The following is a 56,371-nucleotide window of genomic DNA, read 5'->3' on the forward strand; positions in this document are numbered from 1 at the left end:
AAAGCATCGCCCCGATCGGCGATGATCCCCTCGTCAGCCTGCCAACCCTCGCAGTCTGATCTGCCCGGCCCAAGCCGGCAACCGTGGTGGCCCTTCGCGAGCTACACCACGCCAAGGGACACGACCCCGGAAAACGAGGCGCACGAGCTCGTGGCCTTCGTCGACGTCGCCTAAGGCTCTGGTGGGCGATGACGGACTCGAACCGCCGACATCCTCGGTGTAAACGAGGCGCTCTACCAACTGAGCTAATCGCCCGCCGGGGTTCTATAGGTGGTCGGGACCTTCCGGCGCAAGTCGGCCGGCCTGCGCGGCGCCCACTTGCGGCCGCATCGCTTCGGATCGGTGCAGTGCTGCGGTTTTCGCGCCTACGATCGGATCTGAATGGTTCCGCCGACCGAGGGTGGCTTCACTGCTCAGTTGAAAGCCCTTCGCCACCGCAATTCAGCTCGTGAAGGTTGCGGCGGCGATGCCGACGATCCAGCGACGACTGACCACTCGTCCCGTCAGGACGGCCGAGATTTCGGACTTGAACAGATCTCATGGCTCCGTCCCCAGTTCTTCCATAATTTAGGGTGTTGACGATCAGCCCGCTAAGGAGCTTCCGAATTCTCGACGGCGCGGATGCCCTATCATGTAAAAGAACACGTTGGTCGCGAGCGTCTCAATTCGGTCTAGACCGATGAACAGAGACGAGACAGGAAGGGCGGCGAGCCATTTGGCTTGGCTTTGATTTGGATCAATGCGCGGTCGTGCGCCCGAGCACTAAGCATGGGGCGCCATTCATCCACGAGCAATCGAAACGGTCGGCCGCTTCACCTCAGCTGGTTCTTCGTGAGCTTCCCTCCGCCGCCGCTTGGACGACGGCTGACCGGCATCGCTCCGCTGATGACGTCCCGCAGCCGAGGCACCCGCTCATCGGACTGCCGGAAACGGCGTCGCCCCGGGACCTGTCCCTTTCGGCTCGGTCGGATGAGCGGTTCGAAGCGATGTCAGCTTCACGTTGAAAGAGGAAGACAGCCATGTATGCCAACATTCTCGCCGCCACCGACGGATCCGAGCTCGCCACGCGCGGCGTGAGGCATGCCATCGACCTGGCCAAGCTCACCGGCGCGCGGCTGGTGCTCGTCACGGTGTCGGAGCCGTTTCCATTTCTCGGAGCCGGCTCGGAGGCCGGCTGGGGCGTGACCGGAGAGGACATCTTGCGGTTCCGGCAGGTCAACGAGGAGTCGGCTCGGCAGGTGCTGGCCGAGGCCAAGCGCCTCGCCGACGAGGCGGGCGTTCCGGCGACGACCTTCCATGTCAGCGACTCGAATCCGGCGTTCGGCATCGTCGACACGGCCAAGGCTCAGGGCTGCGACCTCATCGTCGTCGCGTCGCACGGTCGTCGGGGACTGCAGCGGCTGATCCTGGGAAGCGAAACGAACGAAGTGCTGGTGACGAGCTCGGTTCCCGTTCTCGTCGTGCGCTGAAGCGGAGCGTCTGCACGGTTCTTCGCCGGGTGAGGGCGACGCCGGCAGGCTTCCATCATCCAGCCATCGGGATCGCAGTTCGCAAACGGGAGCAAACATCATGTCATATGGCTACAAGAACATCCTCCTCCCGCTTCTTCCGGAAGCGGACGGTCGCACCTCGCCGAGCCCCGCCACCAAGCTCGTCATCGAGATGGCTCGGCGCTTTTCGGGCTTCGTCAGCGTCGACTTCCTGCTGCCGCAGTCCGCATGGGTTCCCTACAGCCTCCTGACCGACATGCCGCGCCAGCTTCTCACGGCCGAAGCCAAGCGGCTGGAGGAGGGCGCCCAGGCCAATCTCGACCGCGCTGCCACCGCGATCGCCGATGCCGGCGTCGCGGTGGACAAGCACCTGATCGCGCTCGACTTCCTCGCGCTTCTCGGCCGGGCCGCCATTCGCGCGCAGCTCCAGGACGTCATCGTCATGGACGTGGGAAGCGCGGGGCTGCGGGACGAGCGGGAGATCGTCGAGGCGTACCTGTTCCGCACCGGGCGACCGCTGATCCGGGTGCCGGAGGGCGTCGAGCCGACCGTGCCGCGGCGGGTTCTCGTGGCTTGGGACGGAAGCCTTCCCTCGATGCGGGCGGTGCGCGAAGCGCTGCCGATCCTCCAGGCGGCCGAGGGCGTCGAGATCGTCACCGTGAAGGGCGAAAAGGACGTATCCGACATCGCTCCGGGGGAGAGGCTGTCGGCCTATCTCGGGCATCACGGCGTCACGACGCGGCAGACGCGACTCACCGCGCCGCATCGGGACGTCGCGGAAACGCTGCGCAACCATGCCTTCGAGGCGAGCTCCGACATGATCGTCATGGGCGCCTATGCCCATTCGAGGCTTCAACAGGCCGTGCTCGGCGGCGTGACGTCGGCGCTCCTCGATCGCTGCCCCATCCCGCTGCTACTCGCCCACTGACAATCGAGAAGCAGAGACCCGCGACGTCCGACCGGCCGACGGGGCCGGTCCGGCTGGCGGGGGATCGACCACGTCGCCCGGCACGATCTCCCTCGGTCCGCATCCTCCCGGGTCAAAGCGCCGGACTCAGTTTTGGACCAACTCGTTCGGCCCGCATCGCGCTTCCCCACCGCGCCGGACCGCCGAAATGCCGGGCCGCCACCCGGAGTAGAGGTCGCAGCCAAACTCCTTTAATTAAGGTCGTGGAGGGTGCGAAATCACCTGAGACGACGTCTTCGAGGACCTCTGGCCAACAAATCGTTGCCGTGCTTCGCATCTCCTTGATGTCCGACTTCGCGTCCGTAGAAGCTGCGGGCGACGTGGGGAAATGCAATGAAGCCGACTGATCGTTTCGAAGCCTCTTTAACCGAGGAAGGGCGCTACCGGCTCCTTGTCGAGTCGGTCACCGATTACGCCATCTACATGCTCGACGAGACCGGGCACGTCACCAGCTGGAACGCCGGCGCCCAGCGTTTCAAGGGATATGCGGCGTACGAGATCCTCGGGCAGCACTTTTCCCGCTTCTACACCCCGGAAGATCGCGAGACCGGCCTGCCGAGCCGGGCCCTCGACACGGCCGCGAAGGTGGGGCGATTCGAGAACGAGGGCTGGCGCCTGCGGAAGGACGGCACGCGGTTCTGGGCGCACGTGATCATCGACCGCATCGTCGACACGGAAGGCAGGCTCGTCGGCTTCGCCAAGGTCACGCGCGATCTGACCGAGCGCCGCGAAGCGCAGGTCGCGCTGGAGCGCACGAAGGAAGCGCTGATCCAGGCGCAGAAGATGGAAGCGATCGGCCAGCTGACCGGCGGCATCGCCCACGACTTCAACAACCTGCTGGCAGCCGTTCTCGGCAGCCTGCACCTGCTCCGCAAGCGCATCCCCGACGATCCGCGAGCCCAGGCGCTCATCGACAACGCCGTGCAGGGCGCCGAACGCGGTGCGGCCCTCACGAAGCGGATGCTGGCCTTCGCCCGCCGGCAGGAACTCGTCCCGCAGCCGCTCGACATTCCCGCGCTGGTCAAGGGGATGTCCGACCTGCTGCAGCGATCGATCGGCCCGCGGATCTCCATCGAGACGCGCTTTCCCATCGCGCTCGACCGCGCCATGGCGGACGGCCACCAGCTCGAACTCGCGCTTCTCAATCTCGTGGTGAACGCGCGCGATGCGATGCCGGACGGCGGAACCGTCGTGATCGGGGCCCAGGAGGCGGACGTCGACGCGAACCATCCGGCCAATCTGGAGCCGGGCTCCTACATCTGCCTGTCGGTCGCGGATACCGGCAGCGGAATGGACGCGGAAACGCTGGCCCGGGCTTCCGAACCCTTCTTCACCACCAAGGGCGTGGGCAAGGGGACCGGGCTCGGCCTGTCCATGGTCCACGGCCTCGCCGAGCAATCCGGCGGCCGCCTGGTTCTGAAGAGCCGGCCGGGCGAGGGGACCACGGCGGAGCTGTGGCTTCCCGTGGCGGACCGTCTCGCCGAGGTCCTGCCCGAAACTCCCGCAAGCGCGGTCGCTCAGGGCGACCTGCCGGCGCAGGCCCGCACGATCCTCGTCGTCGACGATGACAGCCTCGTTCTCGCCAACACGGCGATGATGCTGGAGGATCTCGGGCACCGGGTCCTCGAGGCCAATTCCGGCAAACGCGCGCTGGCGACCCTCAGGGCGGGCGAGCCGGTGGATCTGGTGATCACCGATCACGCCATGCCGCAGATGACGGGCTCCCAGCTCGCCGCGGAGATCCATGCCGAGTGGCCCGACATGCCGATCCTGCTGGCCACCGGCTACGCCGACCTGCCGCCGGACGGCGACGGCAAGCTGGCGAAGCTGACGAAACCCTTCACGCAGGCGGATCTGGAAGGCGCCGTCGCGAGGGAGTTCAAGAATCGGGCGTCCTGACCCGCCCGCGTTCGACCCGGCTGTTGGCCGAGCCTGCCGAGCGTCGACGACGGATGCCTCGATCACCACGAGCTGCGGAAGCGTCGCGGCGCCGCATCTTTTCCGAGGGTAAATGACCGGACGCATCGTCCGGCGAGCTTCGCCGACCGCTGCCGGCGTCGGCTTGTTTGACCTTTTTGCAACAGCCGAGGGGACCGCAAAAACCTCTGAAAGAGCCTTCCGAGAATCGCTTGACAGGGAAGGCCTCGCCCCGTAGATCACCCCTCACGAGCCGCGGGGACACACAGTCGAGCGGCTCACAGCGCGGGTGTAGCTCAGTCGGTTAGAGTGCCGGCCTGTCACGCCGGAGGTCGCGGGTTCGAGCCCCGTCACTCGCGCCATCTTTCTTCTTCAGGAATGGCATCTTGTCGCGGATCAAGCCTGATCCGCTCTGCGGCGTCGAAGCCACTATCGTGGGTCGGCTTGCGGTCCACTGATAGGTCGGTGCTGCCGCACGTCCGGAGCCTTGCTGAATTTGGCCGGCGATGCGCGGCCGTCGCGAGCGACTCGCGCTTGCTTCGGATTTGGGGACGTTCTAATCCTCGCCGCGCCGGACGGACCGCGCCCGGCCATTCGGCCGCATTGAATTCTCTCTCGCGAGCGCTCAAGTGAGGGGCAAGGGTTTCGGGCTAGCCCGGACACGCGCCTCTCGCGGCATTCGCCATCAAAAAATCGGGACGGTTGAGAGTGTCGGAGCTCCTCGCATCCTATCTGCCGATCGTGATCTTCGTCGGCGTCGCCCTGTTCATCGGGCTGGCGCTTCTCGTGTCACCGTTCCTGCTCGCCTTCAAGGCGCCGGACGACGAGAAGCTGTCGGCTTACGAATGCGGCTTCGAGGCCTTCGACGATTCGCGCATGAAGTTCGACGTGCGATTCTATCTCGTGTCGATCCTGTTCATCATCTTCGATCTCGAAGTCGCCTTCCTGTTTCCCTGGGCGGCCGCCTTCGGCGACATCGGATGGTACGGGCTGTGGTCGATGACGGCGTTCCTCGGCGTGCTGACGATCGGCTTCGTTTATGAGTGGAAGAAGGGTGCTCTCGAATGGGATTGAGCGACCGTAGTCAGAACCTGCCGCTGCTGGCGCCCGCGACCGACCTCGGTTCCGCGCCGGCCGCCGCGCGCGGGCTCGCCGTGCCCGGCCAAGTGCCGGCGGCGCGCGACCCGTTCGTCACCGAGATCAATGACGAGCTTTCCGACAAGGGCTTCATCGTCACCTCGACCGAGGATCTGATCCAGTGGGCCCGCACGGGCTCGCTGATGTGGATGACCTTCGGTCTCGCCTGCTGCGCCGTCGAGATGATGCAGATGTCGATGCCGCGCTACGACGCCGAGCGCTTCGGCTTCGCGCCGCGCGCCTCTCCGCGCCAGTCGGACGTGATGATCGTGGCCGGCACCTTGACCAACAAGATGGCCCCGGCGCTGCGCAAGGTCTACGACCAGATGCCGGAGCCGCGCTACGTCATCTCGATGGGCTCCTGCGCCAACGGCGGCGGCTACTATCATTATTCCTATTCGGTGGTGCGCGGCTGCGACCGCGTCGTGCCGGTGGACATCTACGTGCCGGGCTGCCCGCCGACCGCGGAGGCGCTGCTCTACGGCGTGCTTCTTCTCCAGAAGAAGATCCGCCGCACCGGCACGATCGAGCGCTGAGGGCGAGAACGATATGTGGGCTCCTTCGATCGACGAGATGGCCGACTACGTGGTCGAGGCGCTCGGCGACAAGCTCGCCGGGCACAGCCGCGCCTTCGGCGAGCTGACGCTGACGGTCACGCCCGACACGCTGATCCCGGTCGTGTCCTTCCTGCGCGACGATCCGCAGACGCGCTTCGTCTGCTTCATCGACGTGTGCGGCGTCGACTATCCGAACCGCGAGAAGCGCTTCGAGGTTGTCACCCACCTCCTGTCGCCGCAGCAGAACCAGCGCATCCGCCTTAAGCTCTCGGTCGCCGAGGACGAGACGGTGCCGTCGCTGACGGGCCTCTATCCCGGCGCCGACTGGTTCGAGCGGGAGGCCTACGATCTCTACGGCATCCTCTTCACCGGCCATCCGGACCTGCGCCGCATCCTCACCGACTACGGCTTCGAGGGGCATCCGCTGCGCAAGGACTTCCCGCTGACCGGCTTCGTCGAGGTTCGCTACGACGACGTTTTGAAGCAGGTCGTCTACGAGCCGGTGCAGCTACGCCAGGAGTTCCGCCAGTTCGACTTCCTGTCGCCCTGGGAAGGCACGGAATACGTTCTGCCGGGCGACGAGAAGGCGCGGGCGAACTGAGATGCCGGCGGCGGGCGAGCCTCTTTCCGGGCAATGCCTGTGCGGCGCGGTTGCCTTCACGGCGCGCCCGCTAAAGCCGGAGATGGACGTCTGCCACTGCGGCATGTGCCGGCGCTGGTCGGGCGGCGTCTTCATGGCCGTGCCCTGCACGGATGTGAGCGTCGCCGACGACGCGGCGCTCGGCGTGTACGCTTCGTCGGAATGGGGCGAGCGCGTGTTCTGCCGGACCTGCGGCGCCAGCCTTTTCTGGCGGATGCGGGACGGCAGCGGCCACGTCGCGGTCTCCATGCCTGCCTTCGAGAATTCCGAACTCTTCGTTTTCGCCGAAGAAATCTTTATCGACGACAAGCCGTCGACCTACGAATTCGCCGGGGAGCGCCGTCGCCTGACGGGCGCGGAAACCCAGGATCAGTTCGTCGGATCGCAAGAAAAGGCTGAGTGATGGCCGAGATCGACGTCCGCAACTTCAACATCAACTTCGGTCCGCAGCATCCGGCCGCGCACGGCGTGCTCCGCCTCGTGCTGGAGCTCGACGGCGAGGTGGTCGAGCGCGTCGACCCGCATATCGGCCTGCTTCACCGCGGCACCGAGAAGCTGATCGAGCAGAAGACCTACCTCCAGGCGCTGCCGTACTTCGATCGGCTCGATTACGTCGCGCCGATGAACCAGGAGCACGCCTTCTGCCTCGCCGTCGAGAAGCTCGCCGGCGTGACGGTTCCGCGGCGCGGACAGGTCATCCGCGTCCTTTACAGCGAGATCGGCCGCATCCTCTCCCACCTCCTCAACGTGACGACCCAGGCCATGGACGTCGGCGCGCTGACGCCCCCGCTCTGGGGCTTCGAGGAGCGCGAGAAGCTCATGGTCTTCTACGAGCGGGCGTCCGGCGCGCGCATGCACGCGGCCTATTTCCGGCCGGGCGGCGTCCACCAGGACATCCCGGCGCAGCTCGTCGACGACATCGGCGAGTGGATCGACCCGTTCCTGAAGACCTGCGACGACATCGACGAGCTGCTGACGGGCAACCGCATCTTCAAGCAGCGCAACGTCGACATCGGCGTCGTCAGCCTGGAGGACGCCTTCGCCTGGGGGTTCTCGGGCGTGATGGTGCGCGGCTCGGGCGCCGCCTGGGACCTTCGCAAGTCGCAGCCCTACGAGTGCTACGATGAGATGGAGTTCGACATCCCGATCGGGAAGAACGGCGACTGCTACGACCGCTACCTCATCCGCATGGTCGAGATGCGCGAGTCGGCGAAGATCATGCGCCAGTGCGTCGAGCTTTTGCAGGGTCCCGAGCGCGTCGGCCCCGTCACCTCGACGGACGGCAAGGTGGCGCCGCCGAAGCGCGGCGAGATGAAGCGCTCGATGGAAGCGCTCATCCACCACTTCAAGCTCTACACCGAGGGCTTCCACGTGCCGGAGGGCGAAGTCTACGCGGCCGTCGAGGCGCCGAAGGGCGAGTTCGGCGTCTATCTCGTAGCGGACGGCACCAACAAGCCGCACCGCTGCAAGATCCGCGCCCCGGGCTACGCGCACCTCCAGGCGATGGACTTCCTCTGCCGCGGGCACCTGCTCGCGGACGTGTCGGCGGTGCTGGGCTCCTGCGACATCGTCTTCGGCGAGGTCGACCGCTGACGGCCGACGCCGAGTTCTGATAGGTTGCGGCCATGAGCAGGGCCGCACCGACACCCATGACCGTCGAGGAGTTCCTGGCCTGGGCCGAGATCCAGCCGGGTGAAAGCCGCTACGAACTCATCGACGGCATTCCCGTCCGGCTGATGGCACCGGAAGCCGCACGGCACGTCGACGCCAAGGCTCGGATCTGGCTGTTGATGAGCCGAGCGATCCGAAGCGCAGCCTTGCCTTGCCGCGCCTTCGTGGACGGGATCGGCGTCAGGACGGACAAACGCGGCTACCGCATCCCCGACGTCACCGTGACCTGCGGCACCGTCGACGACGGCTCCGCCATCGTTGAAGACCCCATCGTCCTCGTGGAAGTGGTTTCGCCGGGCAGCACCCGGCGCGATGCCGGAGACAAGCTTCTCGACTACTTCCGCATCGGCAGCCTGGTTCACTACCTCATCGTCTACCCGGACGCCGGTCGCATCGTCCACCATCGTCGGGAACCTGGCGCCGAGACCATCGAGACCCGCATTCTTGCCGAGGGCAACGTTGTCCTTGATCCGCCGGGCTTTTCTGTCGCAGTTCCAGCCCTTCTGGGCCAGGAGCAAATTCCTATCTAGGGGAGGCGAGAGCGTGCTCCAAATGCATGGAATTGTGCGGCCACGCGACGCTGGTCTTTTGTCGTTCATGTGATAGAACGCGCCGCAACACGACAGCTTATAAACATTCTCAAGTCGAGGTCCGATGTCGGTCAGACGTCTCGCCGAAGCCGCCGTTCAGCCGCCGAGCTTCGCCTTTTCTGACGAAAACGCCGCTTGGGCCGAAGCGACGATCCTGAAGTATCCGGAAGGACGCCAGCAGAGCGCGGTGATCCCGCTGCTCATGCGCGCCCAGGAACAGGATGGCTGGGTCACAAAGGCCGCCATCGAGGCGATCGCAGGCATGCTGCGCATGCCGCTGATCCGCGTGCTCGAGGTGGCGACGTTCTACACGCAGTTCCAGCTGAAGCCGGTCGGCACCCGGGCCCACATCCAGGTGTGCGGCACGACGCCCTGCATGCTGCGCGGCTCGGACGACCTGAAGACGGTCTGCAAGTCGAAGATCCATCCCGAGCCGTTCCATCTCAACGAGGGCGGCACGCTGTCCTGGGAAGAGGTGGAGTGCCTGGGCGCCTGCGTCAACGCGCCGATGGTGATGATCTTCCAGGACACCTACGAGGACCTGACGCCCAAGCGGCTCGGCGAGATCATCGACGCCTTCGAGGCCGGCAAGGGCGCCGAGGTGAAGCCGGGTCCGCAGACCGACCGGCACCTGTCCGTGCCGATCGGCGGCCTCACGACGCTGACCGAGGTCGACGAGGACGGCTCCGCCGAGGAAACCTCGCGCGGGACGACGACGCCGCGCTCCGCGCCGGCCGGTGCGGAGGCATCCGTGCCGCCGGCCCAGGCGGGGCGGCCGGACACCCATGCTGCCGAGACCGATCCGACCATCGCCGGCCCCGGCAAGGCGAAGCGCGAAGACAGCGCTCCGGCCGCGGCCGAGCCGACGACGAGCGACAAGCTCGTCGCCGAAGCCAGCCGTCCGGGCTCCGGCTCGGAAGGCGGCACCGTGGAGGGCCAGACCGGGGCCGAAGAGAAGGACGCCGCCGCCTTCGGCACGACGCCGTCCGACAAGGCGCCGGGCGACGCGCGGACCGAGGGCAAGCTGCGCGACCAGGAAGCGGCCGCAGGCGACGCGGTGATCGCCGAGCGCAAGCTCGTCGACAACCCGGAAGGCACGGCCACCGAGCCGTCGCGGCGGAAAACGAACGACACGGCCGGAGGCGAGCCCTTCGAGCCCGTGGTTGAGGCTAAGCGCAAGGACACGTCCGACACGTCGGGCGGCAGCCCGGCGAAGGACTGAGGCGGTACGAGGACGGGCCATGCTCCAGGACAAGGATCGCATCTTCACCAACATCTACGGCCTTCGGGACAAGAGCCTGAAGGGCGCGATGAAGCGCGGCCATTTCGACGGCACAGCGGACATCATCGGCAAGGGCCGGGACTGGATCATCAACGAGATGAAGACGTCCGGCCTGCGCGGCCGCGGCGGTGCCGGCTTCCCGACGGGCCTGAAATGGTCCTTCATGCCGAAGGAAGTGGGCGAGCGCCCGCACTACCTTGTCGTCAACGCCGACGAGTCCGAGCCCGGGACCTGCAAGGACCGGGAGATCATGCGCAACGACCCGTTCACGCTGATCGAGGGCTGCGTCATCGCCGGCTTCGCGATGGGGGCGCACACCGCCTACATCTACGTGCGCGGCGAATACATCCGCGAGCGCCACGCGCTGCAGCGCGCGATCGACGAGTGCTACGAGGCCGGGCTTCTCGGCCGCGACAACAAGTGCGGCTGGGACTTCGACGTCATCGTCCACCACGGCGCGGGTGCCTACATCTGCGGCGAGGAGACCGCGCTTCTCGAGAGCCTCGAGGGCAAGAAGGGCCAGCCGCGCCTGAAGCCGCCGTTCCCCGCGAACATGGGTCTCTACGGCTGCCCGACGACGGTCAACAACGTCGAGTCGATCGCGGTCGCGCCGACGATCCTGCGACGCGGCGGCGCCTGGTTCGCCGGCATCGGCCGTCCGAACAACACGGGCACCAAGCTCTTCTCGATCTCGGGGCACGTCAATCAGCCCTGCACGGTCGAGGAGGCCATGGGCATCCCGTTCCGCGAGCTGATCGACAAGCATTGCGGCGGCGTGCGCGGCGGCTACGAGAACCTTCTCGCGGTGATCCCCGGCGGCTCGTCCTGCCCACTGGTGCCCGGCGAGCAGATCCTCGACGCGCCGATGGACTTCGACGGCATGCGCGAGGTGAAGTCCTCCTTTGGCACCGCCGCCGTGATCGTCATGGACAAGTCCACCGACATCGTGCGCGCGATCGCCCGGCTCGCCTACTTCTACAAGCACGAGAGCTGCGGCCAGTGCACGCCCTGCCGCGAAGGCACGGGCTGGATGTGGCGCGTGATGGAGCGCATGACGGTCGGCAACGCGCAGAAGCGCGAGATCGACATGCTGCTCGACGTGACGAAGCAGGTCGAAGGTCACACCATCTGCGCGCTCGGCGACGCGGCGGCTTGGCCGATCCAGGGCCTCGTCCGGCACTTCCGCGCCGAAATCGAACGCCGCATCGACGAGTTCTCCCGCAACGCCGACATGGACCGCAAGCCGATCCTCCAGGCGGCGGAGTAGGGCGGGTGGCGAGCTCCGGCTTGCTTCACGCCTTCCTCGGCCCGCGCGGACATTGAGATAGAACCATGGCAAAGATCAAAGTCGACGGCACCGAGATCGAGGTTCCCGATCACTACACGCTGCTCCAGGCGGCGGAGGAGGCGGGTGCCGAGATTCCGCGCTTCTGCTTCCACGAGCGCCTGTCGGTCGCCGGTAACTGCCGCATGTGCCTGATCGAGGTGAAGGGTGGACCGCCGAAGCCGGCGGCGTCCTGCGCCATGGGCGTGCGCGACCTGCGGCCCGGGCCGAACGGCGAGGCGCCGGAGATCTTCACCAACACGCCGATGGTGAAGAAGGCCCGCGAGGGCGTGATGGAGTTCCTGCTGATCAACCATCCGCTCGACTGCCCGATCTGCGATCAGGGCGGCGAGTGCGACCTGCAGGATCAGGCGATGGCCTTCGGCGTTGACTCGTCGCGCTATCGCGAGAACAAGCGCGCCGTCGAGGACAAGTACATCGGGCCGCTGGTGAAGACGATCATGACGCGCTGCATCCACTGCACGCGCTGCGTCCGCTTCACCACCGAGGTCGCCGGCATTTCCGAACTCGGCCTCGTCGGCCGTGGCGAGGACGCCGAGATCACGACCTACCTCGAGAACGCGATGACGTCGGAGCTCCAGGGCAACGTCATCGATCTCTGCCCGGTCGGCGCGCTGACCTCGCGCCCCTACGCCTTCCAGGCCCGGCCTTGGGAATTGTCGAAGACCGAGACGGTCGACGTCATGGACGCCGTGGGCTCCTCGATCCGCGTCGACACGCGCGGCCGCGAAGTGATGCGCATCCTGCCGCGCACCAACGAGGACATCAACGAGGAGTGGATCTCCGACAAGACCCGCTTCGTCTGGGACGGCCTGCGCACGCAGCGCCTCGACCGGCCGTACATCCGCGAGAACGGCCGCCTGCGGCCGGCCTCCTGGGGCGAGGCTTTCGACGTTGTGAAGGCGCGCGTCTCCGCGACGGCGCCCGATCGCCTCGGCGCCATCGCCGGCGACCTCGCGGCGCTGGAAGAGATGTGGGCGCTGAAGCGCCTGATGGCATCCCTCGGCTCGGCCAACCTCGATTGCCGTCAGGACGGCGCGAAGATCGATCCGGCAAACGGGCGCGCGAGCTACCTCTTCAATACGACGATCGCCGGCATCGAGCATGCCGACGCACTGCTGATCGTCGGCTCGAACCCGCGCTTCGAGGCCTCCGTCCTCAACGCGCGCATCCGCAAGCGCTGGCGCCAGGGCGGCTTCCCGATCGGCGTCGTCGGCCAGCGGGCGGATCTGCGCTACGAATACGCCTATCTCGGCGCCGGCTCGGACACGCTCTCCAACATCGAGAGCGCCAACAGCGGCTTCTACGAGGCGCTGAAGAACGCTTCGCGTCCGATGATCATTGTGGGCGGCGGCGCCCTGGTCGGCGAGAAGGGCGGCGAGGCGCTCGCCGCGCTCGCCGCACTCGCCCGCGAGATCGGCGCGGTCACCGAGGGTTGGAACGGCTTCAACGTCCTCCACACCGCCGCGAGCCGCGTCGGCGGCCTCGACATCGGCTTCGTGCCGGGCGAGGGCGGCAAGACGGCGGCGGAGATGGCGTCAGGCGGCGTCGACGTCCTGTTCAACCTCGGCGCCGACGAGATCGAGATCGCGCCCGGCGCCTTCGTGGTCTATGTCGGCACGCACGGCGACAAGGGCGCCCACCGCGCCGACGTCATCCTGCCGGCGGCGACCTACACCGAGAAGTCAGGCACCTGGGTCAACACCGAAGGGCGCGTCCAGACCGGCGGCCGCGCGGCCTTCCCGCCGGGCGAGGCCCGTGAGGACTGGGCGGTGCTTCGGGCGCTCTCGGCCGTTCTCGGCAAGACGCTGCCCTTCGATTCGCTCGGCGCTCTGCGGCGCGACCTCTTCTCGTCGAACCCGGCGCTCGGCGGCGACGGGCTGACGCCGGCCGATCCCTCCGTGATCACGACGCTGGCCGATCGCGCCGGCACGCTGTCGGGCGGCGCCTTCCCGGCGGTCGTCCACGACTTCTACCTGACGAACCCGATCGCCCGCGCCTCGAAGGTGATGGCCGAGTGCTCGAAGCTCGCCCAGGAGCTTCACCTCGAGGCCGCGGAATAGGAACGGCTGGACCCATGATCGACACCATCAACACCTACGTCCTGCCGGCGCTCCTGATCATCGGGCAGAGCCTGCTCTTCCTCGTCGTCCTGCTCGTCCTCATCGCCTACATCCTGCTCGCCGACCGCAAGATCTGGGCGGCGGTGCAGATGCGGCGGGGGCCGAACGTGGTCGGTCCGTTCGGCCTGTTCCAATCCTTCGCGGACTTGCTGAAGTTCGTGCTGAAGGAGCCGGTGGTCCCGGCTTCGTCCGACAAGATCGTCTTCCTGCTGGCCCCCTTGGTCGCCGTGACGCTGGCGCTCGCGACCTTCGCCGTGGTGCCGGTCGCGGACGGCTGGGTGATCGCCGACATCAACATCGGCATCCTCTACGTCTTCGCGATCTCCTCGCTCGAGGTCTACGGCGTCATCATGGGCGGCTGGGCGTCGAATTCGAAGTACGCCTTCCTCGGCGCGCTGCGCTCGGCCGCGCAGATGGTGTCCTACGAAGTCTCGATCGGCTTCGTGATCGTCACCGTCCTGCTCTGCGTCGGCTCGCTGAACCTCACGGACATCGTCCTGGCGCAGGGCACCGGCCTCGGCACCATGATCGGGCTTCCCGGCTCGTTCCTCGACTGGCACTGGCTGCCGCTCTTCCCGATGTTCGTGATCTTCTTCATCTCGGCGCTCGCCGAGACGAACCGGCCGCCCTTCGACCTGCCGGAGGCCGAATCCGAGCTCGTCGCCGGCTTCATGGTCGAGTACGGCTCCACCCCGTACATGATGTTCATGCTCGGCGAGTACGCGGCGATCACGCTGATGTGCTGCCTGATGACCATCCTGTTCCTCGGTGGATGGCTGCCGCCCTTCGACTTCATTCCGTTCACCTGGGTGCCGGGCTTCCTCTGGTTCCTGATCAAGGTGGCCTTCTGCTTCTTCCTGTTCGCGATGGTGAAGGCCTTCGTGCCCCGCTACCGCTACGATCAGCTCATGCAGCTCGGCTGGAAGACCTTCCTGCCGCTCTCGCTGGCCGCGGTCATCATCACCGCCTTCGTGGTGCAAATCTTCGGCTGGGGCGCCGCAGCGTCCTGATCCATACGGCTTGAGAACGGTGCGGCAGTCTCGCACCGCCTTGGTCGACGAAACGACAAATCGCATGCCGCGCCCGGCCGGTTAGGCCGGGCCGGTCACCGTTCGAGCCTCTGGAGCTTTTCGCCGTGAGCGCACTCGCCCAAACCGTCCGTTCGCTGTTCCTGACCGAGTTCGTGGCCGCCTTCCGCCTGTCGATGCGCTACTTCTTCGCGCCGAAGGCGACGGTGAACTACCCCTTCGAGAAGAACCCGGTCTCGCCCCGCTTCCGCGGCGAGCACGCGCTGCGCCGCTACCCGAACGGCGAGGAGCGCTGCATCGCCTGCAAGCTCTGCGAGGCGATCTGCCCGGCGCAAGCCATCACCATCGAGGCGGGTCCGCGCCGCAACGACGGCACGCGCCGCACGGTGCGCTACGACATCGACATGGTGAAGTGCATCTACTGTGGCTTCTGCCAGGAGGCCTGCCCGGTCGACGCCATCGTCGAGGGGCCGAACTTCGAGTTCTCGACCGAAACGCGCGAGGAGCTCTACTACGACAAGGAGCGTCTGCTGGCGAACGGCGACCGCTGGGAGCGGGAGCTCGCCAGAAACATTGCGCTGGACGCGACCTACCGCTAATCCGGCGCGCGACGACGCATCTGGCTCGCGCCGCGCGTCCGGCGTTCCGCGAGCCGCAAGTCCGACCGCATCAATCCTCAGGGAGCCCCGATCATGCTGGGCCTTCAGGCGACCTTCTTCTACTTCTTCGCGCTGATCGCCGTCGGCGGCGGCCTGATGGTCGTGTTCTCGCGCAATCCCGTCCACTCGGTTCTGTTCCTGATCCTCACCTTCGTGGCGGCGGCGGGGCTCTTCCTTCTGACGGGCGCGGAGTTCCTCGCGCTGATCCTCGTGGTCGTTTATGTCGGCGCGGTGGCGATCCTGTTCCTGTTCGTGGTCATGATGCTCGACCTCGACATGGGCCGGATGAAGAAGGGGGCGCTGAAATACGCGCCCTTCGGCGCCATCATCGGCCTGGCGCTCCTCGCCCAGCTCGTGATCGCCCTGAGCGGCAGCTACCTCGCGCCCTCCACGGCGACGACGCTCGCCACCCCCATGCCGATCCCGCCGCTCGACCAGGTGACGAACATCGAGGCGCTGGGGCAGGTGCTCTACACCCGCTACATCCTCTTCTTCCAGATCGCCGGCCTCATCCTCTTCGTGGCCATGATCGGTGCCATCGTCCTGACGCTTCGCCATAAGGAGGGCGTGCGTCGCCAGTCGATCCCGGTGCAGGTCGCGCGCAATCCGAAGACCGCCATCGAGATCGTCAAGGTCGAGAGCGGCCGGGGCCTTTAAGGAAACATCCCATGGAAGTCGGTCTCGGCCACTATCTCACCGTCGGCGCCATCCTGTTCGTCACGGGCGTCTTCGGCATCTTCCTCAACCGGAAGAACATCATCACCATCCTGATGTCGGTCGAGCTGATCCTGCTCTCGGTCAACATCAACTTCGTCGCCTTCTCCGCCTTCCTGAACGACCTCGTCGGGCAGGTCTTCGCCCTGTTCATCCTCACCGTGGCGGCCGCGGAGGCCGCGATCGGCCTCGCCATCCTCGTCGTCTTCTTCCGCAACCGCGGCTCCATCGCCGTGGACGACGTCAACACGATGAAGGGCTGAGGCCGCCGTGTATACGATCATCGTCCTTCTCCCGCTCCTCGGCTTCATCATCGCCGGCCTCTTCGGCCGGCAGATCGGGCACAAGGGCGCGGAATACGTGACCTCCGGCTTCATGGTGGTCGCGGCGCTCCTGTCCTGGGTCGCCTTCATCTCCTTCTTCTTCGGAGAGGGCGAGACGCTGCGCGTGGAGCTCCTGCACTGGATGCAGTCGGGCACGCTCGACGTGTCCTGGGCGCTGCGCATCGACCGGCTGACGCTCGTCATGCTCGTCGTCGTCAACACGGTGTCGGCGCTCGTCCACATCTACTCGATCGGCTACATGCACCACGATCCGAGCCGGTCGCGCTTCTTCGCCTACCTGTCGCTCTTCACCTTCGCCATGCTCATGCTGGTGACGTCGAACAACCTCGTCCAGATGTTCTTCGGCTGGGAGGGCGTCGGCCTCGCCTCGTACCTCCTGATCGGCTTCTGGTACCAGAAGCCGTCGGCGAACAAGGCGGCGATGAAGGCCTTCGTGGTCAACCGCGTCGGCGACTTCGGCTTCGCGCTCGGCATCTTCGGCGTCTTCTACCTCTTCGGCTCGGTGAACTTCGACACGATCTTCGCCGGTGCCGCCGACCTCATGGCCGCGCACGGCGGCGAGGGCGCGGCTGCGGCAGGCGAGGGGGCCGCGCATGGCGGCGACGTGGCGCTGCAGTTCGCCGGCTGGTCGCTCTCGACCATGGGCGCCGTCACCTGCATCTGCCTGCTGCTCTTCGTCGGTGCCATGGGCAAGTCGGCCCAGCTCGGCCTTCACATCTGGCTACCCGACGCGATGGAAGGCCCGACCCCGGTCTCGGCGCTGATCCACGCCGCGACCATGGTCACCGCCGGCGTATTCCTCGTCGCGCGCATGTCGCCGCTCTTCGAGCTGAGCCACACGGCGCTGACCGTGGTGACCTTCGTCGGCGCCACCACCGCCTTCTTCGCGGCGACGGTCGGCCTCGTCCAGAACGACATCAAGCGCGTCATCGCCTATTCGACCTGCTCGCAGCTCGGCTACATGTTCGCCGCGCTCGGCGTCGGGGCCTACGGCCCGGCGATCTTCCACCTCTTCACGCACGCCTTCTTCAAGGCGCTCCTGTTCCTGGGCGCCGGCTCGGTGATCCACGCCGTCTCGGACGAGCAGGACATGCGCAACATGGGCGGCCTTCGCAAGCAAATCCCCATCACCTACTGGATGATGATGATCGGCACGCTGGCGCTGACCGGCTTCCCCTATACGGCCGGCTACTTCTCGAAGGACGCCATCGTCGAGGCGACCTTCGCCGGTCACAACGCCTTCGCCGGCTACGCCTTCATGATGCTGGTGATCGCCGCCGCGATGACGAGCTTCTATTCCTGGCGCCTCGTCTTCATGACCTTCCACGGCAAGCCGCGCGCGAGCCACGAGGTCATGCACCACGTCCACGAATCGCCGCCGGTCATGCTGGTGCCGCTCTACGTCCTCGCGGCGGGCGCGCTTCTCGCGGGCATCGTCTTCCACGCCTTCTTCATCGGCGAGGCCTATGAGGAGTTCTGGCACGGCGCGCTGTTCTCCGGCCCCGACAACCACATCCTCCACGACATGCACGAAGTGCCGGCCTGGGTGGTGTGGTCGCCGACGATCGCGATGGTTCTCGGCTTCGCGGTCGCCTACCTCTACTACATCCGCTCGCCGGGCCTGCCGGCGGCCACCGCCGCCCGCAATCCGGGGCTCTACAAGTTCCTCCTCAACAAGTGGTACTTCGACGAGCTCTACGATTTCCTGTTCGTCCGCACGGCCAAGTGGCTCGGCCGCTTCCTCTGGAAGACCGGCGACGGAAAGATCATCGACGGGCTCGGCCCCGACGGCATCTCGGCGCGCGTCCTCGACGTGACCGACCGCGTCGTGCGGCTGCAGACCGGCTATCTCTACCACTACGCCTTCGCCATGCTCATCGGCGTCGCGCTGCTGGTCACCTGGATGATGCTCGGGGGAGCGAACTGATGCTCGACTGGCCGATTCTGTCGACCGTCACCTATCTGCCCCTGGTCGGGGCGGCGCTGATCCTGTTCATCAAGGACGACAACGAGCTGGCGCGGCGGAACATCCGCAACGTCGCGCTGCTGACCACCGTCTTCACCTTCGTCCTGTCGCTCGGCATCTGGCTGGCCTTCGATCCGAGCGATCCGGGCTTCCAGATGGTGGAGCAGGCGGCCTGGCTGGGCACGGGCATCAGCTACCACATGGGCGTCGACGGCATCTCGATGCTCTTCGTCATCCTGACGACCTTCCTGATGCCGATCTGCATCCTGGCGAGCCGCGACTCCATCACGACGCGCGTCAAGGAATACATGATCGCCTTCCTCGTGCTCGAGACGCTCGTCATCGGCGTCTTCTGCGCGCTGGACATCGTGCTCTTCTACGTCTTCTTCGAAGGCTCGCTGATCCCGATGTTCCTGATCATCGGCGTCTGGGGCGGCAAGCGGCGCGTCTACGCCTCCTACAAGTTCTTCCTCTACACCTTCCTCGGCTCGGTCCTGATGCTCGTCGCCATCATGGCGATGTACTGGACCGCCGGCACGACCTCGATCCCAGAGCTCCTGGCCTTCAACTTCCCGGCCAACATGCAGACCTGGCTGTGGATCGCCTTCTTCGCCTCCTTCGCGGTGAAGATGCCGATGTGGCCGGTGCACACCTGGCTGCCGGACGCGCACGTCGAGGCGCCGACCGCGGGGTCGGTGATCCTGGCCGGCATCCTCCTGAAGCTCGGCGGCTACGGCTTCATCCGCTTCTCGCTGCCGATGTTCCCGCTGGCATCCGCCGACTTCGCGCCCTTCGTCTTCACCCTCTCGGTGGTCGCGATCGTCTACACCTCGCTGGTCGCCTTGATGCAGGAAGACATCAAGAAGCTGATCGCCTACTCGTCCGTCGCCCACATGGGTTTCGTGACCATGGGCATCTTCGCCGCCAACGAGCAGGGCGTGCAGGGCGCGATCTTCCAGATGCTCAGCCACGGCCTCATCTCCGGCGCGCTCTTCCTCTGCGTCGGCGTCGTCTACGACCGCATGCACACCCGCGACATCGCCGCCTATGGCGGTCTCGTGAACCGCATGCCGGCCTACGCCGCGATGATGCTGCTCTTCACGATGGCGAATGTCGGCCTGCCCGGCACGAGCGGCTTCGTGGGCGAGTTCCTGACCATGCTCGCGGTGTTCCGCGTCAACACCTGGGTCGCGATCTTCGCGGCGACGGGCGTCATCTGGTCGGCGGCCTACGCGCTCTGGCTCTATCGGCGGGTCATCCTCGGGGCGCTTACCAAGGAGAACCTGAAGGCGATCACCGATCTCGACCGGCGCGAGAAGATCCTTCTCTACCCGCTCGCCGTGCTCGTCGTCTTCTTCGGCGTCTATCCCATGCCCGTCTTCGACGTGACGGCCGCTTCCGTGGAGCGCCTCCTCTCGTCCTACACCGCCGCGATCGAAGCCGCCGGCTCCGTCGCCTCTGCGGCAGCCCATTGAAGGGTTCGATGATCCATGATGGCTGAAGCCTTCTCCCTGTCTCAGAGCCTCGGCATTGCCGGGCCGGAGCTCATCATGGCCGTCGGCGCCATGGTGCTCCTGATGGTCGGCGTCTTCGCCGGCGAGCGCAGCACGCAGATCGTGACGGGCCTCGCGGTGGCCCTCGTCGTCATCTCCGGGCTCTGGCTTGTCGTCGTCACGCCGACCGGCGTCGCCTTCGGCGGCTCCTTCCTGCTCGACCCCTTCGCCCGGTTCATGAAGGTGCTGGTGCTGATCGGCTCCGCATTCGCGATGGTGATGTCGGTCGGCTTCGCCTCGCGCGAGCGCTTCAATCGCTTCGAATACCCGGTGCTGATGGTCCTCTCGACCCTCGGCATGATGATCATGGTCTCGGCCGGCGACCTCATCGCGCTCTATCTCGGCCTCGAGCTGCAGTCGCTCGCGATCTACGTGCTCGCCGCGATCAACCGCGACTCGGTGCGCTCCACCGAAGCGGGTCTCAAGTACTTCGTGCTCGGCGCTCTCTCCTCGGGCATGCTGCTCTACGGTGCCTCGCTGGTCTACGGCTTCACCGGCCAGATCGAGTTCCAGGCGATCGCCCAGGCCGCCACCGCCGAGACGCGCTCGATCGGCCTCGTGATCGGCATCGTCTTCGTTCTCGCCGGCCTCGCCTTCAAGATCTCGGCCGTGCCGTTCCACATGTGGACGCCCGACGTCTACGAGGGCGCCCCGACGCCGATCACCGCCTTCATGGCCGGCGCGCCGAAGGTCGCCGCCATGGCGCTGATGGTGCGCTTCACCATCGACGGCTTCCAGAACCTTGCCGTCGACTGGCAGCAGGTCATCGTCTTCGTGTCGATCGCCTCCATGGCCTTCGGCGCCTTCGCCGCCATCGGCCAGCGCAACATCAAGCGCCTGATGGCCTATTCTTCGATCAGCCACATGGGCTACGCGCTGGTGGGCCTCGCCGCCGCCAACGTGTCGGGCGTGCGCGGCGTGCTTCTCTACATGGCGATCTACCTCGCCATGACGGTCGGCACCTTCGCGGTCATCCTCGCCATGCGCCGGGCCGAAGGGTCGGTCGAGGAGATCAACGAGCTCGCCGGGCTGTCGCGCACCAATCCGGTGATGGCCGTGGCGCTGACCGCGCTGATGCTCTCGCTCGCCGGTCTGCCGCCGCTCGCCGGCTTCTTCGCCAAGTACTTCGTCTTCATGGCGGCGGTCGAGGCGCAGCTCTATGGCCTCGCGGTGATCGGCGTCCTTTCGAGCGTGGTGGGCCTCTACTACTACCTTCGCATCGTGAAGGTGATGTGGTTCGACGAGCCGGCGGCGCCGTTCGAGCCGATGGCGCCGGAGCTGCGCTTCGCCCTCGGCGCGACCGCGCTGTTCATCTTCCCGGTCTACCTCGTGGTCGGCGGCACGGTGTTCAACGCGGCCGAAGCCGCCGCGCGCACCTTCTTCTGACGAACGGACGGAATGGCCTTCACGCTCGCGCCTACGGCGGCGCTCCAGGGATACCGGCTCGACGTGCTCGACACGGTCGGGTCGACCAACGCCGTCGCCCTGGAGCGAGCTTTGGCCGGAGAGGCAGCGCCTCTCTGGATCGTCAGCGACAATCAGGTGGCCGGGCGCGGGCGCCGTGGCCGGGTCTGGCAGGCGCCGCGGGGCAACCTCGCGGCGTCGCTTCTTTTGCGGCCGGCGGTGGCGCTTCCCGAGGCCGCGACGCTCGGCTTCGTCGCGGGTCTCGCCATCGTTGAAGCGCTCGAGGCTGTCGCGCCGCGCGCGCGATTCGAGCTGAAGTGGCCGAACGACGTGCTCGGCAATCGCTGCAAGCTCGTCGGGATTCTTCTTGAGTCGGTGGCGCTTCCCGGCGGCGGTTACGCGCTGGCCGTCGGCATCGGCGTCAACGTCGTCGGCCATCCGACCGACACTCCTTACCCCGCCACGAATTTGCGCGCGCTGGGCGCGAACTGCGGAGCGGCAGAACTGTTTCTGGCTCTATCCGATGCCTGGACGCAGGCTCACGCCCTTTGGCGCGACGGCCGCGGCCTCGGCGAGATTCGCGCGAGATGGCTGAAGCGCGCGGCGGGCCTCGGCTCGCCCGTTTCAGTCCGCACCGAGAACAGGCTGGTCGAAGGCCTGTTCGAAACGATCGATGAGGAATGCCGGCTCGTCATCCGGGAACATGACGGCACCATCGCGCGGATCGCCGCCGGAGACGTTCATTTCGGCGTCGCGGCGACCGCGAGGTCGAACACATGAAAGCAGGAGCTTGATGTCAGACACGACGCGAAAGAACGAACCGAGCCTGGTCTTCTGCCCGCTGGGCGGCATCGGCGAGATCGGCATGAACCTCGCCCTATACGGCTACGGCCCCGAGGCCGAGCGCGAATGGATCATCGTCGACTGCGGCGTGTCCTTTGCGGGTCCGGAGGCGCCGGGCGTCGACCTCGTGCTGCCCGATATCGGCTTCATCGTCGAGGAACGGCGCTCGCTGAAGGGAATCGTCATCACCCACGCGCACGAGGACCACTACGGCGCGCTCCTCGACCTTTGGCCCAAGCTGAAGGTGCCGGTCTACGCGACCCAGTTCACCGCGAGCCTCCTCGACGCCAAGCGCGAGGGTGAGCCGGGCGCGCCGAAGATTCCGGTGACGCTCTTCCAGGCCGGCGACCGCTTCAAGGTCGGCCCCTTCGACATCGAGGCGGTGAACGTCACCCACTCGATCCCCGAGCCGGTCGCGCTGGCGATCCGCACGCCGGTCGGGACCGTGGTGCACACGGGCGACTGGAAGATCGACGCCTCGCCGGCCCTCGGCCTGCCGACCGACGAGGCACGGCTGCGCGCGATCGGTGACGAGGGCGTCCTCGCGCTGGTCTGCGATTCCACCAACGCGCTGCGCGAGGGTATCAGCCCGAGCGAGTCCGAAGTCGGCGCTTCGCTCGCCGAGATCATCGCCGCCGCGAAGGGGCGGGTCATCGTCACGACCTTCTCGTCCAATGTCGGGCGCATCCGCGCCGTCGCCCAGGCCGCGGGAGAGGCGGATCGCCAGGTGCTGTTGATGGGGCGCTCGATGAAGCGCGTCGCCGACATCGCGCGCGAGCTGCACTACTTCGATGGTCTTCCGGACTTTCTCGACGAATCGAGCTTCGGCTACATCCCGCGCGAGAAGGCGGTGATCATCCTCACCGGCAGCCAGGGCGAGCCGCGGGCGGCGTTGGCGCGCCTCGCGCGGGACGACCATCCCTCGGTCGGCCTGTCCAAGGGCGATCTCGTGATCTTCTCCTCGCGCTCGATCCCGGGCAACGAGAAGGCGATCAACGACATCAAGAACGGCCTGATCGAGCGCGGAGTAGAGGTCCTCGAGGACGGGGGCAAGCTGGTGCACGTTTCCGGCCATCCGCGTCGTGCCGAGCTCCGGCAGATGTACGAGTGGACCCGTCCCAGGATCGCCGTGCCGGCGCACGGCGAGGCCGCGCATCTTGCCGCCCACGCCAAGCTCGCCGGCGAGATGGGCGTGCGCGAAGTGGTGCAGATCCGGGATGGCAAGATGGTCCGGCTCGGCCCGGGGCCTGCCGAGATCATCGACGAGGTTCCGGTCGGACGGCTCTACAAGGACGGTCGGCTCATCGGCAGCGACGTCGAGATGGGCATCGCCGAGCGGCGGCGTCTGTCCTTCGCCGGCCACGTCACGCTCTGCGTCGAGCTGACCGCCAAGTTCGAGCTGCGCCACGATCCCGAGCTCGTCGCGATCGGCCTGCCGCAGGACGACGGGCAGGGCGAGGAGATGGAGGAGGTCCTCATCGACGCGGCTGTCGGCGCGATCGATTCGATCCCCAAGAACCGGCGCAAGGATCCCGAACTCGTGCGCGAGGCGGTGCGTCGCGCCGTGCGTGCGGCCGCGGCCGACGTGTGGGGCAAGAAGCCGATCGTCACGGTCTTCGTGGCGCTGGCCTGAGCAGGCGCGGGGTAGGGCGGAATAATGGGCTGGGTGACCGGACTGGCGATCTTCTTCGTGATCTGGTGGACGGTGCTCTTCGCCGTCCTCCCCTTCGGGGTGCGCAGCCAGATCGAGGAAGGCGAGGTGGTGCCGGGATCGGCGGACGGCGCACCTGCCCAGCCCCGCATGCTGCGCAAGATCATCCAGACGACGATCGTCTCCCTGATCGTCTTCGCGCTTTACTACCTGGTGACCGAGATCATCGGCATCGGCGTCGACGACCTGCCGAACTTCGTGCCGAACGTCTGAACCCGCCGCGGCGGAACAAAAAAAGCGGGGCTCACGCCCCGCTTTTGGAAGTTTCAGCAGCCTGGATTCCTCACCGGCCTCGCGGCGGGGCAGCAACGGACGTTGCGCCGGAAATCACGTCCTCCCTGACGAGACTGCTTAAGAAGTGGGCGTCTTGCTGACGCTTTTCTATGCGGCCGAAATCTATCGGCGGCTTATGCTTTTGTCACGCGGAATCTCAAGGGTGTGACGCAAATTTGTCGTGCTGTCCGATCTTGCGATTTTTCCCGCGACCAGCGGGCTGACGCGAGGCTGCCGGCAGGCGGTTCCTTCTCCCCGCGCGATGCTTTATGACGCGGCGAACCCGAGCCGCGCCCGCGCTGCGGCCGCCCTCTTCGACTGGACGAACCGCATGCGCCTGTCGCGATATTTCCTGCCGATCCTGAAAGAAACGCCCAAGGAAGCCGAGATCGTCTCGCACCGGCTCATGCTGCGCGCCGGCATGATCCGCCAGCAGGCGGCCGGCATCTATTCCTGGCTGCCCTTGGGCAAGCGCGTCCTCGACAAGGTTTGCCGGATCATCCGCGAAGAGCAGGATCGCTCGGGGGCGCTCGAGATCATGATGCCGACCATCCAGTCGGCCGATCTCTGGCGCGAGAGCGGGCGCTACGACGACTACGGCAAGGAGATGCTGCGCATCGAGGACCGGCACGAGCGCGAGCTTCTGTTCGGCCCGACCAACGAGGAGATGGTGACGGACATCTTCCGGTCCTACGTCCGCTCCTACAAGGACCTGCCGCTGAACCTTTACCACATCCAGTGGAAGTTCCGGGACGAGGTGCGCCCGCGCTTCGGCGTCATGCGCTCGCGCGAGTTCCTGATGAAGGACGCCTACTCCTTCGACATCGACTACGAGGCCTCCAAGACGGCCTACGACCGCATGTTCGTGGCCTATCTCCGCACCTTCGAGCGGCTCGGCCTCCAGGCGATCCCGATGCGCGCCGACACCGGCCCGATCGGCGGCGAGCTGAGCCACGAATTCATCATCCTGGCCTCGACCGGCGAGAGCGCCGTGTTCTGCCACAAGGACTACCTCTCGCTGACGACGCCCGGCTCCGAGGTCGATTTCAGCGATGCGGGCCAGCTCGCCTCCATCGTGAAGACCTGGACGACGCCCTACGCGGCGACCGAGGAGATGCACGACGAAGCCGCCTGGAACGCGCTGCCGGAGAACGAGCGCGTCGCGGCGCGCGGCATCGAGGTCGGCCACATCTTCCACTTCGGCACCAAGTATTCCGAGCCGATGGGCGCCGTGGTCACCGGCCCCTACGGCAAGGACGTGCCGGTGCAGATGGGCTCCTACGGCATCGGTCCCTCGCGCCTCATCGCTGCGATCATCGAGGCGAGCCACGACGAGAACGGCATCGTCTGGCCGCGTTCTGTCGCGCCCTTCGAGGTCGGCCTCGTCAACATGAAGCCGGGCGACGCGCAGTGCGACGCGATCTGCGAGCGGCTCTATGCCGAGCTGGAAGCGGCCGGCATGGACGTCCTCTACGACGACGAGGACACGCGCGCCGGCGCCAAGTTCGCGACGATGGACCTCATCGGCGTGCCGTTCCAGGTGATCGTCGGCCCGCGCGGGGCAGCGGCCGGCGAGGCCGAGATCAAGGTGCGCGCCGACGGCTCGCGCTTCACCCTGCCGGTCGACGGCGTCGTCGCGAGGCTCTCCGCGTGAGCGTCTCGGCCGAGGCGAGCGCGGCCGTCGCCGCCAAGCCGCCGCAGACGGCGGGCGGCACGAAGCCATTCTCGCCCTTCGAGTGGATCATCGCCGGCCGGTATCTGCGCGCCCGTCGGCGGGATGCGGGCGTGTCCGTCATCGCCGGCTTCTCCTTTCTCGGGATCCTCGTCGGCGTCGCCGCGCTGATCATCGTCATGTCGGTGATGAACGGCTTCCGCGCCGAGCTCCTCGACCGCATCCTCGGCGTCAACGGCCACATCGTCCTGTATCCGATCGACCGGCCGCTGGACGACTTCGACGAGGTCGCCAGGCGGATCGACGCCGTCGACGGCGTGCGCTTCACCATGCCCATGGTGCAGGGTCAGGTGCTGGCCTCCGGTCCGGGACGCGGCAATACGGGCGCGCTCGTCAAGGGCGTGCGCGGCGCCGACCTCCTGAAGCTTCAGCCGGTGTCCGGCAGCCTCAAGCAGGGGACCCTCGACGGCTTCGACGAGAGTGGCGGCGTCGCCGTCGGCTCGCGGCTGGCCGAGCAGCTGGGCCTGCAGCTCGGCGACCTCGTCACCCTGATCTCGCCGGAAGGCGACGTGACGCCGTTCGGCACGTCGCCGCGCGTCAAAGCCTATCCCGTCACCGCGATCTTCGACGTCGGCATGTCGCAGATCGACGCGAGCTACGTCTACATGCCCTTCTCAGAAGCGCAGCTCTACTTCAACCAGGAGGGCACGGCCGGCGCCATCGAGGTGTTTGTCGACCGTCCGGACGAGGTGAACCTCTACGGCGAGCGCATCGACCAGGCCGCCGGGCGCCCGCTCTTCCTGTCGAACTGGCAGATGCAGGACCAGTCCTTCTTCAACGCGCTGCAGGTCGAGCGCAACGTCATGTTCATCATTCTGACGCTGATCGTCCTCGTCGCGGCGCTGAACATCATCTCCGGCCTCTTCATGCTGGTGAAGGACAAGGGGCGCGACATCGCGATCCTTCGCACCATGGGCGCCACGAAGGGCGCTGTCATGCGCGTCTTCTTCATCACGGGCGCGGCGATCGGCTTCACGGGCACGCTCGCCGGCTTCCTGATCGGGCTCCTGTTCTGCCTCAACATCGAGAACATCCGGCAGTTCTTCTCCTGGCTGTCGGGGCGCACGCTCTTCGACCCGGAATTCTACTTCCTCAGCCAGCTTCCGGCGAAGGTCGATGCGACCGAGGTGCTGCTGGTCGTCGGCATGGCGATCGGCCTCTCGTTCCTCGCCACCATCCTGCCGTCCTGGCGGGCCTCGCGGCTCGATCCGGTCGAGGCGCTGCGCTACGAATGAGCACGGTCATGAACCCCGCCATGCGGCTCGAATCCATCGAGCGCCGCTTCGTTCAGGGCGAACAGCGCCTGACGATCCTCGACAAGGCCGAGATGACCTTGATGCCCGGCGAGATGGTGGCGCTCGTCGCTCCGTCCGGCGCCGGCAAGTCGACGCTCCTCCACATCGCCGGCCTCCTGGAGCGGCCGGATGGCGGCGAGATCCTCATCGACGGCAAGCCCTGCGGCACGATGGACGACGAGAAGCGCACGGCCATGCGCCGCCGTTCGATCGGCTTCGTCTACCAGTTCCACCACCTCCTGCCGGAGTTCTCCGCTTTGGAGAACGTCATGCTGCCGCAGATGATCGGCGGACAGACGCGCGCGCAGGCCTCCGAGCGGGCGCGCCGGCTCCTCGACTATATGCGCGTCGGCCAGCGGGCGACGCATCGGCCGGCCGAGCTGTCGGGCGGCGAGCAGCAGCGCGTCGCGATCGCCCGCGCCGTCGCCAACAGCCCGCACGTCCTTCTGGCCGACGAGCCGACGGGCAATCTCGACCCGCAGACCTCGGCCTACGTCTTCGAGGCGCTGACCGCCTTGGTGCGCCAGTCGGGCGTCGCCGCGCTGATCGCGACCCACAACCACGAGCTGGCCTCCCGCATGGACCGGACCGTGACGCTCTCCGGCGGCCTCATCGTGCCGCACAGCTTCGGCTGAACGGCAAGCCTTTCCTAACCACGATCGCAGACGAGACGCGCCGCGCCGGAACGTCCGGCGCGGCGCCTTGACTCGTGCCGAGTGATAGAACAAAAAAGGAACATAGGAACCAAACGGGAACTCGGCTCATGCTCGGAATGGTCAAGGACGTCGCCTCCCTCGTTGCCATCTCGGCGTTCGTCTGCTCGCTCGCTCTTCTGCTGCACGCCATCTAAACGGCGGAGACCATTGGATAGAGGCGGGGAGGGCTCGACTCGCGGACACCCCGGAGTCAGCCTCGCGCCGGGCGAGTCGAGGCACGGTCTCGGCTCGACGAAAGACATGCAGGAGAACGGTCATGGCGGATGCGGCAACGATCGGAGCGTCGCAGGCAACCGCCGTCGGCGGCGAGCCGCGCTTCATCCACCTGCGCGTCCACAGCGCCTATTCGCTTCTGGAAGGCGCGCTGAAGATCCCGCAGATCGTCAAGCACGCCAAGGCGGACAAGGCGCCGGCCATCGCCATCTGCGACACCAACAACCTCTTCGGCGCGCTGGAATTCTCGGAAAAGTGCGCCGATTCCGGCGTCCAGCCGATCGTCGGCTGCCAGCTCGACGTCCTGTTCTCGGACGCAGGCGAGGATCTGGGCTCGGGCCGCGGCGCCAAGGCCGTGCCGGCAATCGCCCCGCTCGTTCTCATCGCGGCGTCCGACAAGGGCTTCGAGAACCTCGTCGACCTCGTGTCGCGCGCCTATCTCGCCCATGACGGCGATGCGCGCCCGCACATCCGCGCGGAATGGATGGAGGGACGCACCGAGGGCGTCATCTGCCTGTCGGGCGGGCCGCTCGGACCGATCGGGCTCGCCTTTTCCGGCGACCGGCCGGCGCTGGCGCAGGGTCGGCTGGAAGCGCTCGCCGGCTTCTTCGGCGACCGTCTCTATGTCGAGCTGCAACGACCGACCGGCTACTCGCGCCGGATCGAGGCGGACACCGTGAACCTCGCCTACGAGATGGGCCTTCCCATCGTCGCGACGAACGACAGCTACTTCTTCTGCCCGGACGACTTCGAGGCGCACGACGCGCTGATGGCCGTCGCGTCGAACCGCCTCGTCAGCCACGAGGATCGCCGCCGACTGACGGTCGATCACTGCCTGAAGTCGCAGGATGCGATGGTGGCGCTGTTTTCGGACCTGCCGGAGGCGCTGGAGAACACGATCGAGATCGCCAAGCGCTGCGCATTTCGGCCGCGCACCCGCAAGCCAATCCTGCCGCGCTTCGCCGGTGCCGACGCAGAGCCCGCCGCGGCCGAGCTGGCCGAGACCGCCGAGCTGCGGCGGCAGGCGGAGGAGGGGCTGGAGGCGCGGCTGAAGGCGCATGGCTGCGCCCCCGGCATCTCGGAAGACGCCTATCGCGAGCGCCTCGCCTTCGAGCTCTCGGTCATCGAGCGCATGAAGTTTCCCGGCTACTTCCTGATCGTGTCGGACTTCATCAAGTGGGCGAAGTCGCAAGGGATCCCGGTCGGCCCGGGCCGCGGCTCGGGCGCCGGCTCGCTCGTCGCCTGGTCGCTGACCATCACCGACCTCGATCCCCTGCGTTTCGCGCTGCTGTTCGAACGCTTCCTCAATCCCGACCGCGTCTCGATGCCGGACTTCGACATCGACTTCTGCCAGGACCGGCGCGAGGAGGTGATCCGCTACGTCCAGCAGCGCTACGGCCGCCAGCAGGTCGCGCAGATCATCACCTTCGGCTCGATGCAGGCGCGCGCCGTGCTGCGCGACGTCGGCCGCGTTCTGGAGATGAGCTACGGCCACGTCGACAAGCTCTGCAAGATGGTGCCGGCCAACCCCGCCAATCCGGTGACGCTCGGCCAGGCACTCGAGGACGAGCCGCGGCTCAAGGAGGCGATGGAGAAGGAGGAGGTCGTCGACCGGCTGATCAAGATCGCCTTGAAGCTCGAAGGCCTCTACCGCCACGCCTCGACCCACGCCGCCGGCATCGTGATCGGCGACCGGCCGCTGTCGCAGCTCGTCCCGATGTACCGCGATCCGCGCTCCGACATGCCGGTGACGCAGTACAACATGAAGTGGGTCGAACAGGCCGGCCTCGTGAAGTTCGACTTCCTCGGCCTCAAGACCCTGACGACGCTGCAGACGGCGGTGAAGCTCATCGCCCGCAAGGGCATCGACATCGACCTTTCGGCCGTGCCGCTCGACGACGAGAAGTCCTACCAGCTGCTCACCCGCGGCGAGACGGTCGGCGTGTTCCAGGTGGAATCGGCCGGCATGCGCAAGGCGCTGATCGGCATGCGGCCGGACCGCTTCGAGGACATCATCGCCCTCGTCGCGCTCTACCGTCCCGGCCCGATGGAGAACATCCCGGTCTACAACGCCCGCAAGCACGGCGAGGAGGAGGTGGAGATCATCCACCCCAAGATCGAGCCGATCCTGCGCGAGACCCAAGGGGTCATCGTGTACCAGGAGCAGGTGATGCAGATCGCCCAGGTGCTCGCCGGCTACACGCTTGGCGAAGCCGATCTCCTGCGCCGCGCCATGGGCAAGAAGATCCGCGCGGAGATGGACAAGCAGCGCGTCCGCTTCGTCGAGGGCTCGATCGAGAATGGGCTGAAGAAGGAGCAGGCGAACCTTATCTTCGACCTGCTGGCGAAGTTCGCCGATTACGGCTTCAACAAGTCGCACGCCGCCGCCTACGCGCTCGTCTCGTACCACACGGCCTATCTCAAGGCGAACTACCCGACCGAGTTCCTCGCCGCCTCGATGACGCTCGACGTCGGCAACACGGACAAGCTCAACGACTTCCGCCGCGACGCCATGCGCCTCGGCATCGAGGTCGTGCCGCCTTCCGTCCAGACCTCGTACAAGGCCTTCGAAGTCGAGGAGAAGCGCATCTTCTACGCGCTCTCGGCCGTGAAGGGCGTCGGCGAGCAGGCGGTGGAGCACATCGTCGAGAAGCGTGGGGAGACGGGCTTCGCGAGCCTCGAGGACTTCTGCGCCAAGATCGACCCCAAGATCGTGGGCAAGCGGACGCTGGAGCAGCTGATCCTCGCCGGCGCGCTCGACTGTTTCGGCCACGACCGGGCGCGCCTCTTCGGCAACGTCGACAAGATGACCGCCTACGCGGCCATGGTGACGGGCGGACGCAACTCGGGACAGGGCGACATCTTCGGGAGCCTCGCCGGCGGCCAGCCGGAGCCGCTGCGCCTCGCCGAGGTCGAGAGCTGGACCTCGACCGAGAAGCTGATGCGCGAATTCGGCGCGATCGGCTTCTATATCTCGGCACACCCGCTCGACGACTACGCCTCGGCGCTGAAGCGCCTGAAGGTTCAGAGCTACGCCGAGGTGTCGGCTTCGGCCAAGAAGGGCGCCTCGGCCGCGCGCATCGCGGGCACGGTGATCTCGCGCCAGGAGAAAAAGACCAAGACCGGCAACAAGCTCGGCATCGTCAACCTCTCGGATGCGAGCGGCCAGTACGAGGTGGTGCTATTCTCGGAAACGCTCTACGCCTTCCGCGACATGCTGGAGCCGGGCACCTCGGTGATCATCACCGCGGGCGTCGAGGAGCGGCCGGAAGGCATCTCGCTGCGCGTCTCGAACGTCCAGTCGCTGGAGGAAGAGGCGGCGCGCATGCAGAAGGGGCTGCGCGTCGTGATGAAGAGCGCCAAGCCCATCCCGAGTGTCCAGAAGTTCCTGGTCGACGGCGGTGACGCGGAGGTTTCCGTCGTGCTGCGCGGGAGCGAAGGCGACCGCGAGATCGAAATCGCCCTGCCGGGCCGCTACCGCGTCTCGCCCCAGCTCGCCAGCGCCATGCGCGCCGCGCCCGGCATCGAGGAAGTCCACCTCCTCTAGAGCGGCAGGGCCAGTTGGCTCAGCGCCGGCGAGCCGTCCTCCTCGAAGGCCGACAGGGTGACCCCCAGGAGGCGGACGCCCTTCTCGACGGGGAGGACGCCGTCGAGAAGCTGGAAGGCGGCGTCCTCCACGGCCTCGAAGGAGGCGAAGGGCAGGGCGCCCGAGCGGCTGCGGGTGATGATCCGGAAGTCGGCGAACTTCACCTTCAGCGTCACCGTCCGTCCGAGGAGGCGGTGCGTCTCGCAATGCCGGCGGACCTTGGCGACGAGCGGGCGGATCGCCTTGCGCATCGCCTCGCGCTCGTGGAGGTCGGCGAAGAAGGTTTTCTCGGCGCCGACCGACTTGCGGATGCGATCGGGCCGCACGGGGCGCTCGTCGATGCCGCGCGCGATGTCGTGATAGTGCCCTCCGGCCTTGCCGAAATGCGCGTTGAGGAAGGCGAGGCTGCAGGCGCGAAGGTCCGCGCCGGTGCGGATGCCGAGTGCCGCCATGCGCTTTTCCGTCGCCGGCCCGACGCCGTGGAACTTGCCGACCGACAGCGTCTCCACGAAGCCCGGCCCCATGGCCGGCGTCACGACAAAGAGCCCATCCGGCTTCTTCTGCTCGCAGGCGAGCTTGGCCAGGAACTTGTTGTAGGACACGCCCGCCGAGGCGGTGAGGCCCGTGCGCTCGCGGATCGCCGAGCGGATGCGCTCGGCCACCATCGTCGCCGTCGGCAGGCCCTGCCGGTTCTCGGTCACGTCGAGATAGGCCTCGTCGAGCGACAGCGGCTCGATCAGGTCTGTGTGCTCGGCGAAGATCTCGCGGATCTCGCCGGAGACCGCCTTGTAGACGTCGAAGCGCGGCTTGACGAAGACGAGATCCGGGCAGCGACGCCGGGCGGTCACCGAGGGCATGGCCGAGCGCACGCCGAAGGCGCGCGCCTCGTAGCTCGCGGCCGCCACGACCCCGCGCTGGCTCGAACCGCCGACGGCGACGGGCTGCCCGCGCAGAAGGGGATCGTCGCGCTGCTCGACGGATGCGTAGAAGGCGTCCATGTCGACGTGGATGATCTTGCGCAGGCGCGGGCGCTCGGCCGACGCGGCATGCTGGCCGTGGTCGATCGCCTCGTCACTGATCGTCGGCCCGACGGCCGCCGCGCCCCATGCCATATCGATTTCGCGTCCGTTGCTTCGCTCCCCGACTCAGCGCGGAAGAACGAAAGAGAAACGGATGATCGACCGATCCGGCCGGCTGATCAAGCCGCGGATCTCAGGAGGCCTTCAGCTCAGCGTCAGGCGAGCCTTGTCGGTGACGATCGTGCCGCCCGCACCCTGCGGCTCGATGGCGAGGATGGTGCCGAGCCCAGGCGCGGTGGAGCCGACCTTGACGCGCAGCAGCATGTCGCCGGCCGCCAGAATGGCCTCGTCCTCGAACAACGAGACGACGGCGTAGTCGGCCGGGGTCACCGGCATCGGCGGCACCACCAGGGCGACGGGCATGACGCCGGGATAATCGGCGCCCTCCGGGCGGATCTCGGCCGGCGTCGCGGTGGCCCACCAGAACAGGAATCCCGCGGCGGATGCGAGAACCGTCAGGCTCGCTCCCAGGATCGGGACGAGGCGCCGGACGCCGCGCTTGGGGCGGTAATCGTCGACGAGCTCCGTCTTGGCAGCGGTGATCGACATGGCCATGGCGCGGGTCCCGTTTTGCGGATGCGAAACGGGAGCGACCATGCGGTGGGCGCGTGCAGAAACGGTCGCGCCGCGCCTTGCAAGTTTAACGATCCGGCGCTTTTTCCGGTTCGCTCATCGTCGGTTCTCGGCCGGCGAGGAGCTCGGCGAGCATCGCTTCGGCATGCGGCCAGTCACGCGCCGCGAAAGCGCCGGGCGGCAGCGGCGGCAGGTGCGGACGAAAGCCTTCATGCGCCATGAGGTGCACGAGCCGCGCGGCCGGCGCGCTGCGATGAACGGCGAGGAGGTTGGGCGGCAGATCGTCGACGAAGACGGCCGGGCCGCTTCGCGCCTTCATCAACTCGTCGACCACGCCCCCTTTGGAGCGCTCCGTCGCGATCATCGGGAAATGCAGACCCGCCGAGTCGAGAAGAGCCCGGCGCGCGTCGTAGAAGCTCGGCGTCATCGCGGTCAGGAAGACGATGTCGGCGCGAGCGGCCAACCGGGCGAGCGCTTCGGCCGCACCGCGAACGACGGGCTGGCGCTGCGCCTGCTCCGCGTAGATCCGCTGCGTGAAGCCCTCCAGAACGCCGCCGCCGATCGCCTCGCCGGTTGCCAGGGACCGCGCGTTCCCCGTGAGGCGGAAGGACTCGAAGTGGAGCCGCGCGCCGTTTTCCCGCAGGAGAGCGTCGAACGGACCGATGAATTCCAGAACCACCTCGTCGACATCGAGAACGAGCAGCGCGTCGTGCCGGCGCTCGATCGTCTCAGGTTCGGGGCCGCGGCTGCGGGGCGAATGCTTCATCGCGGACCGGCCGCGAAGTCGGCACTCAGCGCCTCGCGCGCCGCGGCCACGCTCTCGCCCGCGCGCCCGCTCGCCTGCGAGAAGGCCGCGAGCGTGCCCTCATGGGCGAGCAGGAAGTCGAGAAGCCCCGCGAAGAAGGCCGGGTCCGAGATGCGGGCGCGCATCTCCATCGGCTCGATGCCCGACAGGTCGAGGAACCGGGCGAGAAGCTTCGGGTCGCCGGCGAGGAAGCTCAGCGCTTCGACACCGACCGCGTCGGCCTCGTCGCGGCCCATCGGACCAGCGGGCTTGCGTTCACGGATCATTGCAATTCCACCTCGGCGAGACCGGACTCGCGGGATTCCAGAATCTTAAATAAAAGAGGTCTAGAACCGGTGCGGTATCGAAGCAAGGAAGCGGGTGTCGAGGCTCGTCGAGGAGTGGCGTCGTGGCGAAGACCGTGATGATCGTGGAAGACAACGAGCTCAACATGAAGCTCTTCCGCGATCTTGTTGAAGCGCATGGTTACCGGACGGTTCAGACACGCAGCGGGCTGAAGGCTGTCGAGCTGGCCCGGGCAGAAATGCCCGATCTGATCCTGATGGACATACAACTTCCCGAGGTGTCCGGCCTCGATGTGACCAAGGAGTTGAAGGCCGACCCGCAGCTGTTCCGCATTCCCGTCATCGCCGTCACCGCCTTCGCGATGAAGGGCGACGAGGAGCGCATCCGGCAGGGGGGCTGCGAGGCCTACATTTCCAAGCCGATCTCGGTGACGAAGTTCATCGACACCATCAAATCGTTTCTGGGTGATGGCTGAACGGCCGACGTTCCGACGGGCCGGCGAAAGCCGGCTCAGTCGTCTTGAACAGGACGTGACTGGCCCGGCGCCTCAAACTCCGTCAGAGATCCGTCCGGGGTCACGTTCACGCATCGCAGCCGTTCGCATCCTTTGAAGACAACGTCCAGGGGCATTTCGTGACAGCGCGGATCCTTGTCGTCGACGACAACGAGATCAACCTTCGGCTGCTCGAAGCGCGCCTCGGTGCGGAGTTCTACGAGGTCGTGCTGGCCGTCAACGGGCCCGAGGCCCTGGCTCTCGCCGCGACCGGCGGCATCGACCTCGTGCTGCTCGACGTCATGATGCCCGGCATGGACGGCTATGAAGTTTGCCGGCGTTTGAAGGCCGATCCGCAGACCACGCACATTCCCGTGGTGCTCGTCACCGCGCTCGACCAGCCCTCGGACCGGATCGAGGGGCTCAATGCCGGCGCGGACGATTTCCTCACCAAGCCCGCGCGCGATCTGCAGCTCTTCACGCGCGTCCGCAGCCTGACCCGGCTGAAACGCGTGACCGACGAGTTGCGGGAGCGCACGGCGACGGCGCTCGCGCTGTTCGCGGACGAGGAGGACGTGTTCCGCGCAGCGAGCGGGCGGGATCGGATCTTGATGTTCGGCGACGACCCGCGCGAGGCGACGCGGCTCCTGGCGATGCTGCACGACCGCTTCGTGATCGACGCGACGGCCGAACGCGGCGCCTTCATGGCGCAGCTGATGGAAGGACCCGAGCCCGAAGCCGCGCTCCTCGACCTCGGCGCCGCCGAGGGCAGCGCCCTGCGGCTCGTCGCCGCGCTGCGGACGAGCGACGCCGGCCGCCATCTGCCGATCATCGCAATGGGACGGCCGGAACAGGAAGCGGCGCTTGCCAAGGCCCTGGAGATCGGAGCGACCGACTACATCCTGAAGCCGATCGACCGGAACGAGCTTCGCGCCCGGCTGGCGACGCAGGTGCGGCGCCGGCGCTACGAAAGCCGGCTTCGTCGCTCGCTCACCGACACCGTGGCGCTGGCGGTGCGCGATCCGCTGACGGGCCTTCACAACCGCCGCTTCTGCGAGGCGCGCCTCGCGAAGGCCATCGACCAGGCGCGCGCCGGGCGTCGCCACCTGTCGATCGCCGTTGCCGACATCGACCATTTCAAGAGGATCAACGACAGCCGGGGCCATGCGGCGGGCGACGAGGTGCTGCGTCAGTTCGCGAGCCGGCTTCAGGACGCGCTCCGCGGCAGCGATCTCGCGTGCCGAATCGGCGGCGAGGAGTTCGTCGTGCTGATGCCGGACACGGACGGCGAGGATGCGCTGCGTGTCGCGGAACGCGTTCGGGAGCGGATGGCCGCCGCCCCCTTCGCCCTGCCGGGCGGAGACATCGCCGTCACCGTCAGCGCGGGCTTGGCGATCTATGCGGACGGGGACGATGCGGCATCGCTCCTGTCACGCGCGGACAGGAGCCTCTACGAAGCGAAGCGGACCGGCCGCAACCGTGTCCTGGCTCTTGCCGCCTGAGTTGACTCGGCCCGCGAATCGGCCGACATCTTAACCATGTCTTAAGACGTCACCGGCGGTGCGCCGCCACAACATTGCTTTCCACGGGAATCTCGTTCAGTTTCGACGTCACGGGATCACGGGAGCCGCCAGGGCTTCCACCGAGATCCCCATGGATGCTCAGGTCCGCCGCATCTCCTGGGCTCGTGGGGCGGCCGGCCGGCATTCGGGCAGCAGCGGTTTCCTCGTACCGCGTCCGGATTGCCGGTCGGCCACTTTCTCCCGCTTCTCCTCCTTCGAACCGATCTTTCCCATCGCGCGCGCTCGCGTCTGACGGCTGCGGCGAGGAGCACACACGAAAAACCCCGGCACGGACGAACCGGCCGGGGTGGATCGATCGGTGAAGGGAAGGCGGCTCGAGGCCGCCCCGACCTTACTTGATCTTGGTTTCCTTGAACTCGACGTGCTTGCGCGCCACCGGGTCGTACTTGGTCTTGGTCATCTTGTCGGTCATCGTGCGGCTGTTCTTCGTCGTCACGTAGAAGAAGCCGGTGTCGGCGGTCGACAGGAGCTTGATCTTGATGGTGGTCGCCTTGGCCATCGATTCTCTCCGCCCTTCGCGGGGCCTGTTCGGTGCGGACCCCAGCCGGAAGCATGGCTTCCGACGACAGGCACGCGGTTGTTTCAGGAACTACGGACCGAGCCGGGACATAAAGTCCTGAACTGCGAACCGCATCGACGCCAAGCGTCAAAGCGCCGTCGAGTACCGGCGGCGCGTTTGGCCGGACACTATTCAGGCAGCCGCAGAAGTCAAGCCGCCTTGCGCCCCGCGGTCAGCCGAACGACCGTCAGGGCGAGGTAGGCCGCGAAGAACAGGCCGAGGCTCCAGGCGAAACCGTCCGGGCCGAAGATGTCCATCGACGAGCCGATCACCTGCGGTCCGAGCAGCATGCCGAACGCGTAGCAGAAGATGAAGGCGGCGTTGGCCGCCGCCAGGTCGGAGCCGGTGAGCCGCGAGCCGAGATGGGCCAGGCCTACCGTGTAGAGCCCTGCGACGACCCCACCCCAGACGAACAGGACGGCGGCCATGGTCCACCAGTCGCCGGCGATCAGCGGCAGGCCAAGCGAGCCGGCCAGGCCGATCAACGCGAAGGCGACGAGAAGGTGTCGGCGGTCGCGTACCCGGTCGGATAGGAGGCCGATGGGAATCTGCAGAAGAACGTTGCCGAGGCCGATCGCGGTGAGCAGCAGCGCCGAATCGCCCTCGGGAAAGCCGATCCGCTCGCCATAGACCGGAAACAACGCGAATCCGCCGGACTCCACCGCGCCGAACACGAGCACGGCAGCGGTCGCGGTGGGCACCAGGACGACGTAGCGCCAGAAGGCGCCGCCGCTGCCGGCCTCGGCCCGCGACATGGCCGGCTGATGGCGCCAGGCCGCGAGGATCGGCAGCGAAGCCGCGGCGAGGATGCCGGCCGCGAGATAGAAGGGCAGGGGCCCGATCGATCCGACCTGCGAGAACAGCCACGGCCCCGCAGCGAAGCCGAGCGACAGAAAGGTCGCGTAGAGGCCGAGCACGAGGCCGCGGCGATCCGGCGGCGCCGCGGCGCTGATCCAGAACTCCGACAGGATGAAGAGGGTGGTCACCGCGAAGTGGAACACGAGACGCAGGCCGAACCAGGCGGCGATGTCGTCGTAGACGTAGAAGCCGATCGCCGCGAGTGCTGAAGCGACAATCGAGAGAAGCATGGTCGTCGCGACGCCGAGCCGGCGAGCGATCGGCGTGACCAGGGGCGCCGCGATCAGCGATGCGATGCCGGCAAAGGCCGTGTTCGCGCCGATCATGGACGCGCTGACGCCCCGGCGCTCGAGGATGACGCTGAGAAGGGGCAGGCCGAGCCCGAGCGCGATGCCGACGGCGCTGATCGAGGCGATCGCCGCGCCGACCGCCCAAGGGTCGATCCGCGTCGGTGCGGCGGACTGCGCGGAGGTCAAACGAGGTCGCGCCGGAACCGGCCGCGCTCCGCTCGGTAGAAGGGCATGGGGACCGAGGCGTCCAGCCAGCTTCCGTCCTCCAGCCGCCCGCGAAGGTCGGCGAGGATCTGGCGCGTGATGCCCGCGAGGCTCAGCGTGCCCGCCGCCTCGAAGGTGAACCAGTCGACGGCGTCGAGCTCGTCGGTCGGACGGTCCTGGAAGCGCGCTTCGATCTCCGTCGCCGAGCCCTCGATCGCGAAGAAGCGCGTGTCGTAGCGGCGGACCGCCGCCGGCGGCGTGATCGCGCGGGCGATCGGCACGAGCCGCCCGGGATCGGGCACGAGCCCCGCTTCGCTGAACGGCGCCCAGCCCGGGCCGGCCGGCAGCCCGCCATCGCTCACGTGGCCGATGCGGATGCCGACCTCCTCGAAGGTTTCGCGAATCGCGGCGAGCGGAAGGGCCGCGGCGTGCCGCTCGGCGAAGCGCGCGGCGGTCATGCCGGTCAGGCGCGCGAGGGCATCCGTTCCCAGCGGATGGTGGCGCGCCAGAGCGACGTCGCCGGCCTCGACGCGCCCGCCGGGAAAGACGTAGCGGCCGGGCATGAAGACGTGCCCAGCCGCGCGGCGCCCCATCAGGATGCGCGGCTCGGAGCCCATGCGATCGACGATGATCAGCGTGGCGGCGTCGCGCGGTCGCAGCCGCCGAGGGGGTGCGACCCCGTGCTCAGCCGGGATCGTGCGCTCCAACGCCGCCAAGGCATCGGTCGTCAAGCGATGCGGTCCTCTTCCGCCATCCCGCCGAAGCCGCCCATGCGCATCGCCCATTGCAGGCCGATCGTCGCGCCCTTCAGCGGTTTCAGCAGCACGAGGGACAGGATGGCCGTCACCGGCACCCAGATCGCGATATGCGTCCACATCGACCAGTCCACCGTTTCCTCGGCCGCCATGAACAGGGCGACGACGATGTGGCCGACGATGAAGACGGTGAGGTAAGGGGGCAGGTCGTCGGCGCGGTGGTGGTGGAATTCCTCGCCGCAGGTCGCGCAGGCGTCGACGCTGGTCAGGTAGCCCTTGAACAGGGCGCCGCGATTGCAATTGGGGCAGCGGCAGAAGAAGCCGCGCTTCACCGCCTGCCAGATCGAGCGGGGCGGCAGGTCCGCCTTGTCCGTCGCCGTCGTCATCGCCGTCTCCTCACTGTCGCGGACACGTTCTTGGGGCGCCCGCCGGGCCGGCTCGGCCTGCGCAGGCGTGATTTATGGAAGGAAGCCGAGCCGCGCGGCAACTCGCGCGGTTCCGTCAGCATCTCGAAGCGCATGGCGCCGGCGAGCGGCAGAGCCTCGACGAGCTTGACCTCCACGGTGTCGCCGAGCCGGTAGCCGTGCCCGTCGCGGTCGCCGACCAGCGCGTGTCCAGCCTCGTCATAAACGAAGAACTGGCGGCCCAGCGTCGAGATCGGCACGAAGCCGTCGGCGCCGTAGACCGGCAGGACGACGAAGAGCCCCGCCTTGGTGACGCCGGTGATGCGCCCCTCGAACTCGGCGCCGACCTTGTCGGCGAGGTGGTGGGCGATCAGGCGGTCGATCGTGTCGCGCTCCGCGGCCATGGCACGGCGCTCGGCACGGCTGATCTCCTCGGCCGTCTGGGCGAGGTTCTCCTCGTCCTCGCGGCTGAGTCCGCCCGCCCCAAGTCCCAGGGCCGTCACCAGCCCGCGATGCACGATGAGGTCGGCATAGCGGCGGATCGGAGAGGTGAAGTGGGCGTAGCGCGCGAGGTTCAGGCCGAAATGGCCGATGTTCTCGGGGGTATAGACGGCCTGGCTCTGCGAGCGCAGCACCACCTCGTTGACGAGGCTCTCGTGCTCGCCCTCGCGGACGAAGGCGAGGATGCCGTTGAAGTGCTGCGGGCGCAGCGTGCCGGCGCTGGCTAGCGGGATCTCCAGCGTGCGCAGGAAGTCGCGCAACGCCTCGAGCTTGGCGAGCGAGGGCGAATCGTGGATGCGATAGATCAGCGCCTGCCGCTTCTGCTCCAGCGTCTCGGCGGCGCAGACGTTCGCCTGGATCATGAACTCCTCGATCAGCCGGTGCGATTCGAGGCGTGCGGGCACGACGACCTTGTCGACACTGCCGTCCGGCTTCAGGCGGATCTTGCGCTCGGGCAGGTCGAGAGCGAGGGGCTGGCGGCGATCGCGCGCGGCGGCAAGCTTCCCATAGGCCTCGTAGAGCGGCTTGAGGACCGTCTCCAGGATCTCCGGCGCGACTTCGGTCGGGTTGCCGTCCACCGCGCCCTGCGCCGCCTCGTAGGAAAGCTTGGCGCGACTGCGCATGGTGATGCGGTGGAAGGAGTGGGTGCGCTTGTCGCCCCGCACGTCGAAGATCATGCGCACCGCCAGCGCCGGGCGGTCGACGCCTTCGCGCAGCGAGCAGAGGTCGTTGGAGATGCGCTCGGGCAGCATCGGCACGACGCGGTCGGGAAAGTAGACCGAATTGCCGCGCAACCGAGCCTCGGCGTCGAGCTTCGAGCCGGGGCGCACGTACCAGGAGACGTCGGCGATCGCGACGGTGACGACGACGCCATCCGGATTGGACGGATCCTCGTCGGGCCGCGCATGGACCGCATCGTCGTGGTCCTTGGCGTCGGCCGGGTCGATGGTGATGAGCGCCAAGTCGCGCCAATCCTCGCGGTCCTCGTCCGAGACGGGGCCGGCGGCCTCGGCCTCGTGGAGGACGCCGGGCGGGAAGACGTGGGGGATCGAATGGGCGTGGAGCGCGATGGTGGAAATGGCGCGCTCGGACTTCATCGAGCCGACGATCTCGACGACCCGGGCGGTGGGCAGCCCGAAGCGCGAGCGGCCGTGCGGCTCGACCTCCACGAGGTCGCCGTCGCCGGCGCCCTTCTCGTCGCCGGCGGCGACGCGGTACTCGCTCTGGCGCCGCTCGACGGGCTCCACGCGGCCGCCGCCATTCGGATCGGGACGGAAGACGCCGAGCTCGACGGAGCGTTCCTTCTCGACGAGGCGCAGGACGCGGGCGACGCGCTCGCCGTCCTCGGTCTCCGCGACGCGCGCGAGGAAGCGATCGCCGACGCCGACCGTCGGGCCTTCGCCGCGACGCTGCCGCACCGGCAGGCGCGGACGAGGACCGCGCTCGGCCTCGTCCCAGCCCGGCGGCTCGGCGATCAGGCCGCCGTCCTCGTCGCGCGCGCGCACTTCGAGAACGAGCACCGGGGGCAGGGCGCCGGCCTGGTGGAAGCGCTTGCGCGTGCCCTCGATCAGGCCCTCTTCGGCCAACTCGCCGAGAAGGCGCTTCAGGTCGATGCGCTCGGCGCCCTTGACGCCGAAGGCCTTGGCGATGTCGCGCTTGGTGGCGCGCGAGGGATTGTCGGCGATGAAGCGCAGAACCGCCTCGCGCGTCAGCTCCGGCCGCGCTTCGGTCTCGTGTCCTCGCTTCCTCGCCATTCCCGTCCGTCTCAGTCCGCGTCCCAGGGCAGGTCGTCGCCGTCGGCGATGACCTTCTTCGATTTCGGCGCCGCCTTCGCCTTCGGTGCCGTCTTGGCCGTGGCGGACTTGGCGGCCGCCTTCTTCGGTGCAGGCTTGTCGCCGTCCGCCGCGGCGGCCTTCTTCTTCGAGGCCGCGGCCTTCTTCGGCGCCGCCTTGCCGCCCGTGCCGGTCTTCTCGGCGCGCTCGGTGAGGAGGGCGATCGCCTCCTCCAGCGTGACGGAAGCCGGATCCTTGCCGCGCGGCAGCGTGGCGTTGACCTTGCCGGTGTTCACATAGGGTCCGAAGCGGCCCTCGCGAACCGTGATCGAGCCGCCGAGCGTCGGGTGCTCGCCGAGCGTCGCGAGCGCCGCCGGAGTGCCGCGCGAGCCGCGGCCGCCGCGCTCCTTCTTCTCGGCGATGACCGTCACGGCGCGGTTGAGGCCGACCGTAAAGACGTCCTCGATCGTCTCCAGGTTGGCATAGGCGCCGTCGTGCTGAAGGAACGGTCCGTAGCGGCCGAGCCCGGCGAGGATCGGCTTGCCCGACTCGGGATGGATGCCGACCTCGCGCGGCAGCGACAGGAGCTGCACGGCCTTGCTCAGGTCGATCTCGGTGACCTGCCAGCCCTTCGGCAGCGAGGAGCGCTTGGCCTCCTTGCCATCGCCGCGCTGGACGTAGGGACCGAAGCGGCCGGAGCGCAGCGTCACCGGCTCGCCCGTGGTCGGATCGGTGCCGAGGTCCTTGGGCTCGTCGAGGCTCGAGCCGTCGCCCGAGGCGTCCGCCGACAGGGACGAGCCGAGCTGCTTGGTGTAGCCGCATTCGGGATAGTTCGAGCAGCCGACGAAGGCGCCGAACTTGCCGAGCTTGAGCGACAGCTTGCCGTTGCCGCAGCGCGGGCAGGCGCGGGGATCCGTGCCGTCCTCGCGCTCCGGGAAGACGAGCGGCGCCAGCTCGACGTTCAGCGCGTCGAGAACGTCCGAGACGCGCAGCTCCTTCGTGCCGTCGACGTGGCCGGAGAAGTCCTTCCAGAACTCGCGCAGCACGTCCTTCCAGGACAATTCGCCGGCCGAAATGCGGTCCAGCTTCTCCTCCAGCGCGGCGGTGAAGTCGTACTCCACGTAGCGCTCGAAGAAGTTGTGGAGGAAGGCGGTGACGAGCCGGCCCTTCGATTCGGGGATGAGCTTGCGCTTGTCCTCGACGATGTATTCGCGATCGCGCAGGGTCTGGAGCGTCGCCGAATAGGTGGAGGGGCGGCCGATGCCGATCTCCTCCATCTTCTTGATGAGCGAGGCCTCGGAATAGCGCGGCGGCGCCTCGGTGAAGTGCTGCGTCGCCTCGATCGCGCGGCGGGCGAGGTCCTCGTTCGGGCGGATCTCCGGCAGGCGCGCCGAATCATCGTCCTCGGCAGCATCGGTCGGCGCGCGGCTGTCGTCGCGGTGTTCCTGATAGGCGCCGAGGAAGCCGTCGAACTTCACGACGGAGCCGGTGGCGCGCAGCATCGCGCGGCCGTTTTTGCCCGTCGCCTCGATGTCGACCGTCGTGCGCTCGATCTCGGCCGAGGCCATCTGGCTGGCGATGGCGCGCTTCCAGACGAGGTCGTAGAGCCGCAGCTGGTCGCGGTCGAGGTAGGCCTCGACGCTCTTCGGGCTGCGCGAGAAGCCGGTCGGGCGGATCGCCTCGTGGGCCTCCTGGGCGTTCTTCGCCTTGGTCGAGTAGTGGCGCGGCTTCTCCGGCACGTAGTTCGGGCCGAACGAGTCGGCGATCGCCTTGCGGGCGTCGGCGACGGCTTCGGGCGCCATCTGCACGCCGTCGGTTCGCATGTAGGTGATGAGGCCGACCGTCTCGCCGCCGAGGTCGATGCCCTCGTAGAGCCGCTGGGCCACCTGCATGGTGCGCGAGGAGGAGAAGCCGAGCTTGGCCGAGGCCGCCTGCTGCAGGGTCGAGGTGGTGAAGGGGGGACCCGGATTGCGCTTGGTCGGCTTGGCCTCGATCGAGCCGACGCGGAAGCTCGCGCTCTCCAGCATCGCCTTGATCGCGCCGGCGCGATCGCCGTTGTTGACCGTCAAGCGCCCGATCTTCTCGCCCTCAAAGGCAGAAAGGCGCGCGAGGAACTCCTCGCCGCGCGGCGTCGCGAGGCGGGCGGCGACCTGCCAGTATTCCTGCGGCTTGAAGCGCTCGATCTCGGCTTCGCGGTCGCAGACGAGGCGCAGCGTCACGGACTGGACGCGGCCGGCCGACCGCGCCCCTGGCAGCTTGCGCCACAGGACGGGCGAGAGCGTGAACCCGACGAGATAGTCGAGGGCGCGGCGCGCCAGATAGGCGTCGACCAGCGGCTCGTCGATCTGGCGCGGATTCGCCATCGCGTCGAGCACGGCCTTCTTGGTGATGGCGTTGAAGACGACGCGGCTCACCGGCTTGCCGCCCGTCAGCGCCTTCTTCTGCCGCAGCACGTCGAGGACGTGCCAGGAGATGGCTTCGCCCTCGCGATCCGGGTCGGTGGCCAGGATCAGGCCGTCGGCCGATTTCACGGCCTGCGCGATCTCGTTCAGGCGCTTCTGCGACAGCTTGTCGACTTCCCAGTCCATGGAGAAGTCGTCGTCCGGACGCACCGACCCGTCCTTGGCCGGCAGGTCGCGCACGTGTCCGTAGGAAGCCAGCACCTTGTAGTTGGAGCCGAGATACTTGTTGATCGTCTTCGCTTTGGCCGGCGACTCGACGATGACAACGTCCATAAGCGATTTTCCGAAATGTCGATGGATGAACCCGATCCGCCAAATGGCGTTCTCCGGCGCACAATGCAACAGCCGCGTCCGTTCGCGGCACCACAGCCCCGCTGCCGAGCATTACAACCATCGAGAGATTGACGTTGGTCACACAACCGCTAATAGGCTAGACGACAGATGCGGCCGTGCAGCGGAAGATGGCATGATCGACAAAGAGGAGAGCATGCCGGGGGATCGGCTCCGCTACGTGGCGGCCATGCTGAAGGAGTTGGCGCAGATGCTGCCTCCGCCCCGGCGATCGATGCTCGCCTATCTCGTCCACATGGCCTGTCTGGAGGCGGAGAGCGAGCTCGCGCGCCGGGAGTCGTCTCAGCCCTGAAGCAGGGAGATCCGGCCGTCCGGGTGCCGTTCGATGCGGCCGGCGAGGTCGAGTTCCAGGATCACGAGATGGGCCGAGCCGAGCGACGATCCGGCATGGGCGACGAGGTCGTCCATGGAGATCGGCGCCGCACCGAGCGCCTCGACGATCCGCTCGCGCTCGCCCGCAGCAGGCTCGTCCGGAATTTCCGCGAAATCCTGATCGTCGCCGATCTCGGCGAAGGGGGCGGGCGGGCGCCCGACGACCGGCCGCAGCGCGTCGAGAATGTCGTCGGCCTCGGTCACCAGGATCGCCCCGTCCTTCAGGAGGCGATTCGTGCCCGCCGAGCGCGGATCGAGAGGCGATCCCGGCACGGCGAAAACGAGACGCCCCATCTCGCCGGCAAGGCGCGCCGAGATCAGCGAGCCCGAGCGCGCCGCGGCTTCCACCACGAGGAGGCCGAGCGAAAGCGCCGCGACGATGCGGTTGCGCCGGGGAAAATCGACCGCTCGCGGCTCCCAGCCGAAGGGCATCTCGCTGACGAGGCAGCCGCAGGCGTCGACCATGCGGCGCATCAGCGGACGGTTCTCGCGGGGATAGGGCTTGTCGAGACCGCCGGCGAAGACGCCGACGGTGCCGAGATCGAGCGTCGCGGAATGCGCGGCGGCGTCGATGCCGCGGGCGAGGCCCGAGACGATGGCGAAGCCGCCCTCCGCCGCTTCGCGCGACAGGGTGGCCGCGAACTTGGCGCCGGCGGCGGACGCGTTGCGCGCGCCGACGACGGCGAGGGCCGGGCGCTGGAGCTGGCTCGCGTCCCCCATGACGGCGAGAACCGGCGGCGCCTGCGGATCGCTGCGCAGAATGGCGGGATAGTCGGCCTCGCCGCGGCATACGAAGCGCGCCCATCTTGGCCGCCACGCGCAACTCGGCCTCGATGTCCGCTTCGGCGGCGACGCGCACCCGCCGGCCGCCGCGCGCGGCGAGGTCCGGCAGGGCGCGCAGCGCCGCTTCCGCCCCGCCGAAGCGGTTGACGAGCTGGCGGAAGGTGACCGGGCCGACGTTCTCGGAGCGGATGAGCCGGAGCCAGGCGAGCCGCTGGTCGTCGCCGAGGACGATGGCGCCGCGACCCGAGCCCGGCCCCGTCACCCCTTGGCTCCGATCCGGCCTTCCGTGCCGGCCAGGAGGCGGCGGATGTTGGCGGCGTGCTTCCACCAGACCAGCACCGAAAGGATCGCCGTCAGGATCGCCGCTTCCGGAAAGGGCCAGAGCGCGTAGGCGATCGGCACGCCCACCGTCGCGACGAGCGCGGCGAGCGACGAGAAGCGGAAGAGGAAGGCGGTGCCGAGCCATAGGAGCGCGAAGACCAGCGCCCCGATCGGGGCGAGCCCGAGGAGGATGCCGAGATAGGTCGCGACGCCCTTGCCGCCCTTGAAGCCGAGCCAAACGGGAAAGAGATGGCCGAGAAAGGCGCCGAGGCCGGCGATGCAAGCCGCGACCGGGCCCCAGTTCCAGGCGATCAGAATGGGGATGGTGCCCTTCAGGACATCGCCGAGAAGGGTCAGCGCGGCCATCGGCTTGTTGCCGGTGCGCAGCGCGTTCGTGGCGCCGATGTTGCCCGAGCCGATCTTGCGGATGTCGCCGAGGCCGAACAGGCGGCCGAAGACGAGGCCGAAGGGGATCGAGCCCGAAAGGTAGCCGCCGAGGATGGCGAGAAGCGCCACCGTCCAGTCCAGTCCAGCGATCACGCCGTCCGCTCCCGGTTCTGGTTCAAGGGGCCGACGCGTCGAAGACGCAGCGGCCGGCGACGAAGGTCTTCACGACTTCACCCTGGAAGCGCGCGTTCTCGAAGGCCGTGTTCTTCGAGCGCGACCGGATGCGATCCTTGCCGAAGATGAAGGGCGCGTCGAGGTCGACGAGCACGAAGTCGGCCGGCGCGCCGGGCGCGAGCGTTCCGCAGGGCAGGCCTAGGAGCTTCGCCGGCGCGGCCGTCACCGCGTCGACGACGCGGGCGAGCGGTACGGCACCGGAATGGAAGAGTCGCAGCGCCGCCGGCAGCAGCGTTTCGAGGCCGATCGCGCCGGCCTTCGCCTCGGCGAACGGGCGGCGCTTGTCGTCGGCGTCCTGCGGATCGTGCGAGGACACGATGATGTCCACCGCGCCCTCGTTCAGCGCTTCGATCATGGCGAGGCGGTCGTCTTCGCGGCGCAGCGGCGGCGACAGGCGGAAGAAGGTGCGGTACTCGCCGATGTCGTTCTCGTTGAGCGCCAAATGGTTGATCGACACCGCAGCGGTGACGGAGGCGCCGCGATCCTTGGCGGCGCGCACGGCCTCGGCCGAGCGGCCGAGCGAGATCTTCGCCGCGTGGTAGCGGCAGCGCGTCAGCTCGGCGAGCCGCAGGTCCCGCTCCAGCGGAATGAGCTCGGCTTCGGCGGGAACGCCGGGCAGGCCCAGCCAGGAGGCGAGAAGACCCTCGTTCATGACGCCATGGCCGGCGAGGTCCGCGTCGCGCGTCTCGTGCATCACGAGGGCGTCGAAGTCGCGCGCATAGGTCATGATGCGGCGCAGCAGGCCGGCATTGGAGAGCGATCGTCGCCCTTCGGTGAAGGCGCGAACGCCCGCGCGGGCGAGAAGACCGATCTCGGTCATCTCGCGGCCTTCGAGCTTCTTCGTCAGCGCGGCGGCGGGATAAACGTTGATCGCCGCCGTCTCTCGGGCGGTGCGCATGACGAATTCGGCGAGCGCGACGTCGTCGATCACCGGGTCGGTGTCCGGCATGGTGAGGATCGAGGTCACGCCGCCGGCGGCCGCCGCGCGCGAGGCCGAGCCGATCGTTTCGCGATGCTCGCCGCCGGGCTCGCCGATGAAGACGCGCGCGTCGACGAGGCCGGGAATGAGAAGGAGGCCCGAACCATCGACCACGGTCGCGCCCTCCGGCCGTCCCTGGTTCAGCGCCTCCGGCCCCGCGGCCGCGACGACACCGTTCTCGACAACAAGCGTGCCGACCGAATCGACCCCGCGGGCGGGATCCAGGATGCGGGCATTCTCGACGAGAAGGGTGCTCATGCGCCGACGGCCTCCGGCAGCAGCGCTTCCATCACCGCCATGCGCACCGCGACGCCCATCTCGACCTGCTCCTCGATGACGCTCTGAGGCCCGTCGGCGATCTCCGAGGCGATCTCGACGCCGCGGTTCATCGGACCGGGATGCATGACGAGCGCGTCGGGCTTGGCCAGCGCGAGACGCGCCGCGTCGAGGCCGAAGAAGCGGAAGTACTCACGCACGGAGGGCACGAAGGAGCCCTCCATCCGCTCGCGCTGAAGGCGCAGCATCATCACGACGTCGGCGCCCTCGATGCCGTCCTCCAGCCGACGATGAACCGTCACGCCCATGTCCTCGATGCCGCTGGGCAGCAGCGTCGAGGGCGCGACGGCGCGAACGCGCGCGCCGAGTGCGTTGAGGAGGAGGATGTTCGAGCGCGCCACGCGGCTGTGCAGGATGTCGCCGCAGATCGCGACCGTGAGGCCGGCGATGCGCCCCTTACGGCGGCGGATGGTCAGCGCGTCGAGAAGGGCCTGCGTCGGGTGCTCGTGCGCCCCGTCGCCGGCGTTCACGACCGCGCAGTCGACCTTCTGCGCCAGAAGCGCGACGGCGCCCGCGGCGTGGTGGCGCACGACGAGGATGTCGGGGCGCATGGCGTTCAGCGTCATCGCCGTGTCGATGAGCGTCTCGCCCTTCTTCACCGAGGAATTGGCGACGGCCATGTTCATGACGTCCGCGCCGAGCCGCTTGCCAGCGAGCTCGAAGGAGGCCTGCGTGCGGGTCGAGGCCTCGAAGAACAGGTTGATCTGCGTGCGGCCGCGCAAGGCCGCCTTCTTCTTCTCGCGGCTGCGGCTGACGGCCACGGCCTCTTCGGCGCGCTCGAGCAGATGCTCGATCTCGAAGGGGGACAGGCCGGCGATGCCGAGGAAGTGGCGGCGGCTGAAGGCGGGGAGGGAGGAGGACGGAGCGCTCATCTGGTCCGCGGCTATAGGAGACGGGGAGCCGTCCGGCAAGGATGCCGAAGCCCCGTTAACCATCGCGACGGGATCGCGTTGCGCGGCGCGAACGAAAGGAGGAGCTTGCCGTTAACACTTCATTAATGATCTCGGGAGGTGAAAGCCCATGCGGCGACCCTTGAGCAATTTCTCGCTCAGCACCTGGATGGGCTTCTGCGGAACGCACGCCCTCCTGCTGGGCTGCGCGGCTGCCGGTCTCGCGCCGGGCGAGCTGGTGCATCGCTGGACGGGCTTTCAGATGGAGGTCCCGGCCGCTTCCGTGCCGCCGCTCGACGCGGGCGTCGGCGCGCTGTTCCTGACGGGCGCGGCGGCGACCCTGGCGATGTCTCTCGTCCGGCTGAACGGTCGGCGCATCGCCGACCGCATGCAAGGCGAACGCCTCGCAGGTTCGGCGCTGACCGGCATCGCGGTGCTGTTCGGCTCGGCGGCTCTCGCCGGATCGCCGCTCGGCTCCGTCGCCGGGGGCGGGGGCTTGGTGATGTGGCTCGCCCTGACGCTCGGCTTCATGCTCTTCGACCACGCCATGGACGACGACGCGACGGAGGCCGACGCCGATTTTCGCGAGGCCCTGACGCTCTCCACCGGCGCGCGCCGCGAGAGCACCCCGTCCGTCGAGCGCCGGAGGAGCAAGCGATGATCCGGGCGGCGCTTTTCGGCTGGGTGCTTCCCGTCGCCATGCTCGGCGGCTGGTTCGGGCTCGCATCCAACGACATCAGCTTCGGGACGATGGTCCTGTCCCGCGAGTTCTACGACCAGATCTTCGTCATGTATGGCGGGCTCCTCGGCATCGACCCGGCGAAGCTCCCCGGCATCGTCCTGAACGCGATCGTCGTCGACAGCCTGATCGTCGCCGGCATCGTGGCGCTGCGCCATCACCGTCGCGTGCGGGCCTTCGTCGGCGCGCGCTGGCGCGACTGGCGCGGCCGTCACTCCTCCTCGGCGCTGGTGCGCAGCGACGAAAGCCTGTCCAGCGCCCCCTGAAGGATGAAGGCGGCGGCGGCCGAATCGATGCGGGCGGCGCGCTTGGCACGCGACATGTCCTGCTCGATGAGGCCGCGCTCGGCCGCGACCGTCGACAGCCGCTCGTCCCAGAAGGCCACGGGCCTCGGGTCGAGCGGCGCGTAGCTTCGGATGAAGGCGCGCGTAGCCTGGGCGCGAGGCCCGGAGCTTCCGTCCATGTTGAGCGGCAGGCCGATCACGATGGCGACCGCCCCGGCCGCGTCCAGCGCCGCCCGCAAGACGCCCGCATCCAGCGTGAACTTGCGGCGCATGATCACCGGTCGCGGCGAGGCGAATCGCTGGCCGAGATCCGAGACCGCGAGCCCGATGGTCTTCGTGCCCAGATCGAGCCCGGCGACGATGGCGGGCTCGGCGGCGAGGTCCGCCAGTTCCTCGATCGTGACGACGGGCATTTCGGCTTCTCCTTGAACGCGTGACCCGAAGCGGCAATTAGCACGCCGGCGCGCTGCCGCGAGCGGCGCACGCACCATCCGCCAGACCCGGGAGCCGTCCGTTGAGACTCACCCATTTCGGCCATTCGGCCTTTCGCTTCGAGACCGGCCGCTCGGTCGTCCTCGTCGACCCGTTTCTCCAGGGCAACCCGCACTACAAGGGCAGCCTGGACGACGCGATCCGAGGGACGACGCACATCGCGCTGACCCACGGCCATTCCGACCATGTCGGCGACACCATCGCCATCGCGGAGCAGACCGGCGCGAAGGTCGTCGGCACCTTCGAGCTCGTCAGCTGGCTGGCCGGCAAGGGCGTGAAGGCCATCGAGCCGGCGAACACCGGCGGCACCGTCGCCTTCGACGACTTCTCCGTGACGCTGACGCAGGCCTTCCACTCCTCGGCCGCCGTGTCGGAGAACGGTCAGACGACCTATCTCGGCATGCCGAACGGCCTCGTCTTCCACTTCTCCGACGGGCCGACCGTCTACGACATGGGCGACACCGACATCTTCGGCGACATGGCGCTGATCAACGAGCTGCATCAGCCCAAGGTGGGCCTCGTGCCGATTGGTGACCGGCTGACGATGGGCGCGGCCGTCGCAGCGCTCGCCTGCCGCCGCTACTTCCAGTTCGAGACGGTGATCCCGATCCACTACGGCACCATGCCGATCCTCGACCAGTCGCCGGACAAGTTCCGCGAGGCGATGGAAGGCGAGGCCGCGAAGATTCGCCTCCCGAAGGTCGGCGAAGCCATCGAGCTCTGATCCCGACCGGGCGGTCCGGCGGCGTTGCGCCGCCGGGCATGCCTTGGTAGAGCAGCCGGGATCCGAAACTCCCGGCAAAGCTCGTCATGTCCGTCGATACAGCCACCGTCCGCCGCGTCGCCCGCCTGGCGCGCATCGCCCTCAGCGATGAGGATGCGGAAGCCATGCGCAGCGAGCTGAACACGATCCTCGGCTTCGTCGAGCAGCTCGGCGAGGTCGAAGTTTCGTCGGTCGAGCCGATGACCTCCGTCACGCCGATGGCGATGAAGTCGCGCCCCGACGTCGTGACCGACGGCGGCATCGCGGACGACGTCATCGCCAACGCTCCCGCGTCCGACGACCATTACTTCGTCGTGCCGAAGGTCGTGGAGTGAGCAAGACGCAGGACGGCGTCGCGATCGCCGCCGAGACGCCGCTGCAGGACGACGTGCGCCGGATGGTCGCCGCGCTCAACGAGGCTATGATCCCTCTGACGCCGCCCGAGTTCCAGTTTCAGCTCACGGTCGAGCAGATGGCCGAGCCGGGCGTCACCACCTTCGTCGCCCGCGACGAGGAAGGTCGGGCCGTCGGCATGGCTTCGCTGAAAGTTCACGGCGGGGGCCTCGGCGAGGTCAAGCGCATGTGGACCGATCCGGAGGTCCGCGGTCGCCGCGTCGGTTCGGCGCTGCTGCGGCGCGTCGAGGCGCTGGCGCAGGAAACGGGCGTGACGCGGCTGGTCCTTGAGACCGGCGAGGCGCCCGGCTTCGAGGCCGCCTGGCGCGTTTACGAGCGTGGCGGATTCACCGTCTGCGGCGCGGTGCTCGACTACCCGGATTCCGGCTGGTCCCGATTCTACGAGAAGAAGTTCGCTCCATGACCGACCTCACCGCCCTGACCATCGCCGAAGCTCGCGACGCTCTGCGTGCGAAGACGTTCTCGGCCCGCGAGCTGACCGACGCCTATCTCGGCGCGATCGATGCGGCGAACGGCGCGCTCAACGCTTATGTCACGGTAACACCGGACAAGGCGCGCGCCATGGCGGAGACCTCTGACGGGCGGCTCGCAAAGGGCGAGGCCGGCGCGCTGGAAGGCATCCCGCTCGGCATCAAGGATCTCTTCGCGACCGAGGGCGTGCACACGCAGGCCTGCTCGCACGTTCTCGACAAGTTCGAGCCGCGCTACGAGTCGACCGTCACGGCCAACCTCTGGGCTGACGGCGCGGTCATGCTCGGCAAGCTCAACATGGACGAGTTCGCGATGGGCTCGTCGAACGAATCCTCCTATTACGGCCCGGTCGTCAGCCCCTGGCGCGCCGAGGGTTCCAACGCCGACCTCGTTCCGGGCGGCTCGTCCGGCGGCTCGGCGGCGGCGGTCGCGGCGCGGCTCTGCGCCGGCGCGACGGCGACCGACACCGGCGGCTCGATCCGCCAGCCCGCCGCCTTCACCGGCACGGTCGGCATCAAGCCGACATACGGCCGCTGTTCGCGCTGGGGTATCGTCGCCTTCGCCTCCTCGCTCGACCAGGCCGGCCCGATCGCCCGGGACGTGCGCGATGCGGCGATCCTCCTGAAGTCGATGGCCTCGACCGATCCGAAGGACACGACCTCCGTCGACCTGCCGGTGCCGGACTACGAGGCGGCCGTCGGGCGCTCCGTCAAGGGGATGCGCATCGGCATCCCGAAGGAGTACCGCGTCGAGGGCATGCCGGCCGAGATCGAGGCGCTGTGGCACCAGGGCATCGAGTGGCTGCGCGACGCCGGCGCGGAGATCGTCGACGTCTCGCTGCCGCACACGAAATACGCGCTGCCGGCCTACTACATCGTCGCGCCCGCTGAGGCCTCCTCGAACCTCGCGCGCTACGACGGCGTGCGCTACGGACTGCGCGTGCCCGGCCGCGACCTCATCGAGATGTACGAGAACACCCGCGCCGCCGGCTTCGGCCGCGAGGTGAAGCGCCGCATCATGATCGGCACCTACGTGCTCTCGGCGGGCTACTACGACGCCTACTACCTGCGCGCCCAGAAGGTCCGCACGCTCATCAAGCGCGATTTCGAGACGGTCTTCGCAGAGGGCGTCGACGCCCTGCTGACGCCCGCGACCCCGTCGCCGGCCTTCGGCATTGCCGACCAGGAAATGAATGCCGATCCGGTGAAGATGTACCTCAACGACGTCTTCACGGTGACGGTGAACATGGCCGGCCTGCCGGGCCTCGCCGTTCCCGCCGGACTGTCGGCGAGCGGCCTGCCGCTCGGCCTCCAGATCATCGGCCGCCCCTTCGACGAGGAATCGCTCTTCGCGACGGCGTCGGTGATCGAGAAGGCGGCGGGACGGTTCGAGCCGGCGAAGTGGTGGTGAAGCGTCAGTTCACGCCGCGGTAGACCTCGGCGAGCGGGAGTTCGAACTGGAGCATCGTCACGGAGGCGGAGCGGTCGTCGGTTATGGAAGCCTCCGACGGCCATGACCCGTCGTCCGACCGGGTCCAGTTCCGGACGTGGACGCGGTCCTGGTCGATGACGACATAGCAGCCGAGAGCATCGAGCGCCTGATACTCGTGCAGCTTCGCATCGAGATCGACGTGCGCCGTGGACTCGGAGAGTACTTCGATGAGCAGAACCGCGTCGCTCACGGTGCGAAGGCTGCCATCCTTGCCGGCGGGAAACACCATCACGTCGGCGAAGCGCACGCTGTTCGATCCGACCTGAACGGCGAAGTCGCCGGCCGTGACTTCGAGAACATCACGATCGATCCGACTCGCGATCAGGGTGAGCAGGTTCGTCACGATGCGCGCGTGATTGAGTTTCACCCATGGCAGCAAGTGGGGCGCTCCGTCGACGAGTTCGTAGATCCGTTCCTGCCGCTCGGCCCAGTCGAAGAACGAGGCAATCGAGGAGAAGCGGGGGAGAGGATGAAGGGGCTGCCGGAGCGACTGCATGTTCATGGCGGTTCTCCCTGCTGGCTCCCACATATAGCGCGTTGCGCTCCCAGCCGAAAACGGTCGCGCCTTGAACGAGGCGCGCGTTTCCTCTAGCCAAAAACGACCTTCCGCATTGCACCGGACGACCTGATCCATGACCATCGTCGACACCCGCACGCCCGATCCGAAGACCTTCATCAAGGGTGCCACCGGCGATTGGGAAATCGTCGTCGGCATGGAGGTCCACGCGCAGGTGCTGTCGGAGGCGAAGCTCTTCTCGGGCGCCGCGACGGGCTTCGGCGCCGAGCCCAACGACCATGTCAGCCTCGTCGACGCGGCCATGCCCGGCATGCTGCCCGTGATCAACGAGCATTGCGTGCGGCAGGCGGTGCGCACCGGCCTCGGCCTCAAGGCGCAGATCAACAAGCGCTCGGTCTTCGACCGCAAGAACTACTTCTATGCCGACCTGCCGCAGGGCTACCAGATCTCGCAGTACAAGGATCCGATCGTCGGTGAGGGCGTGGTCCAGGTCTCGGTCGGGCCGGACCGGCAGGGCAACTACGAAGACATCGAAGTCGGCATCGAGCGCCTGCACCTGGAGCAGGACGCCGGCAAGTCGCTGCACGACCAGCACCCGACGATGACCTATGTGGACCTGAACCGTTCGGGCGTGGCGCTGATGGAGATCGTATCCAAGCCCGACATGCGCTCGGCCGACGAGGCGAAGGCCTATCTCACCAAGCTGCGCTCGATCCTGCGCTATCTCGGCACCTGCGACGGCAACATGGACGAGGGCAGCCTGCGCGCCGACGTCAACGTGTCCGTCCGCCGGCCGGGCGGCGCCTTCGGCACGCGCTGCGAGATCAAGAACGTCAACTCCATCCGCTTCGTCGGCCAGGCGATCGAGTCCGAGGCGCGGCGGCAGGTCGAGATCCTGGAGGATGGCGGCGCCATCGACCAGGAAACGCGCCTCTTCGACCCCGCGAAGGGCGAGACGCGCGCCATGCGCTCCAAGGAGGACGCGCACGACTACCGCTACTTCCCCGATCCGGATCTCCTGCCGCTGGAGTTCGACGACGCCTTCGTCGCCGACATCGAGGCGGCCCTGCCGGAACTGCCGGACGACAAGCGCGCGCGGCTGATGCGCGACGCGGGCCTGTCGGCCTACGACGCTTCGGTTCTCGTCTCCGACAAGGCCGTCGCCGACTACTTCGAAGCCGTCGCGGCGGGCCGGGACGCCAAGCAGGCGGCGAATTGGGTGATCAACGACCTTCTCGGCGCGCTGAACAAGAACGGTCTGTCCATCGAGGAGTCGCCGGTCTCGGCCGAGCGGCTCGGCACCGTGCTCGACCTCCTGAAGGAGGGCACGATCTCGGGCAAGATCGCCAAGGACCTCTTCGAGATCCTGTGGAGCGAGGAAGGCGACCCGCGCGCCATCGTTGAGTCGCGCAGCCTGAAACAGGTGACCGACACCGGCGCGATCGAGAAGGCGGTGGACGACGTCATTGCGGCCAATCCCGAGAAGGTCGAGCAGGCCAAGGCCAAGCCGACGCTCGCCGGCTGGTTCGTCGGGCAGGTGATGAAGGCGACGGGCGGCAAGGCGAACCCGCAGGCCGTCAACGACCTCGTCAAGGCCAAGCTCGGCATCGAATGAGCCCGCCGGTCTTCCTGCGCACGGCCGGCAAGGCCGACGTTGCCGCGGTCAGCCGGCTCCTCGGCGAAACGTGGCACGCAACCTACGATTCGATCTACGGCGAGGCTCGGGTCGAGGAGATCACGCGGTCCTGGCACGCGCCGAAGGCCCTAGAGGCGCGGCTCGGGCGGCCGAACACCGAATTCGTCGTGGCGGACGACGGCAGCCGCATCCTCGGCATGGCCTTCGCCGGCGCCGGCGGGGCGGACGGCAAGATGGTCTCGCTCCACCAGCTCTACGTCCATCCGGACGCGCAGGGGCGGGGCATCGGGCGCGATCTCCTGGCGGAGATCGAAGGCTGCTTCCCGAGCGCCACGCGCATGCGGCTGGAAGTGGAGGAGGCGAACTACCAGGCCGCCGCCTTCTATGAGCGCCACGGCTTCGCGAAGGTCGGCTCGACGCAGGGCAAGGACGGCGACTTCGGCATCCCGGCCGCGGTCTACGAGAAGGCGCTCGTCTGAGCGCCCAAACCTCGAACATGATGGACTTTTTCGCGCCGCGGACGGATAAGGGC

Annotated in this window: 51 protein-coding genes, 2 tRNA genes and 2 pseudogenes; 38 read left to right on the top strand and 17 right to left on the bottom strand. The window is 67.8% G+C overall.

All coding sequences use genetic code 11. The features are described 5' to 3' along the window. Positions 1 to 179 precede the first annotated feature (179 nt). Positions 180 to 255, bottom strand: a tRNA-Val gene (locus tag FZN60_RS22030). Between the two features lie 764 nt (positions 256 to 1,019). On the opposite strand from FZN60_RS22030, the gene FZN60_RS22035 reads away from it, so the two are divergent. The 27 genes and pseudogenes from FZN60_RS22035 (at position 1,020) to dnaE (ending at position 31,717) form a co-directional block, all read left to right on the top strand. Beyond that, positions 1,020 to 1,469 carry a universal stress protein gene (locus FZN60_RS22035; RefSeq protein ID WP_158875678.1) on the top strand — a complete coding sequence of 150 codons (450 nt, stop codon included), beginning with the start codon at positions 1,020 to 1,022 and terminating at the stop codon, positions 1,467 to 1,469. 100 nt (positions 1,470 to 1,569) lie between these two features. Then, positions 1,570 to 2,418 (top strand): universal stress protein, encoded by an 849-nt coding sequence (locus FZN60_RS22040; RefSeq protein WP_158875679.1) that lies wholly within the window; start codon positions 1,570 to 1,572, stop codon positions 2,416 to 2,418. Positions 2,419 to 2,790: 372 nt separating this feature from the next. After that, entirely contained in the window at positions 2,791 to 4,356 is a 1,566-nt protein-coding gene (locus FZN60_RS22045; RefSeq protein ID WP_158875680.1) for a PAS domain-containing hybrid sensor histidine kinase/response regulator family protein, read from the top strand. Positions 4,357 to 4,659: 303 nt separating this feature from the next. Further along, positions 4,660 to 4,736 (top strand) — tRNA-Asp (locus FZN60_RS22050). A gap of 346 nt (positions 4,737 to 5,082) precedes the next feature. Next, positions 5,083 to 5,448, top strand: a complete 366-nt coding sequence (locus FZN60_RS22055; protein WP_158875681.1) for an NADH-quinone oxidoreductase subunit A — start codon at positions 5,083 to 5,085, stop codon at positions 5,446 to 5,448. A gap of 113 nt (positions 5,449 to 5,561) precedes the next feature. Further along, positions 5,562 to 6,047, top strand: a pseudogene (locus tag FZN60_RS22060) (NuoB/complex I 20 kDa subunit family protein); the annotation flags it as partial. Positions 6,048 to 6,060: 13 nt separating this feature from the next. Continuing rightward, complete coding sequence (locus FZN60_RS22065) at positions 6,061 to 6,669, top strand: NADH-quinone oxidoreductase subunit C (RefSeq protein WP_158875683.1); 609 nt, start codon at positions 6,061 to 6,063, stop codon at positions 6,667 to 6,669. A gap of 1 nt (position 6,670) precedes the next feature. Beyond that, complete coding sequence (locus FZN60_RS22070; RefSeq protein WP_158875684.1) at positions 6,671 to 7,111, top strand: GFA family protein; 441 nt, start codon at positions 6,671 to 6,673, stop codon at positions 7,109 to 7,111. Further along, positions 7,111 to 8,301 carry an NADH-quinone oxidoreductase subunit D gene (locus FZN60_RS22075; protein WP_158875685.1) on the top strand — a complete coding sequence of 397 codons (1,191 nt, stop codon included), beginning with the start codon at positions 7,111 to 7,113 and terminating at the stop codon, positions 8,299 to 8,301. Before FZN60_RS22070 ends, FZN60_RS22075 begins: the two co-directional genes overlap by 1 nt. A 56-nt stretch (positions 8,302 to 8,357) precedes the next feature. After that, the gene (locus FZN60_RS22080; RefSeq protein ID WP_158875686.1) at positions 8,358 to 8,909 is read left to right on the top strand and encodes a Uma2 family endonuclease; all 552 of its coding nucleotides are present in this window, start codon (positions 8,358 to 8,360) and stop codon (positions 8,907 to 8,909) included. A 124-nt stretch (positions 8,910 to 9,033) separates the two neighbouring features. Next, complete coding sequence (gene nuoE / locus FZN60_RS22085; protein WP_158875687.1) at positions 9,034 to 10,191, top strand: NADH-quinone oxidoreductase subunit NuoE; 1,158 nt, start codon at positions 9,034 to 9,036, stop codon at positions 10,189 to 10,191. A 19-nt stretch (positions 10,192 to 10,210) separates the two neighbouring features. Next, positions 10,211 to 11,518 carry an NADH-quinone oxidoreductase subunit NuoF gene (gene nuoF, locus FZN60_RS22090; RefSeq protein WP_158875688.1) on the top strand — a complete coding sequence of 436 codons (1,308 nt, stop codon included), beginning with the start codon at positions 10,211 to 10,213 and terminating at the stop codon, positions 11,516 to 11,518. A 65-nt stretch (positions 11,519 to 11,583) separates the two neighbouring features. Then, positions 11,584 to 13,659 (top strand): NADH-quinone oxidoreductase subunit NuoG, encoded by a 2,076-nt coding sequence (gene nuoG, locus FZN60_RS22095; protein WP_158875689.1) that lies wholly within the window; start codon positions 11,584 to 11,586, stop codon positions 13,657 to 13,659. 14 nt (positions 13,660 to 13,673) lie between these two features. Continuing rightward, positions 13,674 to 14,729: an NADH-quinone oxidoreductase subunit NuoH gene (nuoH, locus tag FZN60_RS22100; protein WP_158875690.1), complete on the top strand. Its 1,056-nt coding sequence runs from the start codon at positions 13,674 to 13,676 to the stop codon at positions 14,727 to 14,729. A 125-nt stretch (positions 14,730 to 14,854) separates the two neighbouring features. Then, positions 14,855 to 15,346, top strand: coding sequence for an NADH-quinone oxidoreductase subunit NuoI (nuoI, locus tag FZN60_RS22105; RefSeq protein WP_158875691.1), 492 nt, complete (start codon positions 14,855 to 14,857; stop codon positions 15,344 to 15,346). A gap of 96 nt (positions 15,347 to 15,442) precedes the next feature. Continuing rightward, positions 15,443 to 16,063, top strand: a complete 621-nt coding sequence (locus FZN60_RS22110; protein WP_199266627.1) for an NADH-quinone oxidoreductase subunit J — start codon at positions 15,443 to 15,445, stop codon at positions 16,061 to 16,063. An 11-nt stretch (positions 16,064 to 16,074) separates the two neighbouring features. Beyond that, positions 16,075 to 16,383: an NADH-quinone oxidoreductase subunit NuoK gene (gene nuoK / locus FZN60_RS22115; RefSeq protein WP_158875693.1), complete on the top strand. Its 309-nt coding sequence runs from the start codon at positions 16,075 to 16,077 to the stop codon at positions 16,381 to 16,383. 7 nt (positions 16,384 to 16,390) lie between these two features. Beyond that, positions 16,391 to 18,391, top strand: a complete 2,001-nt coding sequence (nuoL, locus tag FZN60_RS22120; protein ID WP_158875694.1) for an NADH-quinone oxidoreductase subunit L — start codon at positions 16,391 to 16,393, stop codon at positions 18,389 to 18,391. Further along, on the top strand, positions 18,391 to 19,905 hold the full coding sequence (locus FZN60_RS22125; protein WP_158875695.1) for an NADH-quinone oxidoreductase subunit M: 1,515 nt from the start codon (positions 18,391 to 18,393) through the stop codon (positions 19,903 to 19,905). Before nuoL ends, FZN60_RS22125 begins: the two co-directional genes overlap by 1 nt. A gap of 18 nt (positions 19,906 to 19,923) precedes the next feature. Continuing rightward, positions 19,924 to 21,369: an NADH-quinone oxidoreductase subunit NuoN gene (nuoN, locus tag FZN60_RS22130; RefSeq protein ID WP_422570298.1), complete on the top strand. Its 1,446-nt coding sequence runs from the start codon at positions 19,924 to 19,926 to the stop codon at positions 21,367 to 21,369. Between the two features lie 12 nt (positions 21,370 to 21,381). Beyond that, entirely contained in the window at positions 21,382 to 22,167 is a 786-nt protein-coding gene (locus FZN60_RS22135; RefSeq protein WP_158875697.1) for a biotin--[acetyl-CoA-carboxylase] ligase, read from the top strand. Between the two features lie 13 nt (positions 22,168 to 22,180). Continuing rightward, positions 22,181 to 23,863 (top strand): ribonuclease J, encoded by a 1,683-nt coding sequence (locus tag FZN60_RS22140; RefSeq protein WP_158875698.1) that lies wholly within the window; start codon positions 22,181 to 22,183, stop codon positions 23,861 to 23,863. 24 nt (positions 23,864 to 23,887) lie between these two features. Continuing rightward, positions 23,888 to 24,154 carry a DUF1467 family protein gene (locus tag FZN60_RS22145; protein WP_158875699.1) on the top strand — a complete coding sequence of 89 codons (267 nt, stop codon included), beginning with the start codon at positions 23,888 to 23,890 and terminating at the stop codon, positions 24,152 to 24,154. A gap of 391 nt (positions 24,155 to 24,545) precedes the next feature. Then, positions 24,546 to 25,868 (top strand): proline--tRNA ligase, encoded by a 1,323-nt coding sequence (gene proS / locus FZN60_RS22150; RefSeq protein WP_158875700.1) that lies wholly within the window; start codon positions 24,546 to 24,548, stop codon positions 25,866 to 25,868. Further along, positions 25,865 to 27,181: a lipoprotein-releasing ABC transporter permease subunit gene (locus FZN60_RS22155; protein ID WP_158875701.1), complete on the top strand. Its 1,317-nt coding sequence runs from the start codon at positions 25,865 to 25,867 to the stop codon at positions 27,179 to 27,181. The genes proS and FZN60_RS22155 overlap by 4 nt, the downstream gene beginning before the upstream one ends. Positions 27,182 to 27,189: 8 nt before the next feature. Further along, complete coding sequence (locus FZN60_RS22160) at positions 27,190 to 27,876, top strand: ABC transporter ATP-binding protein (protein ID WP_158875765.1); 687 nt, start codon at positions 27,190 to 27,192, stop codon at positions 27,874 to 27,876. Positions 27,877 to 28,213: 337 nt separating this feature from the next. Beyond that, complete coding sequence (gene dnaE, locus FZN60_RS22165; protein WP_158875702.1) at positions 28,214 to 31,717, top strand: DNA polymerase III subunit alpha; 3,504 nt, start codon at positions 28,214 to 28,216, stop codon at positions 31,715 to 31,717. Here the strand turns inward: dnaE and dinB are convergent. The 4 genes from dinB to FZN60_RS22185 all read right to left on the bottom strand — a co-directional run bounded on the left by dinB (position 31,714) and on the right by FZN60_RS22185 (position 34,479). Then, positions 31,714 to 32,754 (bottom strand): DNA polymerase IV, encoded by a 1,041-nt coding sequence (gene dinB / locus FZN60_RS22170; RefSeq protein WP_246727071.1) that lies wholly within the window; start codon positions 32,752 to 32,754, stop codon positions 31,714 to 31,716. The genes dnaE and dinB overlap by 4 nt on opposite strands. Before the next feature lie 225 nt (positions 32,755 to 32,979). Continuing rightward, entirely contained in the window at positions 32,980 to 33,390 is a 411-nt protein-coding gene (locus FZN60_RS22175) for a hypothetical protein (protein ID WP_158875704.1), read from the bottom strand. Between the two features lie 85 nt (positions 33,391 to 33,475). Continuing rightward, positions 33,476 to 34,174, bottom strand: a complete 699-nt coding sequence (locus FZN60_RS22180; protein WP_158875705.1) for a hypothetical protein — start codon at positions 34,172 to 34,174, stop codon at positions 33,476 to 33,478. Continuing rightward, a complete protein-coding gene (locus FZN60_RS22185; RefSeq protein ID WP_246727064.1) occupies positions 34,171 to 34,479 on the bottom strand; it encodes a DUF3572 domain-containing protein in 309 nt (102 codons plus the stop codon). The genes FZN60_RS22180 and FZN60_RS22185 overlap by 4 nt, the downstream gene beginning before the upstream one ends. A 122-nt stretch (positions 34,480 to 34,601) precedes the next feature. Here FZN60_RS22185 and FZN60_RS22190 point away from each other — a divergent pair, with 122 nt between their 5' ends. Together FZN60_RS22190 and FZN60_RS22195 are read left to right on the top strand one after the other, a co-directional pair. Continuing rightward, positions 34,602 to 34,973: a response regulator gene (locus tag FZN60_RS22190; RefSeq protein ID WP_199266626.1), complete on the top strand. Its 372-nt coding sequence runs from the start codon at positions 34,602 to 34,604 to the stop codon at positions 34,971 to 34,973. Between the two features lie 158 nt (positions 34,974 to 35,131). Next, the gene (locus FZN60_RS22195; RefSeq protein WP_158875706.1) at positions 35,132 to 36,493 is read left to right on the top strand and encodes a PleD family two-component system response regulator; all 1,362 of its coding nucleotides are present in this window, start codon (positions 35,132 to 35,134) and stop codon (positions 36,491 to 36,493) included. A 412-nt stretch (positions 36,494 to 36,905) separates the two neighbouring features. Here FZN60_RS22195 and rpmG read toward each other — a convergent pair whose 3' ends face one another. The 6 genes from rpmG to topA all read right to left on the bottom strand — a co-directional run bounded on the left by rpmG (position 36,906) and on the right by topA (position 44,652). Further along, positions 36,906 to 37,073: a 50S ribosomal protein L33 gene (gene rpmG, locus FZN60_RS22200; protein ID WP_007626161.1), complete on the bottom strand. Its 168-nt coding sequence runs from the start codon at positions 37,071 to 37,073 to the stop codon at positions 36,906 to 36,908. Positions 37,074 to 37,282: 209 nt separating this feature from the next. After that, the gene (locus FZN60_RS22205) at positions 37,283 to 38,467 is read right to left on the bottom strand and encodes an MFS transporter (RefSeq protein WP_158875707.1); all 1,185 of its coding nucleotides are present in this window, start codon (positions 38,465 to 38,467) and stop codon (positions 37,283 to 37,285) included. Then, entirely contained in the window at positions 38,464 to 39,216 is a 753-nt protein-coding gene (locus FZN60_RS22210; protein ID WP_158875708.1) for an NUDIX hydrolase, read from the bottom strand. The genes FZN60_RS22205 and FZN60_RS22210 overlap by 4 nt, the downstream gene beginning before the upstream one ends. Next, positions 39,213 to 39,626, bottom strand: coding sequence for a DUF983 domain-containing protein (locus FZN60_RS22215; protein ID WP_158875709.1), 414 nt, complete (start codon positions 39,624 to 39,626; stop codon positions 39,213 to 39,215). The genes FZN60_RS22210 and FZN60_RS22215 overlap by 4 nt, the downstream gene beginning before the upstream one ends. After that, entirely contained in the window at positions 39,623 to 41,899 is a 2,277-nt protein-coding gene (rnr, locus tag FZN60_RS22220) for a ribonuclease R (protein WP_158875710.1), read from the bottom strand. Before rnr ends, FZN60_RS22215 begins: the two co-directional genes overlap by 4 nt. Before the next feature lie 11 nt (positions 41,900 to 41,910). Continuing rightward, positions 41,911 to 44,652 carry a type I DNA topoisomerase gene (gene topA / locus FZN60_RS22225; protein ID WP_158875711.1) on the bottom strand — a complete coding sequence of 914 codons (2,742 nt, stop codon included), beginning with the start codon at positions 44,650 to 44,652 and terminating at the stop codon, positions 41,911 to 41,913. A gap of 193 nt (positions 44,653 to 44,845) precedes the next feature. Between topA and FZN60_RS22230 the strand changes: the two genes are divergently transcribed. Beyond that, on the top strand, positions 44,846 to 45,022 hold the full coding sequence (locus tag FZN60_RS22230) for a hypothetical protein (protein WP_158875712.1): 177 nt from the start codon (positions 44,846 to 44,848) through the stop codon (positions 45,020 to 45,022). On the opposite strand, the pseudogene dprA reads toward FZN60_RS22230, so the two are convergent. From dprA to FZN60_RS22250, 4 genes and pseudogenes are all read right to left on the bottom strand, one after another. Further along, positions 45,013 to 46,147 (bottom strand): annotated as a pseudogene (dprA, locus tag FZN60_RS22235) (DNA-processing protein DprA). The gene FZN60_RS22230 and the pseudogene dprA sit on opposite strands and share 10 nt — an antisense overlap. Next, positions 46,144 to 46,746 (bottom strand): glycerol-3-phosphate 1-O-acyltransferase PlsY, encoded by a 603-nt coding sequence (plsY, locus tag FZN60_RS22240; RefSeq protein WP_158875713.1) that lies wholly within the window; start codon positions 46,744 to 46,746, stop codon positions 46,144 to 46,146. Before plsY ends, dprA begins: the two are co-directional and overlap by 4 nt. A gap of 22 nt (positions 46,747 to 46,768) precedes the next feature. Then, entirely contained in the window at positions 46,769 to 48,064 is a 1,296-nt protein-coding gene (locus FZN60_RS22245; protein WP_158875714.1) for a dihydroorotase, read from the bottom strand. Then, a complete protein-coding gene (locus FZN60_RS22250) occupies positions 48,061 to 49,014 on the bottom strand; it encodes an aspartate carbamoyltransferase catalytic subunit (protein WP_158875715.1) in 954 nt (317 codons plus the stop codon). Before FZN60_RS22250 ends, FZN60_RS22245 begins: the two co-directional genes overlap by 4 nt. Before the next feature lie 148 nt (positions 49,015 to 49,162). Here FZN60_RS22250 and FZN60_RS22255 point away from each other — a divergent pair, with 148 nt between their 5' ends. Next, entirely contained in the window at positions 49,163 to 49,693 is a 531-nt protein-coding gene (locus tag FZN60_RS22255) for a hypothetical protein (protein WP_158875716.1), read from the top strand. Next, on the top strand, positions 49,690 to 50,037 hold the full coding sequence (locus tag FZN60_RS22260; protein ID WP_158875717.1) for a DUF6105 family protein: 348 nt from the start codon (positions 49,690 to 49,692) through the stop codon (positions 50,035 to 50,037). The genes FZN60_RS22255 and FZN60_RS22260 overlap by 4 nt, the downstream gene beginning before the upstream one ends. On the opposite strand, the gene ruvX is transcribed toward FZN60_RS22260, so the two are convergent. After that, positions 49,983 to 50,468 (bottom strand): Holliday junction resolvase RuvX, encoded by a 486-nt coding sequence (gene ruvX / locus FZN60_RS22265; protein ID WP_158875718.1) that lies wholly within the window; start codon positions 50,466 to 50,468, stop codon positions 49,983 to 49,985. The genes FZN60_RS22260 and ruvX overlap by 55 nt on opposite strands. A 101-nt stretch (positions 50,469 to 50,569) precedes the next feature. Here ruvX and FZN60_RS22270 point away from each other — a divergent pair, with 101 nt between their 5' ends. The 4 genes from FZN60_RS22270 to gatA all read left to right on the top strand — a co-directional run bounded on the left by FZN60_RS22270 (position 50,570) and on the right by gatA (position 53,605). Further along, positions 50,570 to 51,271: a metal-dependent hydrolase gene (locus FZN60_RS22270; protein WP_158875719.1), complete on the top strand. Its 702-nt coding sequence runs from the start codon at positions 50,570 to 50,572 to the stop codon at positions 51,269 to 51,271. Between the two features lie 86 nt (positions 51,272 to 51,357). Then, on the top strand, positions 51,358 to 51,645 hold the full coding sequence (gene gatC, locus FZN60_RS22275) for an Asp-tRNA(Asn)/Glu-tRNA(Gln) amidotransferase subunit GatC (protein ID WP_158875720.1): 288 nt from the start codon (positions 51,358 to 51,360) through the stop codon (positions 51,643 to 51,645). 62 nt (positions 51,646 to 51,707) lie between these two features. Then, positions 51,708 to 52,127, top strand: coding sequence for a GNAT family N-acetyltransferase (locus tag FZN60_RS22280; protein ID WP_158875768.1), 420 nt, complete (start codon positions 51,708 to 51,710; stop codon positions 52,125 to 52,127). After that, a complete protein-coding gene (gene gatA, locus FZN60_RS22285) occupies positions 52,124 to 53,605 on the top strand; it encodes an Asp-tRNA(Asn)/Glu-tRNA(Gln) amidotransferase subunit GatA (RefSeq protein ID WP_158875721.1) in 1,482 nt (493 codons plus the stop codon). The genes FZN60_RS22280 and gatA overlap by 4 nt, the downstream gene beginning before the upstream one ends. 4 nt (positions 53,606 to 53,609) lie before the next feature. On the opposite strand, the gene FZN60_RS22290 is transcribed toward gatA, so the two are convergent. Beyond that, on the bottom strand, positions 53,610 to 54,188 hold the full coding sequence (locus tag FZN60_RS22290) for a Uma2 family endonuclease (protein WP_158875722.1): 579 nt from the start codon (positions 54,186 to 54,188) through the stop codon (positions 53,610 to 53,612). A gap of 130 nt (positions 54,189 to 54,318) precedes the next feature. On the opposite strand from FZN60_RS22290, the gene gatB reads away from it, so the two are divergent. After that, positions 54,319 to 55,818, top strand: coding sequence for an Asp-tRNA(Asn)/Glu-tRNA(Gln) amidotransferase subunit GatB (gatB, locus tag FZN60_RS22295; protein ID WP_158875723.1), 1,500 nt, complete (start codon positions 54,319 to 54,321; stop codon positions 55,816 to 55,818). Beyond that, the gene (locus FZN60_RS22300; protein ID WP_158875724.1) at positions 55,815 to 56,318 is read left to right on the top strand and encodes a GNAT family N-acetyltransferase; all 504 of its coding nucleotides are present in this window, start codon (positions 55,815 to 55,817) and stop codon (positions 56,316 to 56,318) included. Before gatB ends, FZN60_RS22300 begins: the two co-directional genes overlap by 4 nt. Positions 56,319 to 56,371 lie beyond the last annotated feature (53 nt).

This window comes from Antarcticirhabdus aurantiaca, from assembly GCF_009765365.1.
Classification (GTDB): Bacteria; Pseudomonadota; Alphaproteobacteria; order Rhizobiales; family Rhizobiaceae; genus Antarcticirhabdus; species Antarcticirhabdus aurantiaca.

Coding starts and splice junctions, on each gene's coding strand:
- FZN60_RS22035 (WP_158875678.1), top strand. CDS start 1,020: ATGTATGCCAACATTCTCGCCGCCACCGACGGATCCGAGCTCGCCACG.
- FZN60_RS22040 (WP_158875679.1), top strand. CDS start 1,570: ATGTCATATGGCTACAAGAACATCCTCCTCCCGCTTCTTCCGGAAGCG.
- FZN60_RS22045 (WP_158875680.1), top strand. CDS start 2,791: ATGAAGCCGACTGATCGTTTCGAAGCCTCTTTAACCGAGGAAGGGCGC.
- FZN60_RS22065 (WP_158875683.1), top strand. CDS start 6,061: ATGTGGGCTCCTTCGATCGACGAGATGGCCGACTACGTGGTCGAGGCG.
- FZN60_RS22070 (WP_158875684.1), top strand. CDS start 6,671: ATGCCGGCGGCGGGCGAGCCTCTTTCCGGGCAATGCCTGTGCGGCGCG.
- FZN60_RS22075 (WP_158875685.1), top strand. CDS start 7,111: ATGGCCGAGATCGACGTCCGCAACTTCAACATCAACTTCGGTCCGCAG.
- FZN60_RS22080 (WP_158875686.1), top strand. CDS start 8,358: ATGACCGTCGAGGAGTTCCTGGCCTGGGCCGAGATCCAGCCGGGTGAA.
- nuoE (WP_158875687.1), top strand. CDS start 9,034: ATGTCGGTCAGACGTCTCGCCGAAGCCGCCGTTCAGCCGCCGAGCTTC.
- nuoF (WP_158875688.1), top strand. CDS start 10,211: ATGCTCCAGGACAAGGATCGCATCTTCACCAACATCTACGGCCTTCGG.
- nuoG (WP_158875689.1), top strand. CDS start 11,584: ATGGCAAAGATCAAAGTCGACGGCACCGAGATCGAGGTTCCCGATCAC.
- nuoH (WP_158875690.1), top strand. CDS start 13,674: ATGATCGACACCATCAACACCTACGTCCTGCCGGCGCTCCTGATCATC.
- nuoK (WP_158875693.1), top strand. CDS start 16,075: ATGGAAGTCGGTCTCGGCCACTATCTCACCGTCGGCGCCATCCTGTTC.
- FZN60_RS22125 (WP_158875695.1), top strand. CDS start 18,391: ATGCTCGACTGGCCGATTCTGTCGACCGTCACCTATCTGCCCCTGGTC.
- nuoN (WP_422570298.1), top strand. CDS start 19,924: ATGGCTGAAGCCTTCTCCCTGTCTCAGAGCCTCGGCATTGCCGGGCCG.
- FZN60_RS22135 (WP_158875697.1), top strand. CDS start 21,382: ATGGCCTTCACGCTCGCGCCTACGGCGGCGCTCCAGGGATACCGGCTC.
- FZN60_RS22140 (WP_158875698.1), top strand. CDS start 22,181: ATGTCAGACACGACGCGAAAGAACGAACCGAGCCTGGTCTTCTGCCCG.
- FZN60_RS22145 (WP_158875699.1), top strand. CDS start 23,888: ATGGGCTGGGTGACCGGACTGGCGATCTTCTTCGTGATCTGGTGGACG.
- proS (WP_158875700.1), top strand. CDS start 24,546: ATGCGCCTGTCGCGATATTTCCTGCCGATCCTGAAAGAAACGCCCAAG.
- FZN60_RS22160 (WP_158875765.1), top strand. CDS start 27,190: ATGAACCCCGCCATGCGGCTCGAATCCATCGAGCGCCGCTTCGTTCAG.
- dnaE (WP_158875702.1), top strand. CDS start 28,214: ATGGCGGATGCGGCAACGATCGGAGCGTCGCAGGCAACCGCCGTCGGC.
- dinB (WP_246727071.1), bottom strand. CDS start 32,754: ATGGACGCCTTCTACGCATCCGTCGAGCAGCGCGACGATCCCCTTCTG.
- FZN60_RS22175 (WP_158875704.1), bottom strand. CDS start 33,390: ATGGCCATGTCGATCACCGCTGCCAAGACGGAGCTCGTCGACGATTAC.
- FZN60_RS22180 (WP_158875705.1), bottom strand. CDS start 34,174: ATGAAGCATTCGCCCCGCAGCCGCGGCCCCGAACCTGAGACGATCGAG.
- FZN60_RS22185 (WP_246727064.1), bottom strand. CDS start 34,479: ATGATCCGTGAACGCAAGCCCGCTGGTCCGATGGGCCGCGACGAGGCC.
- rpmG (WP_007626161.1), bottom strand. CDS start 37,073: ATGGCCAAGGCGACCACCATCAAGATCAAGCTCCTGTCGACCGCCGAC.
- FZN60_RS22215 (WP_158875709.1), bottom strand. CDS start 39,626: ATGACGACGGCGACGGACAAGGCGGACCTGCCGCCCCGCTCGATCTGG.
- rnr (WP_158875710.1), bottom strand. CDS start 41,899: ATGGCGAGGAAGCGAGGACACGAGACCGAAGCGCGGCCGGAGCTGACG.
- topA (WP_158875711.1), bottom strand. CDS start 44,652: ATGGACGTTGTCATCGTCGAGTCGCCGGCCAAAGCGAAGACGATCAAC.
- FZN60_RS22230 (WP_158875712.1), top strand. CDS start 44,846: ATGATCGACAAAGAGGAGAGCATGCCGGGGGATCGGCTCCGCTACGTG.
- FZN60_RS22245 (WP_158875714.1), bottom strand. CDS start 48,064: ATGAGCACCCTTCTCGTCGAGAATGCCCGCATCCTGGATCCCGCCCGC.
- FZN60_RS22250 (WP_158875715.1), bottom strand. CDS start 49,014: ATGAGCGCTCCGTCCTCCTCCCTCCCCGCCTTCAGCCGCCGCCACTTC.
- FZN60_RS22255 (WP_158875716.1), top strand. CDS start 49,163: ATGCGGCGACCCTTGAGCAATTTCTCGCTCAGCACCTGGATGGGCTTC.
- FZN60_RS22260 (WP_158875717.1), top strand. CDS start 49,690: ATGATCCGGGCGGCGCTTTTCGGCTGGGTGCTTCCCGTCGCCATGCTC.
- ruvX (WP_158875718.1), bottom strand. CDS start 50,468: ATGCCCGTCGTCACGATCGAGGAACTGGCGGACCTCGCCGCCGAGCCC.
- gatC (WP_158875720.1), top strand. CDS start 51,358: ATGTCCGTCGATACAGCCACCGTCCGCCGCGTCGCCCGCCTGGCGCGC.
- FZN60_RS22280 (WP_158875768.1), top strand. CDS start 51,708: ATGGTCGCCGCGCTCAACGAGGCTATGATCCCTCTGACGCCGCCCGAG.
- gatA (WP_158875721.1), top strand. CDS start 52,124: ATGACCGACCTCACCGCCCTGACCATCGCCGAAGCTCGCGACGCTCTG.
- FZN60_RS22290 (WP_158875722.1), bottom strand. CDS start 54,188: ATGAACATGCAGTCGCTCCGGCAGCCCCTTCATCCTCTCCCCCGCTTC.
- gatB (WP_158875723.1), top strand. CDS start 54,319: ATGACCATCGTCGACACCCGCACGCCCGATCCGAAGACCTTCATCAAG.
- FZN60_RS22300 (WP_158875724.1), top strand. CDS start 55,815: ATGAGCCCGCCGGTCTTCCTGCGCACGGCCGGCAAGGCCGACGTTGCC.